The sequence below is a fragment of the Dethiobacter alkaliphilus AHT 1 genome, assembly GCF_000174415.1.
GTDB lineage: Bacteria > Bacillota > Dethiobacteria > Dethiobacterales > Dethiobacteraceae > Dethiobacter > Dethiobacter alkaliphilus.
The window spans coordinates 1-45,012 of sequence record NZ_ACJM01000019.1; the positions used below are offsets into that span (position 1 = coordinate 1).

The 45,012-nt window shown below is 49.2% G+C and carries 46 protein-coding genes, 1 tRNA gene and 1 pseudogene; 10 read left to right on the forward strand and 38 right to left on the reverse strand.

Annotated features, from left to right (window positions below; all coding sequences use genetic code 11):
• The first annotated feature begins 167 nt into the window (after positions 1-167).
• Both DEALDRAFT_RS13650 and DEALDRAFT_RS13655 read left to right on the forward strand, forming a co-directional pair.
• Positions 168-473, forward strand: a complete 306-nt coding sequence (locus tag DEALDRAFT_RS13650; protein ID WP_008518482.1) for an MTH1187 family thiamine-binding protein — start codon at positions 168-170, stop codon at positions 471-473.
• A 15-nt stretch (positions 474-488) separates the two neighbouring features.
• Entirely contained in the window at positions 489-1,043 is a 555-nt protein-coding gene (locus DEALDRAFT_RS13655) for a protease complex subunit PrcB family protein (RefSeq protein ID WP_008518484.1), read from the forward strand.
• Positions 1,044-1,181: 138 nt separating this feature from the next.
• On the opposite strand, the gene DEALDRAFT_RS13660 is transcribed toward DEALDRAFT_RS13655, so the two are convergent.
• The 7 genes from DEALDRAFT_RS13660 to DEALDRAFT_RS17285 form a co-directional block, all read right to left on the reverse strand.
• Positions 1,182-2,804 carry an FAD-dependent oxidoreductase gene (locus DEALDRAFT_RS13660; protein ID WP_008518487.1) on the reverse strand — a complete coding sequence of 541 codons (1,623 nt, stop codon included), beginning with the start codon at positions 2,802-2,804 and terminating at the stop codon, positions 1,182-1,184.
• A gap of 60 nt (positions 2,805-2,864) precedes the next feature.
• A complete protein-coding gene (locus DEALDRAFT_RS13665; protein ID WP_008518489.1) occupies positions 2,865-3,548 on the reverse strand; it encodes a 4Fe-4S dicluster domain-containing protein in 684 nt (227 codons plus the stop codon).
• A 147-nt stretch (positions 3,549-3,695) separates the two neighbouring features.
• Positions 3,696-5,036 (reverse strand): NAD(P)-dependent malic enzyme, encoded by a 1,341-nt coding sequence (locus tag DEALDRAFT_RS13670; RefSeq protein WP_008518490.1) that lies wholly within the window; start codon positions 5,034-5,036, stop codon positions 3,696-3,698.
• Between the two features lie 31 nt (positions 5,037-5,067).
• Positions 5,068-5,625 carry a Fe-S-containing hydro-lyase gene (locus DEALDRAFT_RS13675; RefSeq protein WP_008518492.1) on the reverse strand — a complete coding sequence of 186 codons (558 nt, stop codon included), beginning with the start codon at positions 5,623-5,625 and terminating at the stop codon, positions 5,068-5,070.
• Between the two features lie 31 nt (positions 5,626-5,656).
• Entirely contained in the window at positions 5,657-6,499 is an 843-nt protein-coding gene (locus DEALDRAFT_RS13680; RefSeq protein ID WP_008518494.1) for a fumarate hydratase, read from the reverse strand.
• Between the two features lie 218 nt (positions 6,500-6,717).
• Positions 6,718-7,266, reverse strand: a complete 549-nt coding sequence (locus tag DEALDRAFT_RS17280; protein WP_243441164.1) for a DMT family transporter — start codon at positions 7,264-7,266, stop codon at positions 6,718-6,720.
• A gap of 8 nt (positions 7,267-7,274) precedes the next feature.
• Positions 7,275-7,661 carry a DMT family transporter gene (locus tag DEALDRAFT_RS17285; RefSeq protein ID WP_008518498.1) on the reverse strand — a complete coding sequence of 129 codons (387 nt, stop codon included), beginning with the start codon at positions 7,659-7,661 and terminating at the stop codon, positions 7,275-7,277.
• Positions 7,662-7,789: 128 nt separating this feature from the next.
• Between DEALDRAFT_RS17285 and DEALDRAFT_RS13690 the strand changes: the two genes are divergently transcribed.
• Positions 7,790-7,865 (forward strand) — tRNA-Met (locus tag DEALDRAFT_RS13690).
• Positions 7,866-7,905: 40 nt separating this feature from the next.
• Here the strand turns inward: DEALDRAFT_RS13690 and DEALDRAFT_RS13695 are convergent.
• The 7 genes from DEALDRAFT_RS13695 to DEALDRAFT_RS13725 form a co-directional block, all read right to left on the reverse strand.
• Positions 7,906-8,925, reverse strand: a complete 1,020-nt coding sequence (locus tag DEALDRAFT_RS13695) for a pyridoxal phosphate-dependent aminotransferase (RefSeq protein ID WP_008518500.1) — start codon at positions 8,923-8,925, stop codon at positions 7,906-7,908.
• Between the two features lie 283 nt (positions 8,926-9,208).
• Positions 9,209-10,093 carry a thiamine pyrophosphate-dependent enzyme gene (locus DEALDRAFT_RS13700; RefSeq protein ID WP_040379182.1) on the reverse strand — a complete coding sequence of 295 codons (885 nt, stop codon included), beginning with the start codon at positions 10,091-10,093 and terminating at the stop codon, positions 9,209-9,211.
• Positions 10,090-11,223 carry a pyruvate flavodoxin/ferredoxin oxidoreductase domain protein gene (porA, locus tag DEALDRAFT_RS13705; RefSeq protein ID WP_008518503.1) on the reverse strand — a complete coding sequence of 378 codons (1,134 nt, stop codon included), beginning with the start codon at positions 11,221-11,223 and terminating at the stop codon, positions 10,090-10,092. Before porA ends, DEALDRAFT_RS13700 begins: the two co-directional genes overlap by 4 nt.
• Positions 11,198-12,823, reverse strand: a complete 1,626-nt coding sequence (locus DEALDRAFT_RS13710; RefSeq protein WP_008518505.1) for an FAD-dependent oxidoreductase — start codon at positions 12,821-12,823, stop codon at positions 11,198-11,200. Before DEALDRAFT_RS13710 ends, porA begins: the two co-directional genes overlap by 26 nt.
• On the reverse strand, positions 12,807-13,400 hold the full coding sequence (locus tag DEALDRAFT_RS13715) for a 2-oxoacid:acceptor oxidoreductase family protein (RefSeq protein WP_008518507.1): 594 nt from the start codon (positions 13,398-13,400) through the stop codon (positions 12,807-12,809). The genes DEALDRAFT_RS13710 and DEALDRAFT_RS13715 overlap by 17 nt, the downstream gene beginning before the upstream one ends.
• Positions 13,401-13,414: 14 nt before the next feature.
• On the reverse strand, positions 13,415-14,485 hold the full coding sequence (locus DEALDRAFT_RS13720) for a Leu/Phe/Val dehydrogenase (protein ID WP_276324456.1): 1,071 nt from the start codon (positions 14,483-14,485) through the stop codon (positions 13,415-13,417).
• 213 nt (positions 14,486-14,698) lie between these two features.
• Entirely contained in the window at positions 14,699-16,084 is a 1,386-nt protein-coding gene (locus DEALDRAFT_RS13725; RefSeq protein ID WP_143753468.1) for a sigma-54 interaction domain-containing protein, read from the reverse strand.
• Positions 16,085-16,217: 133 nt separating this feature from the next.
• Here DEALDRAFT_RS13725 and DEALDRAFT_RS13730 point away from each other — a divergent pair, with 133 nt between their 5' ends.
• Positions 16,218-16,694, forward strand: a complete 477-nt coding sequence (locus DEALDRAFT_RS13730) for a hypothetical protein (RefSeq protein ID WP_008518513.1) — start codon at positions 16,218-16,220, stop codon at positions 16,692-16,694.
• 31 nt (positions 16,695-16,725) lie between these two features.
• Here the strand turns inward: DEALDRAFT_RS13730 and DEALDRAFT_RS13735 are convergent, their stop codons facing one another.
• From DEALDRAFT_RS13735 to DEALDRAFT_RS13745, 3 genes are read right to left on the reverse strand one after another with little or no spacing between them, the layout of a single operon-like run.
• Positions 16,726-17,280, reverse strand: a complete 555-nt coding sequence (locus DEALDRAFT_RS13735) for a rubrerythrin family protein (protein ID WP_008518515.1) — start codon at positions 17,278-17,280, stop codon at positions 16,726-16,728.
• Between the two features lie 17 nt (positions 17,281-17,297).
• The gene (locus DEALDRAFT_RS13740; RefSeq protein ID WP_008518518.1) at positions 17,298-17,813 is read right to left on the reverse strand and encodes a DUF3231 family protein; all 516 of its coding nucleotides are present in this window, start codon (positions 17,811-17,813) and stop codon (positions 17,298-17,300) included.
• 29 nt (positions 17,814-17,842) lie between these two features.
• The gene (locus tag DEALDRAFT_RS13745) at positions 17,843-18,322 is read right to left on the reverse strand and encodes a YvdQ family spore coat protein (protein WP_008518519.1); all 480 of its coding nucleotides are present in this window, start codon (positions 18,320-18,322) and stop codon (positions 17,843-17,845) included.
• 124 nt (positions 18,323-18,446) lie between these two features.
• Between DEALDRAFT_RS13745 and DEALDRAFT_RS13750 the strand changes: the two genes are divergently transcribed.
• Positions 18,447-19,658, forward strand: a complete 1,212-nt coding sequence (locus tag DEALDRAFT_RS13750) for an MFS transporter (RefSeq protein ID WP_008518522.1) — start codon at positions 18,447-18,449, stop codon at positions 19,656-19,658.
• 41 nt (positions 19,659-19,699) lie between these two features.
• Here DEALDRAFT_RS13750 and DEALDRAFT_RS13755 read toward each other — a convergent pair whose 3' ends face one another.
• The 4 genes from DEALDRAFT_RS13755 to DEALDRAFT_RS13770 all read right to left on the reverse strand — a co-directional run bounded on the left by DEALDRAFT_RS13755 (position 19,700) and on the right by DEALDRAFT_RS13770 (position 22,001).
• Complete coding sequence (locus tag DEALDRAFT_RS13755) at positions 19,700-20,026, reverse strand: putative signal transducing protein (protein ID WP_040379177.1); 327 nt, start codon at positions 20,024-20,026, stop codon at positions 19,700-19,702.
• Between the two features lie 189 nt (positions 20,027-20,215).
• Entirely contained in the window at positions 20,216-20,422 is a 207-nt protein-coding gene (locus DEALDRAFT_RS13760) for a hypothetical protein (protein WP_008518525.1), read from the reverse strand.
• 196 nt (positions 20,423-20,618) lie between these two features.
• A complete protein-coding gene (locus tag DEALDRAFT_RS13765; protein ID WP_008518527.1) occupies positions 20,619-21,602 on the reverse strand; it encodes a diaminopimelate dehydrogenase in 984 nt (327 codons plus the stop codon).
• 102 nt (positions 21,603-21,704) lie between these two features.
• On the reverse strand, positions 21,705-22,001 hold the full coding sequence (locus tag DEALDRAFT_RS13770) for a pyruvate kinase (RefSeq protein ID WP_008518529.1): 297 nt from the start codon (positions 21,999-22,001) through the stop codon (positions 21,705-21,707).
• A gap of 162 nt (positions 22,002-22,163) precedes the next feature.
• Here DEALDRAFT_RS13770 and DEALDRAFT_RS13775 point away from each other — a divergent pair, with 162 nt between their 5' ends.
• Positions 22,164-22,823 (forward strand): rhomboid family protein, encoded by a 660-nt coding sequence (locus DEALDRAFT_RS13775; protein WP_008518531.1) that lies wholly within the window; start codon positions 22,164-22,166, stop codon positions 22,821-22,823.
• A gap of 30 nt (positions 22,824-22,853) precedes the next feature.
• On the opposite strand, the gene DEALDRAFT_RS13780 is transcribed toward DEALDRAFT_RS13775, so the two are convergent.
• The 9 genes and pseudogenes from DEALDRAFT_RS13780 to DEALDRAFT_RS13825 all read right to left on the reverse strand — a co-directional run bounded on the left by DEALDRAFT_RS13780 (position 22,854) and on the right by DEALDRAFT_RS13825 (position 30,119).
• Positions 22,854-23,315, reverse strand: coding sequence for a hypothetical protein (locus DEALDRAFT_RS13780; RefSeq protein ID WP_008518532.1), 462 nt, complete (start codon positions 23,313-23,315; stop codon positions 22,854-22,856).
• Positions 23,316-23,439: 124 nt separating this feature from the next.
• Positions 23,440-24,546: a TRAP transporter substrate-binding protein gene (locus DEALDRAFT_RS13785; RefSeq protein WP_008518534.1), complete on the reverse strand. Its 1,107-nt coding sequence runs from the start codon at positions 24,544-24,546 to the stop codon at positions 23,440-23,442.
• Positions 24,547-24,696: 150 nt separating this feature from the next.
• Positions 24,697-25,992, reverse strand: a complete 1,296-nt coding sequence (locus tag DEALDRAFT_RS13790; protein ID WP_008518536.1) for a TRAP transporter large permease — start codon at positions 25,990-25,992, stop codon at positions 24,697-24,699.
• The gene (locus DEALDRAFT_RS13795; protein ID WP_008518539.1) at positions 25,979-26,485 is read right to left on the reverse strand and encodes a TRAP transporter small permease subunit; all 507 of its coding nucleotides are present in this window, start codon (positions 26,483-26,485) and stop codon (positions 25,979-25,981) included. Before DEALDRAFT_RS13795 ends, DEALDRAFT_RS13790 begins: the two co-directional genes overlap by 14 nt.
• Positions 26,486-26,524: 39 nt before the next feature.
• Complete coding sequence (locus DEALDRAFT_RS13800) at positions 26,525-27,622, reverse strand: TRAP transporter substrate-binding protein (protein WP_008518540.1); 1,098 nt, start codon at positions 27,620-27,622, stop codon at positions 26,525-26,527.
• A 358-nt stretch (positions 27,623-27,980) separates the two neighbouring features.
• Positions 27,981-28,745 carry a hypothetical protein gene (locus DEALDRAFT_RS13805; RefSeq protein ID WP_008518542.1) on the reverse strand — a complete coding sequence of 255 codons (765 nt, stop codon included), beginning with the start codon at positions 28,743-28,745 and terminating at the stop codon, positions 27,981-27,983.
• A complete protein-coding gene (locus DEALDRAFT_RS13810) occupies positions 28,735-29,274 on the reverse strand; it encodes an RNA polymerase sigma factor (protein ID WP_008518543.1) in 540 nt (179 codons plus the stop codon). Before DEALDRAFT_RS13810 ends, DEALDRAFT_RS13805 begins: the two co-directional genes overlap by 11 nt.
• A gap of 157 nt (positions 29,275-29,431) precedes the next feature.
• Positions 29,432-29,686, reverse strand: a pseudogene (locus tag DEALDRAFT_RS13815) (helix-turn-helix domain-containing protein); the annotation flags it as partial.
• Positions 29,687-29,792: 106 nt separating this feature from the next.
• On the reverse strand, positions 29,793-30,119 hold the full coding sequence (locus DEALDRAFT_RS13825) for a type II toxin-antitoxin system RelE/ParE family toxin (RefSeq protein WP_008518546.1): 327 nt from the start codon (positions 30,117-30,119) through the stop codon (positions 29,793-29,795).
• Between the two features lie 257 nt (positions 30,120-30,376).
• On the opposite strand from DEALDRAFT_RS13825, the gene DEALDRAFT_RS13830 reads away from it, so the two are divergent.
• The 3 genes from DEALDRAFT_RS13830 to DEALDRAFT_RS13840 all read left to right on the forward strand — a co-directional run bounded on the left by DEALDRAFT_RS13830 (position 30,377) and on the right by DEALDRAFT_RS13840 (position 35,343).
• Positions 30,377-32,470, forward strand: coding sequence for a thioredoxin domain-containing protein (locus DEALDRAFT_RS13830; RefSeq protein WP_008518548.1), 2,094 nt, complete (start codon positions 30,377-30,379; stop codon positions 32,468-32,470).
• 19 nt (positions 32,471-32,489) lie between these two features.
• Positions 32,490-32,999, forward strand: coding sequence for a GNAT family N-acetyltransferase (locus DEALDRAFT_RS13835; protein ID WP_008518549.1), 510 nt, complete (start codon positions 32,490-32,492; stop codon positions 32,997-32,999).
• Between the two features lie 109 nt (positions 33,000-33,108).
• Positions 33,109-35,343, forward strand: coding sequence for a copper-translocating P-type ATPase (locus DEALDRAFT_RS13840; RefSeq protein WP_008518552.1), 2,235 nt, complete (start codon positions 33,109-33,111; stop codon positions 35,341-35,343).
• A gap of 113 nt (positions 35,344-35,456) precedes the next feature.
• Here DEALDRAFT_RS13840 and gatB read toward each other — a convergent pair whose 3' ends face one another.
• The 5 genes from gatB to DEALDRAFT_RS13865 form a co-directional block, all read right to left on the reverse strand.
• Positions 35,457-36,887: an Asp-tRNA(Asn)/Glu-tRNA(Gln) amidotransferase subunit GatB gene (gene gatB / locus DEALDRAFT_RS13845; protein WP_008518554.1), complete on the reverse strand. Its 1,431-nt coding sequence runs from the start codon at positions 36,885-36,887 to the stop codon at positions 35,457-35,459.
• Entirely contained in the window at positions 36,884-38,359 is a 1,476-nt protein-coding gene (gene gatA, locus DEALDRAFT_RS13850) for an Asp-tRNA(Asn)/Glu-tRNA(Gln) amidotransferase subunit GatA (RefSeq protein WP_008518556.1), read from the reverse strand. Before gatA ends, gatB begins: the two co-directional genes overlap by 4 nt.
• Before the next feature lie 12 nt (positions 38,360-38,371).
• Positions 38,372-38,659: an Asp-tRNA(Asn)/Glu-tRNA(Gln) amidotransferase subunit GatC gene (gene gatC / locus DEALDRAFT_RS13855; RefSeq protein WP_008518559.1), complete on the reverse strand. Its 288-nt coding sequence runs from the start codon at positions 38,657-38,659 to the stop codon at positions 38,372-38,374.
• A 2-nt stretch (positions 38,660-38,661) separates the two neighbouring features.
• On the reverse strand, positions 38,662-39,078 hold the full coding sequence (locus DEALDRAFT_RS13860) for a PaaI family thioesterase (protein WP_008518561.1): 417 nt from the start codon (positions 39,076-39,078) through the stop codon (positions 38,662-38,664).
• 215 nt (positions 39,079-39,293) lie between these two features.
• Positions 39,294-39,530 (reverse strand): hypothetical protein, encoded by a 237-nt coding sequence (locus DEALDRAFT_RS13865; protein ID WP_008518563.1) that lies wholly within the window; start codon positions 39,528-39,530, stop codon positions 39,294-39,296.
• 165 nt (positions 39,531-39,695) lie between these two features.
• On the opposite strand from DEALDRAFT_RS13865, the gene DEALDRAFT_RS13870 reads away from it, so the two are divergent.
• On the forward strand, positions 39,696-40,211 hold the full coding sequence (locus tag DEALDRAFT_RS13870) for a type 1 glutamine amidotransferase domain-containing protein (RefSeq protein ID WP_008518565.1): 516 nt from the start codon (positions 39,696-39,698) through the stop codon (positions 40,209-40,211).
• On the opposite strand, the gene DEALDRAFT_RS13875 is transcribed toward DEALDRAFT_RS13870, so the two are convergent.
• The 3 genes from DEALDRAFT_RS13875 to pcrA form a co-directional block, all read right to left on the reverse strand.
• Entirely contained in the window at positions 40,191-40,805 is a 615-nt protein-coding gene (locus tag DEALDRAFT_RS13875; RefSeq protein ID WP_008518567.1) for a hypothetical protein, read from the reverse strand. The genes DEALDRAFT_RS13870 and DEALDRAFT_RS13875 overlap by 21 nt on opposite strands.
• A gap of 103 nt (positions 40,806-40,908) precedes the next feature.
• Positions 40,909-42,912, reverse strand: a complete 2,004-nt coding sequence (gene ligA, locus DEALDRAFT_RS13880) for an NAD-dependent DNA ligase LigA (RefSeq protein WP_008518569.1) — start codon at positions 42,910-42,912, stop codon at positions 40,909-40,911.
• A 14-nt stretch (positions 42,913-42,926) separates the two neighbouring features.
• Positions 42,927-45,012: DNA helicase PcrA (pcrA, locus tag DEALDRAFT_RS13885; RefSeq protein WP_008518570.1), on the reverse strand; the 2,086-nt coding region annotated here is incomplete at its 5' end.

Below are 45,012 nucleotides of genomic sequence, written 5' to 3' on the forward strand. Positions count from 1 at the left end.
GGGTAGGTCAAGTATCCGGATACCTTCCAATAAATTCATGGCCTCTACCTCCTGTCTTTCGTTCCCCTTTCTTTCTGCATCTTCCTTTTTTCTCCTGCTTGTTAATCAAATTTTAACTGTATAGACCATCGTCCCTCTGATAAAATGTGGTTAAGGAGGTGTTCTTTTTGGCGATCATTGAAATTTCCATTGTTCCTTTGGGGACAGCCACAACCAGCGTCAGCGAATTCGTGGCCGCCGTTCATGATGTACTGGCGGGCCAGGAAAAGATTCGTTATCAACTGACCCCCATGTCCACCATCATCGAGGGAGAATTGGACACGCTTTGGCCGCTGCTGCGCAAGCTCCACGAGGTTCCGTTTGAACACGGCGCACTGCGGGTTTACACAACCCTGAAGATTGATGACCGGCGGGACAAATCTGCCACCATGGATGATAAAATCATTTCCGTTCGTAATAAAACAAATGAGTAAGGGGGTAAAAAGCCTGTGCATAAATTAATAAAGCTAACAATAATAGGGTTGCTTATGATACTACTGGCTGCGGGGTGTGCCCCAAACGGTGAGCAAAACAACAACAATAACAATAATAACGACAGGATAGATCCGGGGACCACTCCCATCCCTCAGGAAAACATTATTTCCGAGGAAGAAGTGCCTGAGTTAGTGATGGTGCATGTGGATCTTGAAGAGGAAGGTTATTACGCCCTACAGATGGACGGCGCACTGTATCTTGTCGCCTCCATGGGAGAACAACCGACCGGCGGCTACAGCATCAACTTCAGCGAATACCGGGATAACCAGGACCATACCTGGGATGTATTTCTGGAAACTGAAGAACCGGGCGATGATCCGGTAACCCAGGCCCTGACCTACCCTGCGGCCTTTGCCCGCTTTGAAGAAGACCTGCCCATCTTCCACGTCCAGTTCCACGTAAACGACACTCCAACTGAACTGGTAACCGTAATCAACCTGGACTCCCCTGAAGACGAAGATGAAAACGTAATCGACCTGGATGAAAACAACGAAGACCAAACCCTCTAAACTGTGGACAGAGGGACAGGTTTATTTGTCCACAATGTGCAAGATTTTGCACACTGAATGCGAAAAAAGGACCGTCCCCGATTTGCAAGAAAAAAGCGGTGCAGGATTTTAGTTCCTGCACCGCTTTTAGTTTTGTTTTTATTCTTCGTCTACTTCGATTTTGTGGGTGTAGCGCGGCAGCAGCATGGGGGAAACGCGTCCACCAGTATCTACGCCGGCATCTTCCAGCTCCTTGTGGTAGGCATCCACGTGGTCCAGGTTCAGTTTCTTGACCTGGATGTCTTTGGCACGGCTGCCGGCATGCTTACCGGCACGGCGGCCATATACCACAATATCCAACAGGGAGTTACCCATCAGACGGTTACCGCCGTGGATACCACCGGCAGCTTCACCGGCCACATAGAGGTTTTCCACATTGGTCATACCGTTTTCATCGATGAGCAGTCCGCCGTTCTGATAGTGCAGCGCGGGGTAAATGAGCATGGGCTCATTGATGATGTCCACACCAAAACGGGCAAACTGACGTACCATGGCAGGCAGTTCCTTGGCAATGGTACCTTCACCGTGAATCATGTCAATCATGGGAGAGTCAAGCCAGACACCAACCATACCGGTGGGTGTGGTAATGCCTTTTTGACGCTCTTTTACTTCACGGATGATGGCGGCAGCTTCAACGTCCCGAGTTTCCAGGTGATAAACAAACTGCTCACCGTCAATGTTAACCGGCTCCGCACCCAATCCGCGGACTTTTTCGGTAATCAAAAGACCGAGAATCTGCGGCGGGTAGGCTGCACCGGTGGGATGATACTGCATGGTGTGCATAAAGGCCAGTTCTGCACCGGCACGGTATCCCATAACCAGACCATCGGCGGTAGCACCGTAATGGTTGGTGGTGGGGAAACCCTGGTACTCCAGACGGCCGGAACCGCCTACAGCCAGAATTACAGACTTGGCACGGCATACGGAGTATTCTCCCGTTTCCATGTTGTACAGGATGGCGCCGCCCACTTTGCCGTCCTCGTCTTTTAAGAGTTCAACCACTGCACAGAACTCAATGACGGGAACCTGGCGGTTGCGGACTTCATCCCGCAGGGTACGCATAATTTCAGCACCGGAATAGTCACGGGCAGAGTGCATCCGCTTACGGGAGGTACCGCCGCCGTGGATACTCTTCATGGTGCCGTCTTCCTGCTTGTCAAACATTGTACCCAGATCTTCCAGCCACTTCAGGGCAACGGGGGCATCGCCGGTCAAAGCCTTTACCAGCTCCGGCACGTTCTCAAAGCGGCCGCCACCCATTACATCCAGGTAGTGAATGGTGGGTGAGTCGTTTTCTTTGTCCGCTGCCTGGATACCGCCCTGGGCCATAACGGTGTTGGCATCGCCAAAACGAAGCTTGGTCACCATCAGGACGTCGGCGCCCTGCTCCTGAGCAAGCAACGCTGCGGATGCACCGGCACCGCCGCCACCTACCACCAGAACATCAACATCATAATCAAACTTTTCTAAATCAAAACCCAGACCTTCAATGCGGCTGCGGGCTTCGATCAAATCGGCAAATTCATGCGGCACTCTGTAATCTTTGTTGGGGCCCACCGGCAGAGGACGCATGCTGGCTTCAATAAAATCGGGGTGGTAGTTTTTCAACACCTCGTCCCGCTCGTCCATGCTCATGCGCTCATAGTGGCCTTTATTTACACGTTCTGTACGTGTAGCTTCAACTTTTTTAATTTGCTCTCGCATCTGCGGAGTATAAGACATCAGTTTCCCTCCTGTTCTCAAGTCTTTGACTGTCCAGCCGGTTTTGTTTTAAAACCGCTGTTACTTTTCGATATCCCTTGAACCGTAGCGCTCGCGCAGTTCCGCTTTCGAAGCTTTCATTAGCTCCTCAAACTCTGCTTCATACTTCCCGGACTCAACTTCCTCCACCCGCTTCTGCAGATGCTCAGCAGGAGGCGCAATATGACGGGAGTACAGACGGCGCGCCAAGATACCAACATTAAACTGGGTAATCTGGGCCGGACAACGGGAAGCACAAAGGCCACACATGACACAGTCAAAAGACTCATCGGCACAACGGTCAATCTGTCCGCGCTGCGCATAACCAACATACTGCATAACTTTCAAATCCTGTGGACAGATTTTTGTACAGGCATTGCAGCCGATACACCGGTAAATCTCCGGGTAGAACTCGGTGATTTGCTCCGCGGTGGGCTTTAATTCCTGCAGGTTATACTCAAGTTTCTGTGCCGGGAAGAACGGAATCTGGGTGAGGTACATATTTTCCTCAACCTGAGTCTGACAGGCCAGTCCCACTTTCAGGTCATAATCCCCTTCAAGACGATACACAGTGGCACAAGCGCCGCAGAAACCGGCTCGGCAGCCGCAACCGCGAACCAACTGGTAACCTGCATATTCCATGGCGTTCATGATCGTCAGGGAATCGGGTACTTCATACTTCTTGCCCATGATAAAAATGTTTACCATGTTCACATCGCTTACCACAATCTTTTTCCCCCTTTAGTTTGCTAAGGCTCCCTTTTTGTTTATATCTTCCGAAAACTTATGCAAAAAGCAAGAAACGGCCGAAGCCGGCTGTGCGCCGGCACTCACCATTGAGTGCCGGTGCACAGTCTTGCCAAAAAACAATTTTTACTCAGCGGGCGGCTCGGGAATGAAGTCATTGTCCATCAACATCTTGGTGATGTTGCGGGAACGATAGATGGCTTCCTCTGCCTTGGCACGCAGTTCTTCTTTAGTCAGGTTCTTCTTGGCAATACCCAGTTCGATGGCTTTAAGGCCAACGTTTACTGCCTGGCGGATAAATACTTCCACGTTATCCATGTTGGGCAGCAGGTTTTCAGGGTCAATACCTTCTTCTGCACCCAAGTCGGCAATGGTATACGCCGCGGTGATGCACATTTCATCGGTGATGGTGGAAGCCTGAACGTCCAACACCCCACGGAAAATACCGGGGAAGCATACGGAGTTGTTTACCTGGTTGGGGAAGTCGGAACGGCCGGTGGCAACAATTACAGCACCTGCTTCTTTGGCATCCCAGGGCCACATTTCGGGAATGGGGTTAGCACAGACAAAGACGATGGGATCTTTGGCCATGGCTGTTACCCACTCAGGCTTAATTACATCGGGGCCGGGCTGGGAAAGGGCGATAACCACGTCACAGTCCTTCATGGCTTCAGCAATTCCGCCTTTGCGTCCTTCAGCATTGGTCTTTTCAGCCAGGTCCGCTTTTTCTTTATACTTTTCTTTCAGTTCGGGAATCCGGTCTTTGTGCAGGATACCTTTACTGTCGGTGATATACATTTTACCGGGGTCAGCACCGGCAAAGATGATCAGGTTAGCGATGCAAACGTTGGCTGCACCGGCACCGATCAGGGCAATCTTTACATCCTTGATGTCTTTTTTGACATAGCGCAGAGCGTTAATAAGGCCGGCCACAGTTACAGTGGCGGTACCCTGCTGGTCATCGTGCCAGACAGGAATGTGGCACTCTTTGCGCAGACGGTCAAGAATTTCAAAACACTTGGGCTGGGCAAAGTCTTCCAGGTTAACACCACCGAAGGTGGGCTGCAGAGCTTTTACGATATTAACGATTTCATCGGTATCTTTAGTATCGATGCAGATGGGGAAGGCATCAACGCCACCCAGGTACTTAAAGAGCAATGCTTTACCTTCCATAACGGGCATGGAAGCTTCTGCTCCGATATCACCTAAGCCCAGTACACGGGAACCGTCGGATACAACAGCTACAAAGTTCCCTTTGTTGGTGTGCTCATAAACCAATTCTTTATTGGCCGCAATAGCTTTGCAGGGCTCAGCCACACCGGGGGAGTACCAGACAGCGAAATCTTTGAAGTCACGCACACTGCACTTTAAGTCAACTTCAATTTTTCCCTTATAGAAGGGATGCAAACGCATGGCATCCTGAGCAGGCTTTTTTGATTTCGCAATAAGTTCTTCTTTAGTCGTCATTTAGAAAATCACTCCTTTATTATTAAACGGATTAATCGTTTAAAGCGTATTCCTGGCGGCCAACTTCATAGATGTCGGTACCATGGGCATCATTTACCACGGTGGCCGGGAAATCTTCAACCTCCAGGCGATAAATGGCCTCCGGGCCCAGTTCGGGGTAGGCCACTACCTCGGCCTTCTTTATAGTCCGGGCCAAAAGTGCGGCAGCTCCGCCGGTGGAAGCCAGATAAACCGCTTTATGTTTTACCAGGGCGTCTTTTACCGCTTTATTGCGGCTGCCTTTACCGATGCAGGCTTTTAAGCCCTGCTCCAGCATGGTGGGGGTATAGGCGTCCATACGGCCGCTGGTGGTGGGGCCGGCAGAACCGATCACTTTGCCCGGTTTAGCCGGTGAAGGACCCACATAGTAAATCATCTGACCGGTGAAATCCACCGGCAGCGGTTCCCCCGCCTCAACCAATTCAGTCAGTTTTTTATGTGCTGCATCGCGTCCGGTATAAATCACACCGGAAATCAATACGTTGTCACCCGCTTTAAGTTCCATAATATCTTCATCGGAAAGCGGTGCGGAAATTCTTTTAACCGTCATTTAGAATACCTCCCTTCTCAAAATACGGGTGTTAAATGACTCTTTCTTTATGCCGCGCGGCATGGCAGTTTATATTCACTGCAGCGGGCATACTGGCGATATGAGCCGGGTATGTCTCGATGTGCACAGCCAGTGCTGTGGTGCGACCGCCAAAACCCTGCGGGCCGATACCCAGCTTATTAATTTTCTCCAAAAGTTCCTTCTCCATCTCCGCATAGAACGGGTCGGGATTGGGCTGTCCCAACTCCCGCAGAAGTGCTTTCTTGGCCAGGTACGCCACTTTTTCAAACGTACCGCCAATTCCCACTCCAATTACGATGGGCGGGCACGGGTTGGAACCGGCATTGCTGGCGGCTTCCACCACAAAATCAACCACACCCTTGGCACCGTCGGAAGGTTTGAGCATCTTCACAGCACTCATGTTTTCACTGCCGCCGCCTTTGGGAGCAATGGTAACCTTCACCTTATCTCCCGGAACAATATCGACGTGAACAACAGCCGGTGTGTTATCCTTGGTGTTAACCCTGTTAATGGGGTCACTCACGATGGACTTGCGGAGGTAACCGTCTCCATAGCCTCTGCGAACGCCTTCGTTAATGGCTTCATAAAGGTCTCCACCCACCAGGTTCACTTCTTGTCCCAATTCAACAAAAATCACGGCATAGCCGGTATCCTGGCACATGGGTACCTGCTCTTCTTTGGCGATTTGGGCATTTTCGATTAGCTGCTCCAGTACTGCTTTACCGGTAGGAGACGTTTCCTTTTCCAAGGCATCTTTAAACGACTTTAATACGTCATCCCCCAGGTTGTAGTTGGCGTCCATGCTTAGCTCAGCGATGGCGTCTGTAATAGCCGCCACGTTGACTTCACGCATCCTTTTCCCTCCCTTTAAGTTTTTAGAATTACATTCATACTCAGACTTTTCACAATTTTGCGCACCTTGCTAATTCGCAAACTTGCGATACTTATTAATATTCTTATGGGTAAAGAAAAATCCTGCCCTGAATCAAAAAAAATCAAAAAATTGATTATAATATTTAAAGAAATTCTAATTTTTATATGAATAAAACAAATTGCCCTGTTTTTCCGCATTTATCTGTGGCCGGAAAGCTTTACAGGCAAAGGAGTTGTTGACTTTTCCCGGCCGAAATATGAGGTCCCCCAAACGCCGGACATAATCATTACAGCACCTACTCCCTGAAACCAGGCAAACGACTCTCCCCTAAAAAGCACACCACCCAAAATGGCCACCACGGTGGTCAGGTTGAGATAGGCGGAAGTCTGTGACGCCCGAACCTTTGATAGCATATAGTTCAGCAGAAAAAAGGCCACCACAGAGGAGAGCATACCCAAATAGAGAACTGCCGACAGCACAGCGGGATCAGTAAGGGGTGTTAACATACTCCAGAGCGTGCCGCTTAGAGTGTGCCTCACCAGCTCTATCCCGTTAAACAACAGCGCTCCGGCCCACATCATTATATAGGTAATTTCCAGCGGCGTAAAAGCTGCGGATGATTTTTTGGAATATATGTTATATAAACCGGCACAAACCACCGCTCCCAAAAGCGCCAAGGTGCCCCAGATATTATAACTCAGGTCCACGCTTCCCTGCATCAGGACGATAAAAAATACGCCGGACACCGACATAATCACCGCAGCCAATTGCTTAAATGAAGGAACGGTTTTAAAAAAGGAATTTCCAGAATAACCGTCATCACCGGAATCAGGCCCATCATCATACCTGCCTCAGAAGCCGAGGTCAACCGGACACCGGTGGTTTCGAAAATAAAGTACAAAAAAGGCTGCAATAGGGCAACAAGAAGCACAGCCCGCAAATTTTTACCGCGCAAATTAATCTTAATCCATCCTGCCGCACGCAACAACGTCATTGCCAAAGCGGCCAGGGCAAAGCGAAACCCCAAGAGTTGCAGAGGAGCCAAAACGTCCAACGCTTCCCTGGTAAACATAAATGACAGCCCAAAAAATACGGAGACTAAAATCCCCGCACCTACAGGCAAAACTTTTTCTTTATCCATAATGACCTCGCTTGTGCTTTATATTCATCATAAATTATAGCCCAAAACCCCTCGTGTGACCAGTTGAAATTTCACCACATCAATCCTTGACACAAGCCTTCAACCTGTGGTAGAATAGAATTTGTCGACGCGGGGTGGAGCAGTTGGTAGCTCGTCGGGCTCATAACCCGGAGGTCGCAGGTTCAAATCCTGTCCCCGCAACCAATGCTTATAAACGCATTCTCTAAACAGAGAATGCGTTTTTTTATACCCTTTTTCGCTCTGCCAGAAATGCTTCTAACCTATCCATTCCCTCCTCGATGTTCTCCAGAGAATTGGCATAAGACAACCTTAGATACCCTTCCAGGTTAGGGCCAAAATCAATGCCCGGCGTTACAGCCACGCCGGCTTGTTCCAATACTTCAAAAGCAAAGGCATAAGAATCATCTGTATAACTTTTAACATTGGCCAGCATGTAAAAGGCACCGGTGGGCGGCACAGCGGGAGCTATACCCATTTGCTGCAGGCGCCCCAAAAGGTATTTGCGCCGCTTATCATAAACAGCAAGCATCTCCTCTACCTGAGCATCACAGTCACGCAGGGCGGCAACGGCTGCTTCCTGAGAAAAGGAACAGGCACTTATAAAGAGGTTTTGCTGCAGCGTCTGCAGCGGCCGGACAAATTCGGGAGGCGCAATAACATATCCCAGGCGCCAGCCCGTCATGGCGAATTTTTTGGAAAAACCGTTAAATACAAAGGCCCGGTCGGTAAACTCCAGCACCGAATGATCCTTGCCGCCATAATTCAGTCCATGATATATTTCGTCGGAAAGCAGGTAACGCCCCTCGGCGGCCAATTCTGCAATGGATAACAGTTCTGCCGCAGAGAAAACATTTCCGGTGGGGTTGGCAGGAGAGTTTACCATAATCCCGCGAACCTGCGGGGTCAGCCGGGCTTCAATGTCTTCTTTTCTAAACTTAAAGCCATCTTCTTCCCGCACCGGGACACAGAGCGGCTCGCCGCCTGCGTAACGGATAAAGTTAGGATAGCAGGCATAATAAGGATCAGAGAGCAGCACCTGTTCTCCGGGCTCTAGAAGTGCTGAAAACACCAGCAAAAGTGCCGGCGAGGTGCCGGAAGTGACCAGCACCTGCTCCGGAGAAACGTCCACGTTATACGAACGCTTGTAGTAACGGGCAATCTCACCCCGCAGTTCACGTTTACCCATGCTGTGGGTATAGTGGGTATCATTTTTTTCAAGAGCGGCCAGCGCGGCCTTTTTCACCGGCTCCGGCGTATCAAAATCCGGTTCGCCAATCTCCAGATGAATAATATGGCGTCCTGCCGCTTCCAGCTCTTTGGCTCGCTCCAGACTTCCATCACCAAAAAAGGACTTACCCCGCAGGCAGGGTCTTTTTTTATTGTCATTTCATCACTTCCCGTCACAGTTATCTTCCTATATAAAGCTAATTAAAATCTCTTTTCTGTGTCTCCGGGTAAAATCCTGCACACGAAATTCTTAAAAGCAAAGGACCGGCAATACCGGCCCTTTTTATAGGGAGAGCGTTTTAGGTCTTATTCTTTTCCAACAAAGCCTGCCAGTTTTTATCCACCTCTTTTTGCATCACAGCGATTTCTTCATCACTTAGAGCGGCAAAACGACGCTGCCGGTCAATATAGTCCTTAAGCGGCCGCAAACTCTCCGGCTCATAGGTGAGGTTAATTTGCTCCCCCTTAATCATTTCATAAAGGGGAAAGACACCGGTTTCCACCGCCAGGCGGGAAAAGACAATGGTCTCATCGCTTTCAATTCCCCAACCGGGGGGACAGGGACAAAGCAGATGGAAAAAGCGAAAACCTTTAATTGTTTTGGCTTTATTAAACTTGGCCAGCAAGTCTGCAGGATGCGCTACTGTGGCTGTGGCTGCATAGGGAATGCGGTGAGCCTCAATAATTTTCATGATATCTTTCTTGGGGTTTTCCTTAACCTTAGGTGACGGCGTGGTATTGGAGCCGGAGCCGTAGGGACTGGCAGAACTACGCTGCATTCCGGTATTCATATAAGCTTCATTGTCGTAACAGATGTAAATAATATTTTCATTGCGCTCCGCCGCCCCGGAGAGTCCCTGCAGGCCGATATCAAAGGTGCCGCCGTCGCCGGCCAGCACCACCACCTGCGTCTTATCATCACCCATGGCCTGCAGTCCACGCTTTAGGCCGCTGCCTGTGGCCGCAGCGCTGGGAAACGGGCAGTGATATACGTTAAGATCAAAGGAGCGTAGCGGAATAGGTCCGGCTATTATACTAAAACAGCAGGCGGTGATGACAAAAACCGTATCCTTGCCCAGCACCTTGGTCAGATGCCGGACGGAAAGAGCCGCCGAACAACCGGGACAAGCGGTGTGTCCGGAAAAAAGATATTCTTCACGGGGCACTTGGTTTATTTTTGTCATAATAAGTTCACCGCCCATATCAGTTTCTCGCCGCCCCCGGCTGCATCCAGGCATTTTTCCAACAATTTCGGGGTCAGGTCTAGTCCGCCGGCCAAATTAAATTCTGCCGTCTGCGGCATTTGCTCCAAGCCGTAAAGGGCCGAACGCACTTCCTGAGCAAAAATTCCGCCCACCCCCATGGAAGCATTTCTGTCCACTATAATCACCTGCTGGATTTGCGGCTGTGACAGAAAATACCGCAGCTCAGCCACAGGAAACGGGCGAAATTGTTTGATGCGAACCAGCGCCTCATCCCGTCCGGATATAAAACTTTTAATGGTCTGGGCCATACTTCCTGCGGTCACAAAAACTGTTTTAGCCTCAGAGTTCCCAGTATATTCCACCGCAGGATACCCCCGCCCGGTCAGGCGCAGATACCCATCGTTTAAAGCGGCATATTCCGGGCCTGCTGCTGCTGTGGCCGCAAAGCGGGCTTTCATTAACTTAGCCATTTGCTCGGAGTTCACCAGTCCATGCCGGTTCTCCGGAGCTTCAACATCAAAGGCCGGCTGCTGAGGTGCTGCCGGCAGAAAACTATCTGCCGTTTTTTGATCCGGAATTTCCACCGCTTCATAGGTATGGGAGAGATAAAAACCGTCATAGGACACCAGTACCGGCAGCCGCACCTTTTCTGCCAGACCAAAGGCCAAAAGCACGGTATCCAGAATCTCCTGCACATCGGCACAATACAGCTGAATCCAGCCCGTATCCCTCTGCGACAGGGTATCCAGCTGATCCGGTTCAATACACCAGGGCGCCCCCATGGCCCGGTTGGCATTGGTCATAACGATGGGCAGACGGGCTCCGGCGGCCCAGTGAATCAGCTCGTGCATGTAGGCCAGGCCATGAGCGGAGGTGGCGGTAAAGGCGCGAGCTCCGGCGTATGCCGCCCCGATGCAGTAAGCCAGCGCCGAATTCTCAGACTCCACCGTTACATACTCTCCGCCATAATCTCCTGCAGCCCACATCCGGGCTAATGTTTCCATTACTGTGGTTTGCGGTGTAATGGGATAGGCGGAAATCACCTGAGTCCGGCTCAGGCGGACAGCGTGTGCCACCGCCTCGTTACCCGTGATGATCTTCTTTGTCACCGAGACCCACCTCCATTTCCAGAACACCCGCCGGGCATTCCCTGACACAGATTCCGCAACCTTTACAGTACTCAAGCTCCAGCCGACAATCCGCTTCACCCTCCAGCACCGCCATATCGGGACAGAAGAGCCAACAGACACTACAGCCGTTGCATTGGCCGCAGGACTGACAGCGCCCCGCCTCCTCCTGGGGATTTGCAGATTGCTTGCTGCGGGGATAAAGGAAAGGATTTACCGGCCGGAATTCACTGACCGGTTCAGACCGGCCCAACACCTCAGCAAACACAGCCTCAGTGTCTGACTGTGAGCCAATCTCCAGGTAACCGGCAATGGAGCGGGCGCCTTCGCGGCCGGCAGCGATTGCCGCCGCCACGGTAGCCGGTCCGGTGGACAAATCTCCCCCCGCAAACACGCCGGTCTTACCTGTAACCGGTGAAGCGGAATTTATCACTACACCGCTCCCCAATGCTTCATACTGTGGCTTTTGGCCCACCGCCACCAACACCGTATCACAATCCAGCGTAAAACCAGAGTTGGGAATAATGCGAACCGGCCTTTCCCGGCTCTCTGCCGCGGTGCGCACAAGTTGAATCTGCTCCACGGAATTTTCACCCAGGACTGCCTGCGGAGCTACCTGAAAGAGAAACTGCACCCCTGCTTCCTCTGCAGCCCGGACCTCCTCAGGGTGGGCCGGCATAGCTTCACGGGATCTGCGGTATACCACCACCACTTCTGCTCCGCGCAGCCGGGCAGTGCATGCGGCATCGATGGCGGCATTACCTCCTCCCACCACTACCACATTTTGTCCTTCCGGCACTGCATCCCCCAGGTGTACCGTGCGCAGGTACTGCAAGGCCCCATACACACCGGAGAGCTTTTCACCTGCAACACCCAGCTCTTTCTCCTCCGCTGCGCCGGTGGCCAAAAAGACGGCATCATAATCTTCCTCCAGCACAGACAGTGTTATATCGCGATTCAGCTCAACGCCAAAGCGAAAGTTAACTCCCATGTTCAGCAATAGTTGAATTTCCTGAGCCAGCACATCCCGGGGCAGACGGTACTCGGGAATTCCCCAGGCCAGCAAACCACCGGCAACCCTTTCCCGCTCCAGCACAACAACCTGCACGCCCAGCGCTCGGAGATAATAGGCACAGGCCAGGCCCGCAGGCCCGGCACCCACCACCGCCACCCTGGCCGGCAACTCCCTGCCCGTTGCAGGGCCGGGCGGGCTTAAAGCAAATTGCTTATGGCGCCACAGGCCAACCTGTTTCTCCAACTCCCCGATAGCCACCGCCTCATCATACTCCTGCCGGTTACATTTTTCCTGGCAGAAATTATAGCAGACATAGCCGGTAATGGCGGGAAAGGGGTTAGACCTGGATAAGATTTCCCATGCTGCGGCCATATCACCGTTTTTTACCTGCCCCACCCAGTGGGCAATGTTGTTGTGCAGGGGACAGGCAGCCCTGCACGGAGCCGTCTTTTCCCTTTTTACCGGGGTGGCAAACCGCCAGTCCCCGGTCTTATTCATTATGGCCGGCATGGAGCCGCTGCCAATCCGAAAAAGCGCCGTTTCCTCTTCCCTACAGAGCGGCCGCATAGCAGTCCAGCTCCCTTACGTTTTCATACCCTTCTGCTGCCGCAGCCAGATTCTTTGGTAAATTACGGGGAACCTTCTTACGCAAGACGGCTTGCAGGGATTCCAGTGAGCACACCCCGCTCACCCGAACCACAGCACCCAGCATCACCGTATTAATAATGGGGATCCCCACCGCACCCAAGCCGTTTCTTGCCGCAATAGCCGATGCATCCACCAGATGGGTGTCAAACCCGCCTACACCGCATAAGTCACGGCACTTATCAACATCGTCACAGTTAACCAGCAGGCGGCCTCCCGGCTTCAGGCCCTTTAACATCTGCTGCCAGGGCAGGTTGACATCAAAGGTGACAACAATATCAGGCTGCTGAATCTGGCAGCGCGGCATTTCAGGAGACGAGCCCACCCGGACAAATGCTGTAACCGGTGCGCCGCGCCGCTCGGCGCCGTAAATACCAAATGACTGAACATGCTTACCTTCCAGAAAAGCTGCTTCCGCAATGGCAGTGGCGGCAAAAACAACTCCCTGACCGCCACGGCCGTGCAGGCGAATCTCAGTAATACCGTTTCTCATAGTCATCAGATATCCCTCCTTTAAAAAGAAGACCTCAGGCTGAGCAGACCCTTCACAGACTGCACCCTTTCCTCTGCCATTTTATCAGCCACCCAAAGCGGTGAACTGTCTTCCCGGTTGGCCCGGGCCAATACTTGTGCCAATCTCTCGCCGATACGCCCTACCACCGCCATAATTTCCGGTGAGGTACAGGACGTGTTCTCATTGGCCACATATATCAGGCCGCCGGCATTAATAACATAATCTGGTGCGTACAGAATCTCTGATTCATGCAATCTGTCCGCCAGGCTGTTATCTGCCAACACGTTATTGGCGGCACCGGCGATAATCCTGCAATCAAATTCAGGCAACGTCTCTTCAGTCACCACATTACCCAAAGCACAGGGAGAAAAAATATCACAGGTAACTTTGTGAACCTCATCGGGCTCTACCCAGCGGGCCCCAAACCGATTCATGATTTCCTGACCTAAAGCTTTGTTCACATCTGAGATAATGAGCTTAGCACCTTCGTCGGCCAAATACTGACAGAGGGCGCGCCCCACATTGCCCACTCCCTGAACAGCCACTACCTTTCCCTTCAATTCGGGAGAACCATAGACTTGGGTGGCACAAGCTCTGATTCCTTCCAACACTCCGTAAGCGGTGGCGGGAGAGGGGCAACCACCCCGACCGCCAACAGCACTGCCTCCCACAGCATACTTGGTTTCGCGCCTGATGCAGTCGATATCATACTGATTTATCCCCGAATCCACAGAGGTGATATAGCGCCCTCCCAGCCTTTCCACAAACCGACCGTAGGCACGAAGCAGGGATTCGGTTTTCTCCTTCTCCGGATCACCAATAATCACCGCTTTGCCCCCACCCAGATCCAGACCGGCCATGGCTGCTTTATACGTCATGGCCCGGGCCAGAGACGCCACATCCAACAAAGCCTCTTTCTCCGTGGCATACACCTTCATACGCGTACCACCCAAGGCAGGCCCCAGCGTAGTGTCATGAATGGCAACAATGGCTTGCAAACCGGTCTCACTATCCCGACAAAACACAAACTCCTCCATGCCGAAACGCTCCATGTCTGCAAAACATACCACTTACCTCACCCCGTTTTCAGAATATTTTTGCAACTTACTTCACACCGTGCAATATTTTGCATGCAACCCCTTGCAGGATTAACAACCAACCACAGTCCAAATACCCGATTCCTGGTGCTTACAGCGGCTACTAATCATTCTTTCTCTATATCATACGCAAAAAACGTACCAACCGGGATAAAGAAAAATAAAAACCCACGATATCCGCGGGTTTTATTTAATACCATATCGGTTTAATTTATTGTATAAATTGCGAATGGAAATGTTTAGGGCTTTTGCCGCTTCCGTTTTATTTCCGTCCGCTGCCTGCAAAGCACTCATTAACACGCTTTTTTCCCAACGGGCATGGAGCACATCCAGAGGCTCCCCGCCATATGCGCAGGAACGCTGTTCTTTCTCCATGACTGCTTCGTCTCCGTTTAACAGCGAAAATACCAAATGATGAGTCTGCACCACCGTTTCATTCTGCTTCAGGTTGATCAGGGCACGGGCAATCACATTCTTTAGTTCCCGGACGTTACCCGGCCAGTGATACTGCCGCAGCATTTCCGCCGCTTGCGGTGACAGCTTAGCTCCCAGTCGGTTATAGTCCTGGCCCATGCGGTTTAAGTAGTACTGTGCTAAAAGAGGCACATCGTCTTTACGCTCCGCCAGAGGTGGAATGAGTATGGGGAAGACATTTAAACGGTAGTAGAGGTCTTTACGGAACTTTCCTGCTGTAATTAATGCTTCCAGATTGGCATTGGTGGCAGCGATAATCCGCACATCCACCGGAATGGGACGGGCTTCGCCAATGCGCACTATCTCGCCTTCCTGCAGGACCCGTAACAGCTTGGCCTGCAGGCTCAGCTCCATGGAACCTATTTCATCAAGAAAGATTGTGCCGCCGCAAGCTTCTTCAAACAGACCCTTTTTGCCGTGCTTTCTGGCCCCGGTAAAAGCTCCTTCAGTATAACCAAACAGTTCACTTTCCAGCAAACTCTCCGGCAGCGCACTGCAGTTGACCCGGATAAACTGCTGATTCCGCCGCGGGCTGGCTTCATGAATGGCATGGGCAAAAAGCTCTTTTCCTGTGCCGCAATCGCCCCTAAGCAGTACATTGGCAGGAGTGGCCGCCGCCAACTGGGCCAATTCAATGGCCTGCTGCAGTGCTGCACTTTTGCCGATTATATCATTAAAGGAATATTTGGATTCCAACTGCCGTACTTTCTGTTTTGTCCGCTGCAATTCTTCCATCAAGGCCCTGATTTCCGAAACATCATGGATGATACCCACACTGCCGCGCAGCCTGCCATGCATCAACAAAGGCGCGCAGGAAACCATTACATGCCGTTTATAGGGCCCAACCTTCATAGGCACGCCTTTAATGGACTTACCCGTTTCCAAAACCTTCATATGCACACTTTCACCTTCGGCAATATCCACTTCCGCCGGCTTATTAAGTACATCCGTTTCCCGCAAACCGGTTAATTTACAGTAAGCCTTGTTAAACAGAATTCCGATGCCATTTTCATCCACAACAGAAATAGCATCCTCAATGGAGTTAATAATGGTCCACAGAATTAACCTCAGCTCATCATCTGGCCTGTCGTTGCGCATGCCCACCGGAATCCCCCCTCTTTTTGATTATATCACAGGTAAGGAATACGCAGAACATGATTTCCCACTTAGGCTATATAATTTGCCTTATTTAGGTTAAGCTAAAATAATACTGTTAATGAGGGGGATCACAGTGACAATTGGAGCAAATCTATGGTTTCTCTGGCTGCTTCTCACCGTCTTCTTATTTGTAGCCCTATTCTTTTTGGTACCCGTAAAAAAAATCAGAGCATATCTACCCTTTGGAATTTTTTTGGGAGTGGGCCTGGCGGTGATTGTAATCTGGACGTTTCAGTTCTTCTTACAATACTGGGAAGTTACAGGGGATCCGGTAATCCTGGGGTTTACAACCCTGTTTACTCCCCTGGCCTGGATACCGCCCACAATCATTTTTGCCGCTTATTTTCCCAAATATAAACGCTGGTATAATGTTATCGGCTATGTGCTGCTCTTTGCCGTGGGTTCAATGGTTGTTCAGTATCTATTGGAACAGGTGGGGATGTGGCAAAGTTTTCGCTGGAACGTGCTGTGGACCGGGCTGCTGGCCACCGGAACCCACACTGTTCTCACAGCGGTTCTTGTACTGACCAAAGCCCATGTGCGCACCTAAAAAGCACCGCCATCACTGGCGGTGCTCTTACTTAAACAAAATGCTGGTATTTTTCCTGCTTGGCTCCGCAAACCGGGCATTTATCCGGCAGATTGTCTGCTGTGGTATGGCCGCAGACTGAACAGACATAGACAGGCCCCAATTCCATATCCTTTCCCTGCTTAGCTGCGTCTTGAGCATCCTTAAACATTTTGGCATGGATTTTTTCTGCTTCAACGGCCCAGTGAAAAGAGCGCTCCGCTCCTTTCTCATTTTGGAATTTGGCAACTTCCATAAAAACCGGATACATCTGCTCCACCTCATGCAATTCGCCGTCAATGGCGCCCTGCAGGTTTTCCACCGTATCTGTATGGCCAAAAACTGCGCCGGCAGGCACGGTAAAGTCGCCCTTTTGTTCTTTTAGCTCCTGGAAATGATTGCGGGCGTGGGCCCATTCGGCATAGGCGATGGCTTTGAACAGCCGGCCGATGTTGGGCTTTTTGTCCTTCTCTGCCGCCTCGCCCCAGATCAGGTAGCGCATATGGGCCATACTTTCACCGCCATAGGCAGAGCGCAGGTAATCTGCAGTCATAGCATTCTTTACCATCGTTCATTCCTCCTTGACTAATTAGGCTTATAGATTGGGGGGATCTCCAACCAGCCTTTCATTTTACCGTATTTGCATAAGTTATTGAAAATTTCAAGCTCACCATTATAATGATCAATATACATGTCCCTTAGAGCATCATTGTGCACACTTTTTGCGATACAGTCAGCCAAAACACAAAGAAAATGCTGGCATCCCTCAAAAATCTGCCGAAACATAAACTGGTCGGAAAAGTTCATATTATCTCCCTGCTGAACAGTGCTTTTAGGAGGCCTTTTAACCATGGGCACGCCAAATATTTCACACTGTTTTTCCATATCGGTAATATGCTTGTTTAGCATAGCCATGCCCATACGGGAAATTATCTCTTTAAATTCTTTATCATGGGCATAATTAAAGTAGATATTTGTTTCTTCAATGCACTTGTACCGTGCCGACAACATGTTCCACAAAATCCCCGCTTCAATTATTGATATGGTGGGTTGGGTAGTTGTCTCTGCTTTACCAATATGGACATTGCCTACTTGAAACATTAAACCTGCCCCCTTCTGTATTGCCTATATTATTTGACCAAACACTGCTCTTTTATCCCGGCACAAATTGCCTCCAACTGCTGCATCTCCTCAGTCATAAACTCTGCCGCCACCAACCGCAGCGGCAAACCTGTGACCGAAGAGCGAATTACATAACCCAGGCCGGTAAGGCGCTCCCATACCTGATGCAAAAGCCCGCGGATAATACTGGCCTCATCTATAAAAGCTATTTTTTCCCCATCCACTGGATACGTTTTCGGCACCGGCAAACCTGAATTTTGCAGAATTTCCTCCAGGCAGCCATTCTGTTTTTTAAGGTATTTTACCCTCTGTTCAAGAACAGCTTTAACTTCGTTGCTTTGTGCTCTTATTTGACTCTGCCTGCTAAACACTAAAAACTTCCTGCTCACCAGCAACAACTCCCAGACCAACGCGGCCTCCATCACGGACACACCACACATCTTTTTCAGACTGTCTTTGGCAAGCCCCGCGTTCTGTTGTATCTTCAAGCAAATTCCCCCCTGTTCTTCTAATAATTAGCTTTCCCCAACACCCACATCTTATTTTCACAGCAGCTGTATATTTAGCGCTCTGATTGCGCAATTTAGCAGCGTCAGCATATAGAGGTGAACCATGAGATCTCAGACGAAATGGAAATTAACCGCCCTCAGCTCTGTTACTTTTATCATGGTTTTTGGCAATTCCATGATAATTCCGGTATTTACGCTAATTCGCAATGCTCTGGACATCTCTTTGTTTCAGGTTGCACTACTTGTCACCTATTATTCGGTGGCCGCCAGCATCTTTATACCGGTATTCGGCTTTATTTCCGATCATATCCAGAGAAGGTCCGTCATTATTGTGGCCCTGGCGTTATACGGCCTGGGCGGCAGCTTTATTGGCTTTTTAGCCCTTTTCTCCGACAACCCCCACATCTTTTCCATAATTCTAGCCAGCCGGGTTGTACAGGGCATAGGCGCTGCCGGCATGTCTCCCATTGCCATGGCACTGGTGGGTGATATTTTTACCACCGAAGAGAGGGCTAAAGCGCTGGGCTTGATTGAAGCTGCCAACATCTTTGGCAAAGTAATCAGCCCCATCCTCGGTGCGGCCCTGGCCCTCATTGCCTGGTTTGCGCCCTTCTTCTTTTACCTGGGCTTTGCCATACCTGCTCTATTAGGTGTGCTTTTTATCATCTCTGAGCCGGACAACAAGCCCAAAACACCTTTTAAAAAATATTTTTCCGACTTAAAGAAAATCTTTACCAAAAACGGCAAGTTTCTTTGGGTCAGCTACTTTACCGCCTGGGTGTCGTTTCTAATTCTTTTTGGTGTTCTGGCCTATCTCTCCGATGTGCTGGAGACCCGCTATGACATGACCGGCATAATAAAAGGTATAATTATCGCCATTCCTGTAACGGCCTGGACCATCAGCTCATTTGGGTCGGGGTATTATCTGCAGAAAAAAACAGACGGCCTGAAATATTTTGTAATCGCCGGCATCATTATGCTGGGAGCGTCAGCTGTAGCCATCCCCTATATGGAAAGAATCTATTTCTTCCTCGCCGCCGCCTTTGTCATGGGTTTAGGCGGTGGATTGGTTATCCCTTCGCTGACTATCTTGGTGACAAACTGTGCGCCCACAGAAGAGCGCGGCGGCATCATGTCTCTGTACGGCAGCATCCGTTTTTTCGGTGTAGCCGTTGGGCCGCCGCTATTTAGCTATCTGTTAAATCTCAGTCACCACGCTCCGTTTTGGCTCTCCGGCGCTTTAGCTTTAATCCCTTTAATAATCCTGATCCGCTTTAAAAATCAGGATATAATAAAACTTTGTAAAGCAGAATAGAAAAAGCGGGAGTGCTGATTTGTCAGCACTCCCGCTTCTTTTTATTTCAGATTTTCCAGCAGTTCTCTGGCCGCATCCGCATCCTGAGCCGCCACCTGCACTTCTACCGGACCGGTAACCGCATTGAACCCCCACTTTTGCACCCTTTCACCCTTAGCCAGGTAACGAATTCCTGCATCCTCCAAAATCGATTTAGCCAGCATTAACTCACCAGTATCGCCAGGGACAAACACGGTCACCAACTCCACATATTCCCCTTCGGCATCCTGCTTAGTTCGGAGATTATCGGCTTTTTCCACTAGGGATGTATAACAATCGGGACAAGCCTTAATCTCTTCATGCTCTTTCCCACATTTAGGGCAAAACATTTTAATCACCCTTTCATGTTTGTTTATGCTAAGTTTCTCCAAACCTGACCCTTTCCCTGCATAACCAGTAAATTATTCTAACGCGTGCTTTTGATACTGGTTTCCTTAGCAGCTTTGCTAACTGCAAAGCGTTGTAATTTCCTAGCAGTATAAAGAAGAGCGGCTGCATTTACTGCAGCCACTCTTTTTCTAGCGGACATATTTATAGCGTTTCTTCATCTGCATCAGGATAAGGTTATCTACAACTCTGCTTTGTCGCAAGGCCTGTGGGCTATCCACACCATATTCCGTAACAATAAAATGCAGCTTTGCCCTTTCCAGCTCCAAAATATCCGGAACACTTTTCAGACAAACCGGAGACTGAGCACTATATTCCGTTAGTTCGTTTGCCAGCACGGTAAAAACACCCCCCAAACTATATAACTATGTATGCTTAATGTTTTTTATGCACGAACATTAGGATATCCTATTTTCAAAGTGCATACAAGGGGAATTTTGTAGATTTATGTTTGTGCATTTTTTAATTTGCGACCAAAATGAACAAAACAAATATGAAAAAATGTTCCGGCAGAAACCGGAACATTTTTTTGTGCTACAGTAATTCTTTCATCAGCTGAGCCGTACTCTTAGGTGACAAATATGCAGGTGCTACATCAAAAACCGTTTTGGCACCGCTTTGCCCCTCTTTGTTCAGGCGGTAAGCCGCCCGGGCATAGGCAACCAACACGCTGGCTGTAAATTCAGGATTGCTTTGCAGCTTAAGGCTGAATTCAATAATTTGCTTGCTGTCCCGGCCGCTTTTACCGCTACGAATAACAAAACCTCCGTGGGGCATACGGGCATGTTCTGTTTTCAACTCATCCTCACTGATAAAGTGAACCACCGTTTCATACTCGTCAAAATAGTTGGGCATGGTTTTAATGGTTTCGGCAATCTTATCCTTGTCCGCCCCATCTTCTGCCACCACAAAGCATTCCCTCATATGCTTTTCGCGGGTGGAAAGCTCCGGATCTTCTCCGGCCCGGACCCGCTCCAGAGCCGATTCCATGGGAATGGTGTACTGTACACCGCCTTTTACACCTTCAATGCGCCGAATGGCATCGGAGTGGCCCTGGCTTACCCCTTTACCCCAGAATGTATACTCTTTGCCCACCGGGAGAATGGCTTCGGCGATCATCCGATTCAGGGAAAACAGGCCTGGGTCCCAACCGGTGGAAATCACACTTGTGTTACCGTTCTGTTTGGCCTTTTCATCAACGGATGCATGATATTCGGGAATTTTTGCATGGGTATCATAGCTGTCCACAGTATTAAACATAGCGGCAAAATGGGGGCCCTGTTCCGGTATATCGGTGGCCGAACCGCCACATAAAATCATCACATCAATCTTTCCCACATAATCCTTTGCCGTATCTATGTGGAAAAAGGGCACATTACCGGTTACAGATTGCATTGTTTCCGGCGCCCGCCGTGTAAATATGCCAGTTAGTTCAAAATCAGGGCTTTGCTGTAGAGCCAACTCGACTCCCTTGCCGAGATTACCGTAGCCAACGATGCCTACACGTATCTTTTCCAATGTTTACTGCCTCCTCTATTAATTTTCTGACTTTCTATACTTATATGAAACTGCCTCTGTTTCCTGCATATACTAGATAATACATATTAACCAAATATGAATTTACTCTTTTTGGGGCTGCTTTATTCCCAATAAGAGCCTAACGGCACCGGGTGTGCCGAAAGGAATTATACCTACCCGGTCACCGGGTTTGATTCGGCCTTTTTCCAAAGCAGTGACATTGCCGTTGATAAATACCGCTTCCACTTCTTCCTCTGATAAATTCAGCATTTGCACCAGTTCAGCAGCTGAACATTCTTTTTTTATGGTATAGTAATAGGGAACAGGCCACTGCCTTTCGTCGTGAACTCTACGCAACTTGCCAAAGCACCTGATTTCTACCGCCTGCATTTCAGACATCTATACACCCCATTGTTCTTATGTTCAGACAAGTTATTTGCTTTCTTAATGTAGCCAAACAGGCGCTAACTATGTAAAAGGCGAAAATCAGCCATTTTAAAAGGACTATGGCGCCGTTTGTAGAATAGTACTCTAGATTAATAACCGAAAAAGGAGTCCTTTATGAAGTGGATTAACAAACTGGAACGCAAATACGGCCGCTATGGCATACAGAATCTTATGCAGTTTATTGTGCTGGGAAATGCGCTAATATTTCTTTTAATGCAGATGGACCCCCGGATTCCTTCTCTGTTGGCTATGCATCCGGTTCTGGTGATGGAGGGGGAAGTATGGCGCTTAATCTCATTTATTTTTATTCCGCCCACAAGAAGCATGCTTTTTGCTTTTTTTGTCCTGTTCTTCTACTACAGGTTGGGTACCGGCCTGGAGCATGAATGGGGAACATTTAAGTTCAACGTCTTCTACCTGGCCGGAATCCTGGCAACAGTAATTGCTTCCTTTATTACAGGTAGCGTGGCTAATGCCGCCTTTATCAACATGGGCCTCTTGTTAGGATTTGCCAGAATCTATCCCGACTATCCGCTCCTGCTCTTTATCAAGGTAAAATATCTGGCCTGGCTTAACTGGGGCTTAATCGGGTTTAATTTGCTTTTTGGCACTTTTCCCATCAGAATAATGTCTCTGGTACCGGTAATTCTGTTCCTGCTGTTTTTTGGCGGTGAACTCTCCACCGATGTGAAAATGAAAAGACAAATCCAACAAAACCGTAAGCGCTTTTTCTCAGAAATTGAAAAAGCAAAGAAAAATCAGAACCGTGAATAATCCGCCGGAAACCCGGCGGATTTTATTTTACTACCTGCGGCGTTTCCCTAAATCAGGGTAACCCTTGCCGTCCCATTCATTGATTTTTTCCGTGAAATGCTCAACCAGTTCCCGGCCCTTTTCTTCACTGATCTTACCTTCCTTAACTTTCCGGTTTACCTTTTCTGTTAAGTGGTTTAACAGCCACTCTTTTTTATCTTCAGGTTTTAGCTGATTAAACTCTTCCACTTTTTTTATCTTGGCATCCAGTTTTGCGGTGAGTTCATCGGCTTCCTGCCTGGTGATTTCACCGGCTTTATATTTCTGCTGTACTCTTTCCTTTTTCATCTCCAGCATTTTAATGGGATCGCGCTGCTCACGGCAAAGTTCCGCCACTTTTAGTGTACCGGCAAGCGGAGTTGGCGATACATTCACCGTGGGAGCAGCAACCACAGAACCGGCGGCCAAAGAAGTCACCAAAGCAGCGGTCAAAATGCTTTTCTTTATTGTCATAGCAACACTCCTTTCATTTCTTAGTATTAACGGAGATGCTATTTTGTTGTGATGTAATCATCCACTCAGTTTATAATTTTTACAAAAAAAAAATGAACCACGGGACTTCCCGTGGTTCAGCAACTTATTTGGCATAATCTCCATATTCATCGGAATATATGGCATCCAACTCCACAAACAGGTCGTAGATTTGCTGTCCGGGAAGACCGTCAGCTTCCGTATCTGCAACCCACTGCTGTGGGATGGGCATGATTTTTTCCAGCCATCTTTGTAATTCGTTCTCTTCCAGTTCGATAACTTCATGGCCGAAGTCTTCTACGGCAAACTGCTGTCCTTCCACTGTATAATCAGTTCTCAGCTTACCGTACTCCACAACGTATTTCTCGTTTACCTCGTTAAAAATTTCCTGGACTGAAGGCGGAAGTGAATTCCAGGTTTCCCGGTTCATCACCTTGGCAAAAACCACGTTGTAACCAACAAAAGGTGTTTTGGTAATGTATTGTGTCACCTCGGCCAGCCTGAAGCCCTCCAGGGTATCGGTGGGGCCCAGAAGCCCGTCCACATTGCCGTTATCCAGCGCCACATAGGAATCGGACATGGGCAGGGAGACGGGAGTGCCTCCCAGTGCGGTTATGGCCAGGGCCGAACCACCGGCCGCCCGAATCTGTTGTCCGGACAAATCTTCCAAATTCCGAATGGGCCGGTTGGTGATAAAGTCGCCGGGGCCCGTTGCCCAGAAGAACATCACTTCCACATCACCGTATTCAGCCTGAAGATCTGCAGACTGTTTCCACGCTTCGTGCATGGTTAATGAAGCAACCAAGGCATTGTCATTATTGTAACCCGGCAGCTCCAACCCCATGGTTAAAGGAAACATTCCCATGGTATACATGGGGGCGGTGGAGCCCAGGTCTGCGGCTCCGGAGGCAACCCCTTCATAAATTTCCGTGGGGCCCAAAAGGGAACCCTGGTAATGGAAATCAAAATTTACTGTATGAGGAGTTTCCGCCGCCACGCGCTCTGAAATCTCCTCGGCCCAAACTTCATGGCCCGCTGTTACCTGAAAGTCCACCGCCGGCCAAAAGGTGGCAAACTGCAGATTCAAATTCTGCGGATTCTCTTCTCCGGCTTCGACATCAGTAGCTTGGCCCTCTTCTCCGCACCCGGCGGCAAACAACAGGACTCCTATTGTCAAAACAAGTACTAACAACTTAATTTTTCTCTTCAACATTATACCCCCTACCGTTTTACCGTTCTACTCAAAAATAATACTGCCTGCAACGCACTACCTGAACTGCTGACTTTTGTTGACCTGCACCTCCTCTTGATGTTTTGCTTTTAATGTTTTGACCTATAAAACCATCTTTTCACTGGCAGCCCGTTACAAAGCGTTGGGCAAAAACAGGGCAACCTGAGGAAAAGCCGTCAGAATGGCAATACAGACAAAAATTGCAAACAGATAGGGCCAGACCCCTCTGAATATGCTCATAACCGGAGTTTCCCTGTCCACCCCGGCAACCACGTACACATTGGCGCCCACCGGTGGAGTGATTACCCCCATCCCTAAGGCCAGTACGATAATAACACCAAACCAGACAGGGTCGAATCCCAGGTTTATGGCAACGGGGTAAAAGATGGGTACCGTCAGCAAAATCAACGCCAAAGCATCGATGAAGCAGCCCAGGATCAGGTAAATGACCAGAATAATAGCCAAGATGGCCACCGGGGGCAGAGGAAGCTCCACCGCCCAGCTTGCCAGGCCGGCGGGAAGTCCGGTGATGGCCAGAAAACGGCCGTATACCGCTGCTCCCGCCACCAAAAACATAATCATGGCCGAAATGCGTACCGAATCGTTTAAGGAATCAAGAAACCCCTGCCACGTAAGACGTCGTCTGAGCAGAGCCACCATCAGTGTGGAAAACGCTCCCACCGCTCCCGCTTCCGTTGGCGTGAAATAACCGGCAAACAAGCCCCCAATGACGGCAATGAAAATGATAATAACCTCTACACCGCCGCTAACAACGGCTTTGAGTTTTTCACCCAAGGGAGCAGCGGTGCCGGGAGGAGCCAGGTCGGGATTGCGGGAGGCCTGGACATAAGCTACCAGCATAAATAACGCCATTAATAACAACCCTGGGAAAATACCGGCCAAAAAAAGCTTTTCAATGGACTGACCGGAGGCAATGCCATAAAGAATGAAAATCACACTGGGCGGAATCATGACACCCAGTATGGCGCCGGATGCCACGGTGGCCGTAGCAAAGGAACGGTCGTAAGAGTACTTTTTCATCTCCGGCAGGGCAACGGCGCTCATGGTTGCAGCAGTTGCGGTGGTGGAGCCGCAAATTGCACCAAAAGCTGTGCAGGCTCCAATGGTGGCAATGGCCAGGCCTCCCTTGGATCTGCCCATCAGTTTATAGGTTGCGTCATAAATCCGGGAACTTAACCCGGCATGATAGGCAATGTAGCCCATCCAGACAAACAGTGGAATAACAATTAGCGAATAAGAAGCAAAGGTGTTATACATGGTCTGGACCGAAATTGAGAACATGGCCGCCGGGGTGGTTAGATAAGCATATCCGGCCATTCCCACCACCAGCATCACGTAAGCCACAGGCATGCCGGCAAAGAGAAGTATAAAGATGACAAGAATTGAAATAATGTCAATTAGCGCCATTGCTTTCACTCCCCTTTACCGCGATAATTGCTGCTTTGAGAAAATCCAAAAGAAGTACCAACCCCAACATGGCAAAACCTACCGCCACCAGATAAATGGATGGCGCAATGGGCAAACGCAAGAGCCCGGTGGAGTAGCCCCGTTCCATCATTCTGCCGGCGTACACAAATGTTTCCCGGGCCAGAAGATAAATAAAGAAAAGGGCAATGGCATTAACCACCAGATCCACAATGGCCTGAATGCGCGGCGGAAAGCGCTCCACCAACACCCCAACCATGATATGGCCTTTATTTATTGCTGTATAAGCTACCGCCATAGCCAGCAGTATGGCCCCGGACATCTCCACAAGCTCCACAGTTCCTGGGATAGGACTCCATATCCGCCGCGAAACCACATTGGCAACCACGATAATCACGGTAAAAACCAACGCAATCTGGGAGACCTGTGCTGTTCTCAGGGTCAGTGCTTTAACGAATTTCTCAATCTTTTCCACAAATATTGCCCCCTCTCATACCAAACTGGCTACCGTCACTTATCTGCCGTAATCCCCGTATTCTTCTGAGAATCGGGCATCCAGTTCTATAAACAGGTCATAGGTTTCCTGACCGGGCAGGCCGTCCGCTTCAGTATCTGCCACCCACTGTCGGGGAATAGGTAGAATTTTTTCCATCCATCTTTCCCGTTCATCCGCTTCCAGTTCAATAACTTCATGACCAAACTCTGTTTCGGCAAATTGCTGCCCTTCCGCGGTATAATCGGTAAACAGCTTGCCGTACTCCACAATGTACTTTTCATTAACTTCGTTAAATATTTCCTGTACAGAAGGCGGAAAGGAGTTCCAGGTATCCTGATTCATCACCTTGGCAAAAACAACGTTATAACCCACAAAAGGCGTTTTGGTGATATATTGCGTCACTTCTGCCAACCTGAAGCCATCCAGGGTATCGGTTGGTCCCAGGATACCGTCCACATTGCCGTTGTCCAGCGCCACATAAGCATCGGACATGGGCAGGGAAACGGGAGTGCCACCCAGCTCGGTAATGGCCATGGCGGAACCGCCGGCAGCCCGGATTTGCTGTCCCGACAAGTCTTCCAACTCCCGAATGGGTTTATTGGTAATAAAGTCGCCGGGACCCGTTGCCCACAGGAACATCACTTCCACATCTTCGTATTCCGCCTGTAAATGGGGAGATTGTTTCCAGGCTTCATACATGGTTAATGAGGCTACCAACGCATTATCATTGTTGTAACCCGGCAGCTCCAACCCCATGGTCAGAGGGAACATTCCCATGGTATACATGGGTGCGGTGGAACCGATATCGGCAGCACCGGAAGCAACACCTTCATAGATTTCAGTGGGTCCTAAAAGAGAACCCTGGTAGTGAAAATCAAAATTTATTGTATGGGGGGTTTCTGCTGCCACTCGCTGGGAAATTTCCTCTGCCCAGACCTTGTGGCCACCCTCCACCTGAAAATGAACAGACGGCCAAAAGGTTGCAAACTGCAGGTTCCAACTCTGCGGCTTCTCTTCGCCGTCTTCCACGCCGGTTGCCTCTCCGGTATCTGCGCATCCTGCGGCAAACACAATAAGCGCTAAGATAAATACAATAAGTAAAAGCCTATTCTTCATTATCAGACCTCCCAAATGTAAAATCATCGCATCTTTTACCAGATAGGTCTATTTCTAACTTCCATCAATCAAAAAGTGCATACAAAAAGCCTCCTTTAGGAAGGAGGGCAGCAAAAAAACGCCCGTAGGGCGCCAGTTTGTGCTATCCCCTACCGTTCTACTGTTCTACCCGATTAAAAAAAAAGTCAAACTCTACCATACTACGCTGCTACCGTTTTACAAAACTACCATGAACCTTTTGAATTATTTTAATATTAAATCGATTCCTTCCCAATGTCAAGCTTTTCACAGATATCCACTGATTTTGTCCCCAAAATAATGCCCCCGCCAAAAGGCGGGGGCATTGGAGTCAAAGCTACTAAAGTTCAGGGTTTTCAACTATATAAAACTCTTTGAGCATCTCTTCAAAGCGTTGGCCATGGCCTTCTTCTGCTTCCAGGAAATAACGCTGGGTGATGATGAAACTGCCTTCCTGCCCGTTGCTTACCACATAAGTTTTTATTACCGGGCTATCCCACTCGCTGCCTGTATAACCGTTGACTACCCAACCGGATACCGGACTATCCACCTTTGCCGGAGCTGAGACATTTTCAAACTCTTCCTGCAGAGAGCCTTCAAGTTCTTTGATAAGTTCTTCCGGACTTACATCTGCCGCCTGCTTAATTTCCATAGATACCTCAGGATAGATGTCGGGTAGAGCTTCTGTGGGTTTAATCATATCACTTTCATCGCCGCCCACCAGCTGATACCGCTCTTCGTCCACATAGATGACATAGGCTGATTCGCTGCCTTCATTCAACTGTAAATTAGTATCCTCTTGTTGCCCCTCAATGGTTTGGACAATGTCTCTTTCAGGCTGAAACATCTCTCTTACCTGATTTATTAAGGCGTGCCCTGTTTCCGTTTGTGCTCCTATGAAAAGAAGCCCGACAACTGCTGCAGTTACAGCGAATTTCAGAAACCGATTTTGCTTTTTTATCATAACCATCTCTCCCTGTTCCTTTTTAGAGAATAATTCACTGTCAATATTGCTCCAGATTTCATCTTTTAGCTCAGCGGAAACTTCGCTGTTGCTCATAAGTGTTTCGGTGATTTTTTTCTCTGCAAATTTGTTAGTATCCACAGCGAGAACCTCCTTCACAGTCTTCTTTGAGCCTGCTCTTTAGCAGGTCCCTTCCTTTATATAACCTGGTTTTCACCGTGTTTTGGTTTAATACTAAGGTTTCTGCAATCTCTTTTTCCGACAGGCCCTGCAAATACTTTAATATGATTGGGATTCGGTAAAGATCCTTTAATGACTGAATTGCTTCGTATAAATCACTATAATCTTCCTCAGTCTTGGCCGCCAATTTGTACTCTTCATCATCCATGGGTTTGTTTAAGTTAAGGATTTTAGACTCCTTTTTCATCAAACGGTTACACTCATTGGTCAGAATCCGGTAAAACCAAGGCTGAAAAGCTTTATTTACATCAAAGCTGTGCCTGTTCTTATAGATTCGGATAAATGTTTCCTGTACCGCATCTTTGGCTATTTCTTCGTTCTTTGTAATGACCACCGCTGTTCTTAAAGTACTGTCTATCAGCAGATTATAAAGTTCCTGAAAAGACTTCTTGTCGCCGGCCATAAACAATTGCTTCAATTCCTGATCCATCCCAATCCTCCTTTCCTTTCATCACCCGGGTGCTGCCTTCACTATTAATACCCTCACAGAAGGTTAAAAGTTTTCTCTTTTAATGATATTTTCGCTGATTTGGGACTGTCTCCTGTTTGTGTTAAACACATAAAAAACAGGTAAAGCTGTAGTGGCTCTACCTGTTTTCTTTTTTATTCTGTGACAATTCTTTTTTTGTCACATAGGGCGCCTGTTTTTCAACCACATTTAGCTCCAGATCCAGGCCATTTAGTATTTTTATAAACCCAGTCAGCGTAGGAATATGTTTTTCACGTTCAAGCCTGGAAATAACCTGCTGCTTCACACCTACTTTTTCAGCCAACTCCCGCTGTGTCAGGTTCTTTTCCTTTCGAACACTGACAATCTTGCGGATTAACTCATACTCCTGCTTTACTTCGTCATAGGCCTCTGCAAAAAGCGGGTCTTTCTGTTTTTTTCTTCTACTATCTTTTTTGTATCTATCTTTTTAAACGGCATAAAAATCACCCTCTTTAACTTTACTTCAGAATCTCTTTACTTCTTTTCTTTGCTGTTTCTAGCTCAAACTTCTCTGCTTTCCCTTTTTGTTTTTTACAGGCATGCAACAGGTAAATATTATCTATATCTATCAGAATATACATAATCCGGTTATGCCTGCGAAATTTTATTTCCCATAGTTTACCCTCGAGTTGCCTGGTATTTAATGATTGCAGAAAAGGAACCCCTTCGTATTCTAATCTCTCAATAATATAATAACCTTCGGCACTTTCTCCACGGGGAAGGTTGTCGAGATATTCTCTTATTATATCTTTTCCGCCCAAAGTTGTGTATGTATACACATTCATTTTTAAAAACCTCACACTGCTCATTAACCTAATTATACAACACATTTGTTGTATTTACAACAATCTCCTTGTCCACTGCTTAAATACCTGAATCCTTTTTCATATGGGAATTTGCGCAACCATGTAAAAAGTGTGGAACCACAGTTTTATAGCCCTTACTAATTCTGTGTTTTTTAAAGTTTCCTGTATCTGTTAAGCTTAATGTCATTTAATAACAGCATATTTGGTGTACCCTAAAGCCAAGGAGGTTGATAGGGTTGAATAATACAGAAAACCAAAAGGCAAACCGCCTTATTGATGAGAAATCGCCTTATCTTTTGCAGCACGCCTATAACCCGGTGGACTGGTATCCTTGGGGTGATGAGGCATTTGAGAAAGCTAAAAACGAGGACAAGCCCATCTTTTTATCGGTGGGCTATTCCACGTGTCATTGGTGTCATGTAATGGAGCGGGAGTCTTTTGAGGATGAGGAAGTGGCCCGTGAGCTAAACCGTGTTTTTGTATGTATTAAAGTGGACCGTGAAGAGCGCCCCGATATTGATAATATTTATATGGCAGTGTGTCAGGCAATGACCGGCAGCGGTGGCTGGCCGTTAACTATTGTCATGTCACCGGATAAAAGGCCTTTTTTTGCCGGTACTTACTTTCCCAAAAAGACCAGCTTTGGACGAATGGGTGTTATAGACCTTGCGCAGCGCATAGAAATGCTGTGGAAGACATCCAGGGATAAAATCAATAGTACGGCAGACAGTGTGATGACCAGCCTGCAGGCCATGAGCAAGGTCACACCGGGAGATTTGCCGGGGGAAGAGGCACTGCAGGGCGGCTTTGCCAAGCTGGAAGGTCGTTTTGACCCGGATCACGGCGGCTTTGGCTATGCGCCCAAGTTCCCCTCACCGCACAACCTGACATTTTTACTGCGTTATTGGAAACGAAGTGGAAATGCCAAGGCGTTGGAGATGGTGGAGAAAACTCTGCTGGCCATGGCAAGGGGTGGAGTATATGACCATATCGGGTTTGGTTTTCATCGCTACTCAACGGACAGGGAATGGCTTTTGCCTCATTTTGAAAAGATGCTCTACGACCAGGCGCTGCTTGCTGTTACCTATCTGGAAGCTTATCAGGCCACTGGAAAAGAAGTTTATGCCCAAACAGCCCGGGAGATATTTGGCTATGTACTGAGGGATATGACATCACCGCAGGGCGGGTTTTATTCTGCAGAGGATGCTGACAGTGAAGGCGAAGAAGGCAAATTTTATGTGTGGGAGACAAATGAGATTGTCCATATTCTGGGTGAAGCAGATGCAGCTATTTTTAACGCCGCCTATAATATTCGTGAAGATGGGAATTTTACAGATGAGACAACAGGTAAGAAAACAGGCGCAAACATCCCTCACCTGAGAAAAACTTATCAGGAGCTGGCCCAAGAGTTATCGCTGGAACCAAACGAGCTAAAAGACAGACTGGAAGCCATGCGGCAAAAGTTGTTCGCAGTACGAAAAAAACGAATCCATCCTCACAAAGACGATAAGATTCTTACCGACTGGAACGGCTTGATGATAGCGGCACTGGCCATGGGCGGACGGATTTTAAACGACGAAAACTATAACAAAAGTGCCAAGAAAGCGGCAGGCTTTATTCTTAGCCATCTAAAAAAAGACGGCCGGCTGTTAAAACGTTTTCGTGAAGATGAAGCATCTTTACCGGCCCATCTGGATGATTATGCGTTTTTTGTCTGGGGGCTTATAGAGCTTTATGAAACCACATTTGACACCGACTTCTTAAAAGAAGCGCTCTCTTTAAATAAGACCATGATTAAACACTTTTGGGACCATGATAACGGCAGCTTCTATTTTACCGCAGATGATGCCGAAGATGTGCTGGTGCGGCACCGGGAACTGTATGACGGGGCTGTACCTTCCGGCAATTCGGTGGCGGCCATGAATAATTTGCGCTTGGGCAGAATCACCGGTAATACCGAACTGGAGCAAATAGCTGAGAAAATAGCCCGCGCCTTCACTGATGAAATAGAAAAAGTACCGCAAGGGTACACTCAGATGCTCTCAGCCATTAATTTCATGGCGGGTCCGTCCCTGGAAATAGTTATTGCCGGGGAAGCACAGGCCCAGGATACCAAAGACATGCTGCAAAAACTATGCAGCACCTTTGTTCCCAATAAAGTTGTGGTTCTCCACCCAGGCGGCAAAAAGGCCAAAGAGATTGAGGAATTGGCGCCTTATACCCGCCGGCAGCAGAGTATAGAAGGAAAGGCCACCGCTTATGTCTGTCGCAACTTCTCCTGCCAGGCTCCTGTTACAGATGCTGACAAAATGCTCTCCCTGTTGGACTAAATGTGAAAGGTGATGCCAGTTGATCATCCGGGAAATTCGTGAAGATGATGCCATATTGTTTCTTGATTTGCAAAAAACCATCGAAGAAGAAACGCAGTTTATGTTATTGGAATCGGGTGAGCGGGAAACTGCGGTGGCAGAGAAACGGAAACTAATCAGAGCTGTGCTAAACCGTGACAATCAGACCGTCTTTGTTGTTGAAAATAATGACGGCAGGCTGGTGGGTTATCTGCGTGCCCTGGGTGGCGAGTATGAAAAAAGCAGACATACCGCCTATATTACCATGGGTGTACTGCAGGAGTTTACCGGCCAGGGCCTTGGCACCCGCTTATTGGAGACACTGGATGAGTGGGCACAGCATAACGGCATTCACCGCCTGGAGCTAATTGTAATGCAGCCTAACAAAGCAGCCATCGGCCTGTATGAAAAGATGGGTTATGAAATAGAAGGCACAAAAAGGGATTCTCTGTTTATTGACGGAGTGTATGTGGATGAGTATTACATGGGGAAACTGCTACCTAAATCCTAATAAAACATTAACAGCCCGGGAAACCGGGCTTTAATACTTTTGTAACAGGGTTTTCTTTACTACAGGGTGAAGTAGCTGATTAAGGAACGAATGAAAGGAGGTTCATTTTATGAATGAGAAAAAGCACAACGGCAGCTCTCATTCCATGGAGACAGATCACGAAAAAGATAATAACCATGAGGAACATAAGTCAGGTGAGCATGACAATAAGTCCGGCAGTCATGATGAACACGGTGACCATGATTCAGGCGGTCATGATAAACACAGTGACCATGATTCAAACGGTCATGATGAACACGCCGACCACGATTCAGGGGGTCATGGAGGGCATGGCAGTGGACATTCGGAAACCGATCACCACCGCATGATGATTAAGGACTTCCGCAGACGCTTTTGGTTTTCCCTTATTCTCTCCATACCTGTCCTGGCACTTTCTCCCATGTTTCAGGATTGGCTAAGATATACTCTGGAATTTCCCGGCGACGACTGGGTATTCTTTATCTTTGCTTCAGCCATCTATTTCTACGGCGGCTGGCCTTTCTTAACCGGCCTGGTGGACGAAGTAAAGAAAAAGCAGCCCGGCATGATGACCCTGATTGGCCTGGCCACCACCGTGGCTTATGTCTACAGTACCGCCGTATTTTTCGGATTCCCGGGTGATGTACTGTACTGGGAAATGGTAACGCTGATTGACATCATGCTCTTGGGTCACTGGATGGAGATGAAATCAATCCTTAGCGCCTCCCAGGCATTGGAGAAACTGATGGAGCTTATGCCGGATACAGCGCATCTGGTAACAGAAGACGGAGAAACAAAAGAAGTAAAAATCAGCAAGCTAAAAGATGATGATGTGGTACTGGTAAAGCCCGGGGAGAAAATCCCCGCCGACGGAGAAATAGTTGACGGTAAAAGTTATGTGGACGAATCCATGATTACCGGTGAATCCAAGCCGGTGGAGCGTAAAAAAAGCGATAATGTTATCGGGGGTTCGGTAAATGGCGAAGGATCCGTGAAGGTAAAAATATCCGGTGTGGGTGACGATTCGTATTTATCAAAGGTAGTGAACCTGGTACAGGATGCGCAAAAGACCAAGTCCAGATCCCAGAGGCTGGCGGACAAAGCACATTTTGTCCTCACTGTTGTAGCGCTTACAGGTGGAACCCTTACCCTGATTGCCTGGACTTTGGCCGGAGAATCAGTGGCTTTCTCCATTGAACGGGCAGTGGCCGTGATGGTTATCGCCTGCCCCCATGCACTGGGGTTAGCCATCCCGCTGGTGGTATCGATCTCCACCTCCATTTCTGCCAACAACGGCCTGTTAATCCGCAACAGAACACAGTTTGAAAAAGCCAGAAATATTTCAATGGTGGTTTTTGATAAAACAGGCACGCTGACGGAAGGTAAGTTTGGTGTTACCGGAATTAACACTGAAGATGATTATGATGAAAAAGAATTGATTCGCTTGGCTGCGGCGGTGGAAAAAGAGTCTGAACATCCCATTGCCACCGGCATTGTGGAAAAGGCAAAAAGCATGGACCTGGACATTCCCGACGTATCCGAATTCAACTCTTTTAAAGGCAAGGGTATTGAAGGTATGGCTGACGGCAAAAACATTAAAGTTGTCAGTCCCGGCTACCTGCGGGAACATGACATCGATTTTCAGAAAGAAACCAAAGAAGAAGCAACAACCACTGTTTATGTGCTGATAGATGATAAACTGGCTGGAGCCATTAGCTTAGCCGATAAAATCAGGCCCCAGTCATATGAGGCCATCAAAGCTTTGCATAAGATGGGTATTAAGTGCCATATGCTAACCGGCGATAATAACGAAACTGCTAAAAAGGTTTCAGAAGAATTAGGCCTGGACGGATTTGAAGCAGAAGTTCTGCCGGATAAAAAACAAACTAAAGTTAAAGAACTGCAGGAAAAAGGTGAACTGGTGGCCATGACCGGGGACGGCGTCAACGACGCTCCAGCCCTGGCCCAAGCCGATATTGGGATAGCCATCGGCTCCGGTACCGATGTGGCCGCTGAAACCGCCGATGTAATTTTGGTGGACAGCAACCCCCAGGATGTGGTTACCCTGATTCGTTTCGGTAAGGCCACTTACCGCAAAATGGTGCAAAACCTGTTTTGGGCCTCGGCTTACAACATCGTTGCCCTGCCGCTGGCAGCCGGCGTCCTTTATGGTGCGGGAATTATTATCTCCCCCTCGGTGGGAGCCGTTGCCATGTCCTTAAGCACCATCATCGTTGCCATCAACGCCAAACTGCTCAGACTGGATAAAAACTCAGATGACGGACAGCCACAGTCCTCTTCTGCAAACCAAGCAGCCAGTGCATAAATTACTAGCTAAAAATAAGGCGTGCCAATCGGCACGCCTTATTTTGTGGACAAATAAACCTGTCCCTCTGTCCATATTATTTTGTGGACAAATAAACCTGTCCCTCTGTCCATTTACTGGAGTTTTTCTTTGAGTAGTTTGTTGGCAAGGCCGGGGTTGGCTTTGCCTTTGGAGAGTTTCATGACCTGGCCCACTAAGAAGCCGATGGCTTTTTCGTTGCCGGATTTATAGTCGTCCACCGGTTTAGGGTTGTCGGCTATGACCTGATCCACGATGGCGGCGATGGCGCCTTCGTCGGTAATCTGCACCAGGCCTTTTTCTTTGACGATGTCGGCGGGCATTTTTCCGGAGGCAAACATTTCTTCAAAGACGGTTTTGGCGATTTTACCGCTGATGGTGCCGTCTTCCTGCAGCTTTAACATGGCTACCAGATGGGCCGGGGTAAGCTTAGTGTCCTGAATCTCCAGGCCCTCCGCTTTTAAAGATCTGCTGATATCACCCATCACCCAGTTGGATACCGCTTTGGCATCTTTATACTCGGCAACGGCGGCTTCAAAGAAATCGGCCATTGATTTGGAAGCGGTAATCACACCGGCGTCGTATTCAGGCAGGCCCATCTCAGCCACATAGCGCTTGCGGCGCTCATCAGGCATCTCAGGCAGACCGGAGCGAATCTCTTCTACCCATTGCTCTTCCACGACCACAGGAACAAGGTCCGGCTCCGGGAAATAGCGGTAATCGTGGGCTTCTTCTTTGGAGCGCATGGAATAGGTTACACCTTTGTCCTCATCCCAGCGGCGTGTTTCCTGGATTAACTTACCGCCGGTGGCCAGCACATCCTTATGGCGCTCCACCTCATATTCGATTCCGCGCTGAACCGCACGGAAAGAGTTCATGTTTTTGATTTCCGTTCTGGTGCCAAACTCTGTACTGCCCTGTGGCATAATGGAAACGTTGGCGTCGCAGCGCAGGCTGCCTTCCTCCATTTTTACATCGGAGACGCCGGTATACTGGATAATACTTTTTAACTTTTCCAGATAGGCTTTTGCTTCTTCCGGGGAGCGCATATCTGCTTCGGAGACAATTTCAATGAGGGGTACACCGCCACGGTTATAGTCGGCCAGCGAGTAGTCACCGAAATCTGAATGAACCAGTTTGCCCGCATCTTCTTCAATGTGGACCCGGTTTACACGAATGCGCTTGGTCTGGCCGTCCACATCAATATCCAGATAACCGTTAACAGCCACCGGCTGATCGAACTGAGAAACCTGATAGGCCTTGTCCAAATCAGGATAGAAGTAATTTTTGCGGTCAAACTTGGACATTCTGGGAATTTCACAGTTTAGAGCCAGGCCGGCCATAATGGCATATTCCACAACCCGTTTGTTTAAAACGGGAAGGGTACCGGGAAAACCCAGGCATACCGGGCAAACATGGGTGTTGGGCTCTTTGCCGAACTCGGTGGGGCAGGAACAAAATATTTTTGTTTTGGTAGCCAGTTCCACGTGGACTTCCAGGCCGATTACCGTTTCATAATTTGTCATTGGGCCGCACCCCCTTTGCCGGAAAGCTCGGGCAAGTCAATTTTTACCCCGCGGTTTTGCTCATAGGCATAAGCTGCTTTTAAAATGGTAGCTTCATCAAAAGCTTTACCGATAAATTGCATGCCCACCGGCAACCCTTCGGCAAAGCCGCAGGGAACTGACAGTGCGGGCAAGCCGGACATGTTGACACCGATGGTGCAGATATCATTTAAATACATGGAGAGTAAGTCTTCAACGGTGCCGGACACAAAGGCGGTGTTGGGGGTGGTTGGTGTGATAATTACATCATACTTTTTAAAGGCTTCGTCAAAATCCTGCTTAATCAGGGTTCTGACCTTTTGCGCCTTCAGGTAATAGTCATCGTAGTAGCCGGAGCTTAAGGAGTATGTCCCCAGCATGATGCGGCGTTTAACTTCGCTACCGAATCCTTCGCTGCGGGTCTTTTTATACATTTCAATCAGGCTGTCGGCACCTTCGGCACGGAATCCGTATTGAACTCCGTCAAAACGGGCCAGGTTGCTGGAAGCTTCCGCCGGCGCAATGAGATAATAGGCCGGTATACCATAGTGTGTGTGCGGCAGTGAAATTTCCTCTGCCTCCGCACCCAGGGAAACCAAAACATCGATGGCTTTGCGCACCGTATCTTTAATGCCGGGGTCGATTTCTTCCACAAAGTATTCCTTGGGCACCCCGATTTTCATACCCTTTACATTGCCGTCCAACCCTTGGGTGTAATCCGGGGTGGGAACATCTGCAGAGGTGGTGTCCCGCGGATCGTACTTGGCGATGGCGTTCATCACCAGGGCACAGTCTTTTACGTCTTTTGTTACAGGCCCCACCTGGTCCAGCGAAGAAGCAAAAGCTACCACGCCGTAGCGGGAAACACGGCCGTAAGTGGGCTTCATGCCCACCACACCACAATATGCTGCAGGTTGGCGAATGGAGCCTCCGGTATCGGATCCCAGGGAAAAAGTGGCTTCACCGGCAGCTACGGCGGCGGCGGAACCACCACTGGAGCCCCCCGGTACCCTCTTTACGTCCCAGGGGTTACGGGTGGTAAAAAATGCAGAGTTCTCCGTTGATGAACCCATGGCAAATTCATCCATATTAGTTTTACCCACCAACACCGTGCCAGCGTCCTGCAATAGTTCCGTCACCGTGGCATCATAGGGTGGCAGGAAATTATGTAGCATTTTTGAGGAGCAGGTAGTTAGGATACCGTTGGTGCACATGTTATCTTTAAGAGCCACAGGAATTCCCGCCAGTGGGCCCAACTTCTCTCCGTTTAAGCGTTTAGCGTCAATTTGGGCAGCTTTGGCCAAAGCCTCCTGCCGTGTAACCGTAACATAAGCCTTGATTGTTTCCTCCACGGAATCAATTCGTGACAATACCGCCTCTGTCAGTTCCCGTGAACTGATTTCTTTATTGTTTAACTTGTCCAATGCTTCTGCAACCGTTAACTTTTCCAGCAAATTAAATCCCCCTTACTCTATTACAGGCGGTACACGGAACATGCCGTCTTCTTCTTCCGGTGCGTTGGCCAACGCCTGCTCCCGCGGCAGGCAGGTGTGAACCTCATCTTCCCGGAAAACATTTTGCATGGGCATCACGTGCGCTGTTGGTGTAATGTCTTTGGTATCTAACCGGTTTAGTTTATCCGCATACTCCAGGATAGAATTTAACTGGATGGTAAACTCATCGGCTTCCGCATCTGTTATTTCTAATCTGGCCAGATTGGCCACATGGTCCACCGCTTCGCGGGTAATTTTCATGCTTATTCCTCCCCTGTCTCTTTAATATCGCCGATCTGTACGAATTTTGCCGCTGCTTCCACCGCCACAACACCATCGGGCAGAATAGCTTTGGCACCCATTTTAAAAATATTGCGTTTGTGCTCCACCAAATGTGCCACACAACGTATTTTAACTCCGGTGGGCACAGGCTTTCTATAGCGAAGCTCCATGCTGGCAGTGACTACTCCCAGCCCTCGGGTGGTCAGGTGCTTGGCCATAACTTCGTCCAGAATGGTGGCTGTAATTCCACCGTGGGTAACTCCATTGTAACCCTGATACCGCTCATCGGTATAAAACTCGGTAAAGTACTCTTCGCCATCCCACTGAAATGTTAACCTCAGGCCGTGGGGATTGTCCATCCCGCAGACAAAACAGCGGTTACCGTCTGCAAATTCCATTGTTTACACCCCTCGTCAAGGCAAATACCATGGGCAAATTATACCATAAGCGGCATCCATCGGCAACTTTCAGCACTTGCCCTACAGCACAAGAAAGGTGCGCTCTTTCAATTTCCTCAGCGCGCGCTTTTCAGTACTGCTTACATTAGCAGCTTCGCTATCTGCGAAGCGTTATAATTTAGCAGTAAAAAAAAGATAACGGATTTCCGTTATCTTTACTGCGGCGGATGACAGCTCAGGCAGTCATCGTACTCTCCTTCACCAAACATGGCATCGTGCGAACCGGTAATATCGCCATGGCAGCCCAGGCAGTTCTCATATGGTCCGTCTGTGGCGTGCGGCGTAGGCGGGCCTGCCTGGCCGGGTTCGTCCGGTTCGATGCCGGCCCGTACCCACAATCCTATTGCCGCCACCAGTACCAGCGCTATAACAATAAAAACAATTCGGCTCATACTTTTTTGGCCTCCTATAGTTAATTTCTTATAGTATGCCAATAATAGAAAAGAAAAAACCGGCAAAATTGCCGGTTTAGTAAGTCAGAATTAACTCTATGTTAATGATATAGAGGTTTTCCTCTGATAAAGTGACACTGAGACCAGAAAAGGCAGGTGTTTATAATGCGCTTACAGGGAAAACGTATCGCCCTGTTGGTAGAAGACTTATACGAAGACAATGAATACTGGTATCCCTATTTTCGTCTGTCTGAAGAAGGGGCTGAAGTGGAAACGGTGGCACCGGAAATTAAAACATATCAAAGCAAACACGGTCAGCCGGCTAAAGCCACAATTTCTGCACAAAATGCTTTGGGCAGCCAATATGATGCACTGGTAATTCCCGGTGGTTTCTCGCCGGACAAGATGCGCCGCTCCCCGGATATGGTGGAGTTGGTGAAAAAGCTTTATGAGGAAAACAAACCGGTGGCAGCTATTTGTCACGGCCCCTGGATGCTGGCCTCCGCAGGCGCATTAAAGGGACGCAGGGCCACCTGTTTCTTCTCCATCCGTGACGATGTGGTAAATGCGGGCGCCGACTATGTGGACGAAGAAGTGGTGCAGGACGGTAATGTGATAACTTCCCGTCAACCAAAAGACTTACCGGCTTTTTGCCGCACCTTAATTGACGCGCTGCTTTAGCTGCCAACGGGCAAATTCAAATATGGCCAACAGTGTTACCACAAGCAGCAGCATGGGTAGCAGGCGGATAATTACCGAATCGGAGGTGCCGATGGGATTATCCGGATGCAGGACAACCCCCATGCTCTGGACATAAGAGAGGGTAATACGCAATACAACCACTGCAGCGGCAAATACCGCGTTGGCTATGGCAAAAGTCCTGAGGGTTCCGTTGTTGCTGCGTACCAGATATTCCTTACCCAGTCCCAGCACCACCATGGTCAAAGCAGCAACGGTCAGCGGCTCATAAACAATGCCGCCCCACGCTACCTGCATGGAAACAAAGGAAAGTGCTGTGCCAATAATCCAAATCACAACAAAGTACAAGCCCAGCCTTTCACTCCAACGCCCCCAGGCTTCCCGCCGGGTAAGCAGGAACAATCCCCCTAAGATCCCTGCGGCATAATTGGTGTACAGCCCCGCCATGCTCAGCATCCCATGAAAGATGATGAGCCGGATTGTTGTACCCAACTGCTGTACCGGCGGGATATTAGAAAGAATAACCAGACTCAGGACAAGATAAATAGCAACAATAATAATTCCCTTGAATCTCAAAGCTTTAACCTCCCTTAACTATAGAAATAAGGACACATTCTTTGTGTCCTTATTTCGCGTTTATTCTTCCTTTAACCTGCCAGTTTCCGCCAGCGAAGTTAATTTATTCTATGTTTAATAAACTTTGCAGTCCTTCTTCATCAAGGATGGTAACTGCCAGCTTTTCTGCTTTCTCCAGCTTACTGCCGGCTTTTTCACCCGCCACTACATAATCAGTCTTTTTGCTTACACTGCCTGTTACCCGGCCTCCTGCATCTTCAATAAGTTCTGCAGCCTCATCCCGGCTGTAGGTAGGCAAAGTACCGGTTAAAACAAAGGTTTTTCCCTGCAGGGGCAAATCTTTTGCCTCTGCTTCCTCTTCTTTAAGTTTAAGCCCCGCTGCCCGCAGCCTTTCTATCAGCTCCCCGGATTCCGGCAGGGAAAAAAACTCGGTTACGCTCTGGGCAATTTTCGGGCCCACCTCATCAACCGCTTCCAATTCTTCAGCGGAGGCCGCCATTAACTTTTCCATACTGTTAAAATGCTCCACCAGCAGCCTGGCGGTCCGGTCTCCCACAAAGCGGATACCCAGGCCATATAACAGACGCCATAAAGGCTGTTTTTTACTTTTTTCAATGGCCGCCAGCAGGTTTTCCACCGACTTTTCCCCCATGCGCTCCAGGGAAAGCAGCGCTTCTTTTTTATCAGGGAGACTGTAAATGTCGGCCACATCCGCAATTAAGCCGGCATCCAACAGCTGTAAAACAACGGCGGGGCCCATTCCCTCAATATCCATGGCACTGCGGGAAGCAAAATGTGTGATGCGCTCCATTACCTGTGCAGGACAGACCGGATTAAAGCAGCGCAGCGCCACTTCACCGGGCAGGCGGGTGGCATCAGAACCGCAGGCCGGACAATGCTTGGGCATCTCAAAGGGCTCTTCGGCACCGGTGCGTTTACTTTTTACCACTTCCACCACTTCGGGGATAATATCCCCGGCTTTTTGTACGATAACGTGATCACCTACGCGCACATCTTTTTCCCGCAGAATATCTTCATTATGTAAGCTGGCCCGCTTTACCACCGTTCCCGCCAGGGTTACCGGCTCCAGCTCCGCTAAGGGCGTCAGGGTCCCGATGCGTCCCACCTGCACGGTGATGGCCTTCACCCGGGTTACGGCCTGTTCGGCAGGAAACTTATAAGCTATGGCCCAGCGGGGGCTTTTAGCGGTGGTGCCCAGCTCTTCCTGCAGGGAGCGGTCGTTGATTTTTATCACTAGACCGTCAATATCAAAGGGTAGTTCATAGCGTTTTTCCCGCCAGCTTTCACAGTAGGAGACCACATCCTCCAACTCACGCAGCACAACAACATGGGGATTGATACGCATGCCCAGCTCTTTTAGAGTCATCAGCGCATCGTAATGGGAGGACGGGGTTACATCGGAGGAGTAGCCCAAACCGTAGGAAACCATATCCAGGTTACGCTCTGCGGCCACTTTAGGATCCAACTGCCGCAGGCTGCCCGCCGCCGCATTACGCGGGTTGGCAAACAGCGGCTGGCCCTGTGCCTGGCGCTCTTCATTTAATTTAAGAAAAGAAGAACGGGGCATATAAACTTCTCCGCGCACTTCCAGAGTCAGCGGTTTGCGCAAGCGCAGCGGAATACTTTGCACTGTGCGCAGATTATGGGTGATATCTTCTCCCACTTCGCCGTCACCGCGGGTTGCTCCCCGGACAAAACGGCCCTCTTCATACTGGAGAGACACCGCCAGTCCGTCCACCTTCAGCTCCACCACAAACTCCAGCTCCGCTTCCGGCACCAGCCGGATGGCGCGGCGCACAAAATCCCGGAGATCTTCAATGTTCAGGGCGTTGCTCAGGGATAACATGGGGACACGGTGGGTTATTTGCTCAAATCCCTCCAGCGGCTTCCCGCCTACCCGCTGAGTAGGGGAGTCAGGCGTGACCAAATCAGGGAATTGTGCCTCCATGGCTTCCAGTTTTTGCATCAAATCATCGAATTCTGCGTCACTTATTTGCGGTTCATCAAGTACATGGTAGCGATAGTTATGGTCGTCTATTTCCTGGCGTAGTTTTTCTACCGTTTCCAATGCTTGCTGCCTGTCCATAACAGCACCTCACTTTACACTTTACGCAGGGGAGCATACTTGGCAATGACTTTCTTTAAACCCAGAGTTGTAAACATGATGGTCACTACGGTATCGCCGTCACTTAGGGTATCCACCGCTTTTACTTCCCCCGCGCCCCATTTACTGTGCTCCACCCGGTCACCCACAGCCAAATCCCCTGCGCCTCCCGGCGGAAGCGATGCAGCAGGTGCCGATGTAGGTGCCGAAGCTGCCGCCTTCGATGCTTCGGCCGCTTCCTTATCAAATACGGCGTCGGGAAGCTCACGCAGGAAGCGGGAGGGCATGTTATGCATCCGCCGCCCAAAAAGATTGCGGTTCATAGCACTGGTCAGATACAGGCGTTTCTCTGCCCGGGTAATACCCACATAACAAAGGCGCCTTTCCTCCTCAATACCATCGGCGGTATCAAAGGAGCGCATATGGGGGAAAATCCCCTCCTCCATGCCGGCCACAAAAACCACGGGAAATTCCAGCCCTTTGGCTGCGTGCATGGTCATCAGCACTACACGGGGCCCGCCGTCATCCTCCAGTGTATCCAAATCACTTACCAGGGACAGTTGGGTCAAAAAGGCGGTGAGAGACTTATCTTCACTTTCCTTGACAAAGTCCTGCGCCACCGTGAGAAATTCCAGCAGGTTCTCTTCCCGGCTTTGTGCCTGGTCTGTTCCTTCAGCACGCAGCTCGTCCAGGTAACCGCTTTTTATCATTACCTGCTCCGTCAGTTCATCTACGCTTAAGTATTCCCGCATTTGCTGCAGATTCTCAAGCAAAGCGGCGAAACTTTTAACTTTTTTCAGCGGCGCCGAGCCCAGTCCGGCCTCATCGGCCAGCCGCAGCGCTTCATAGAAAGTAATGCCCCGCTCTGAGGCCATATTATTTAACTTTTCCACGGAAGTGGCGCCAATGCCCCGGCGCGGTACGTTAATCACCCTCAGCAGGCTGATACCGTCGGCGGGGTTGTCCAACACACGCAGATAAGCCAGGATGTCCTTTACTTCCTTGCGCTCCCAGAAACGCACTCCTCCCACCATCTGATAAGATATATTTTCCCGGATTAGCGCATCTTCAATGGCCCGGGACTGGGCATTGGTGCGGTACAAAACGGCAAACTGGTCATACGTTGCCGAGAGCTTTCTTATTTCCCCGGCAATATAGCGCGCTTCCTGCTGCTCATCCTGGGCGGTGTAAACCTGAATAGGGTCTCCCGCTTCCTGGCTGGTCCATAACTTTTTATCTTTGCGCCCCGCATTATGCTTTACCACATGCCAGGCCGCCTCCAGGATGTTACCGCTGGAGCGGTAATTTTCCTCCAGCTTCACCACTTCCGCTTCCGGCCAGTCCCGCTCAAAGTCCAGGATGTTGCGGATATCTGCGCCGCGGAACTGATAGATGGACTGGTCGTCGTCTCCCACCACGCACAGATTGCGGTGCACACCTCCCAACAGGCGCACTATTTCATACTGGACCCGGTTTGTATCCTGATACTCGTCCACCAGAATATAGCGGAATTTTTCCTGGTATGCTTTCAGGACTTCCGGATGCTCCCGCAGCAGTTTCACCACCAAAAGCAGCATGTCATCAAAATCCAAGGCATTGTTTAACCGCAGCCGTTCCTGATAGGAGCGAAAAACCTTAGCCACGGTACGACTATAGAAATTATCCGCCGCTTCGTCATAGGTGTCCACGTCCATCATCTCATTTTTGGCCCGACTGATGGCAGAAAGCACGCCGCGCGGCTTAAAACGGGTGTCGTCATCCAGATTAAGATTCTTCATCACGTTTTTTATCACCGTCAGCTGATCCGCCGAATCATAAATTACAAAAGAAGATGTGTACCCTAAGCGGTCGGCATGCTCCCGCAGAATGCGGGCTGAGGCGGCGTGAAATGTGGAAGCCCATATACCGGGAGCAGTCCCCACCAGCTCCTCAATTCGGCCCCGCAACTCCTCCGCCGCTTTATTGGTAAAGGTGAGCGCCAAAATCTCCCACGGCGCCGCCAGTCTTTGCTGAATCAAGTGGGCAATGCGATGGGTTATAACCCTTGTCTTGCCGCTGCCTGCTCCGGCCAGGATTAAAAGC

What these genes read in the sequence shown, in the direction of transcription:
- DEALDRAFT_RS13660 (WP_008518487.1), bottom strand. Translation starts at nt 2,804, where the DNA reads ATGTCTTATACTCCGCAGATGCGAGAGCAAATTAAAAAAGTTGAAGCT.
- DEALDRAFT_RS13740 (WP_008518518.1), bottom strand. Translation starts at nt 17,813, where the DNA reads ATGTTTCAAGTAGGCAATGTCCATATTGGTAAAGCAGAGACAACTACC.
- gatB (WP_008518554.1), bottom strand. Translation starts at nt 36,887, where the DNA reads ATGACAAATTATGAAACGGTAATCGGCCTGGAAGTCCACGTGGAACTG.
- DEALDRAFT_RS13750 (WP_008518522.1), top strand. Translation starts at nt 18,447, where the DNA reads ATGAGATCTCAGACGAAATGGAAATTAACCGCCCTCAGCTCTGTTACT.
- ligA (WP_008518569.1), bottom strand. Translation starts at nt 42,912, where the DNA reads ATGGACAGGCAGCAAGCATTGGAAACGGTAGAAAAACTACGCCAGGAA.
- DEALDRAFT_RS13840 (WP_008518552.1), top strand. Translation starts at nt 33,109, where the DNA reads ATGAATGAGAAAAAGCACAACGGCAGCTCTCATTCCATGGAGACAGAT.
- DEALDRAFT_RS13725 (WP_143753468.1), bottom strand. Translation starts at nt 16,084, where the DNA reads ATGCGCAACGACAGGCCAGATGATGAGCTGAGGTTAATTCTGTGGACC.
- DEALDRAFT_RS13715 (WP_008518507.1), bottom strand. Translation starts at nt 13,400, where the DNA reads ATGACTATGAGAAACGGTATTACTGAGATTCGCCTGCACGGCCGTGGC.
- DEALDRAFT_RS13770 (WP_008518529.1), bottom strand. Translation starts at nt 22,001, where the DNA reads ATGTCTGAAATGCAGGCGGTAGAAATCAGGTGCTTTGGCAAGTTGCGT.
- DEALDRAFT_RS13860 (WP_008518561.1), bottom strand. Translation starts at nt 39,078, where the DNA reads ATGGAATTTGCAGACGGTAACCGCTGTTTTGTCTGCGGGATGGACAAT.
- DEALDRAFT_RS13810 (WP_008518543.1), bottom strand. Translation starts at nt 29,274, where the DNA reads ATGGATCAGGAATTGAAGCAATTGTTTATGGCCGGCGACAAGAAGTCT.
- DEALDRAFT_RS13785 (WP_008518534.1), bottom strand. Translation starts at nt 24,546, where the DNA reads ATGTTGAAGAGAAAAATTAAGTTGTTAGTACTTGTTTTGACAATAGGA.
- DEALDRAFT_RS13780 (WP_008518532.1), bottom strand. Translation starts at nt 23,315, where the DNA reads ATGACAATAAAGAAAAGCATTTTGACCGCTGCTTTGGTGACTTCTTTG.
- DEALDRAFT_RS13675 (WP_008518492.1), bottom strand. Translation starts at nt 5,625, where the DNA reads ATGACGGTTAAAAGAATTTCCGCACCGCTTTCCGATGAAGATATTATG.
- DEALDRAFT_RS13710 (WP_008518505.1), bottom strand. Translation starts at nt 12,823, where the DNA reads ATGCGGCCGCTCTGTAGGGAAGAGGAAACGGCGCTTTTTCGGATTGGC.
- DEALDRAFT_RS13775 (WP_008518531.1), top strand. Translation starts at nt 22,164, where the DNA reads ATGAAGTGGATTAACAAACTGGAACGCAAATACGGCCGCTATGGCATA.
- gatC (WP_008518559.1), bottom strand. Translation starts at nt 38,659, where the DNA reads ATGAAAATTACCCGCGAAGCGGTGGACCATGTGGCCAATCTGGCCAGA.
- DEALDRAFT_RS13755 (WP_040379177.1), bottom strand. Translation starts at nt 20,026, where the DNA reads ATGTTTTGCCCTAAATGTGGGAAAGAGCATGAAGAGATTAAGGCTTGT.
- DEALDRAFT_RS13700 (WP_040379182.1), bottom strand. Translation starts at nt 10,093, where the DNA reads ATGACAAAAATAAACCAAGTGCCCCGTGAAGAATATCTTTTTTCCGGA.
- DEALDRAFT_RS13680 (WP_008518494.1), bottom strand. Translation starts at nt 6,499, where the DNA reads ATGCGTGAAGTCAACGTGGCGGCTATTACAGACGCCATCGCTGAGCTA.
- DEALDRAFT_RS13865 (WP_008518563.1), bottom strand. Translation starts at nt 39,530, where the DNA reads ATGAGCCGAATTGTTTTTATTGTTATAGCGCTGGTACTGGTGGCGGCA.
- DEALDRAFT_RS17285 (WP_008518498.1), bottom strand. Translation starts at nt 7,661, where the DNA reads ATGGATAAAGAAAAAGTTTTGCCTGTAGGTGCGGGGATTTTAGTCTCC.
- DEALDRAFT_RS13870 (WP_008518565.1), top strand. Translation starts at nt 39,696, where the DNA reads ATGCGCTTACAGGGAAAACGTATCGCCCTGTTGGTAGAAGACTTATAC.
- DEALDRAFT_RS13800 (WP_008518540.1), bottom strand. Translation starts at nt 27,622, where the DNA reads ATGAAGAATAGGCTTTTACTTATTGTATTTATCTTAGCGCTTATTGTG.
- DEALDRAFT_RS13670 (WP_008518490.1), bottom strand. Translation starts at nt 5,036, where the DNA reads ATGACGACTAAAGAAGAACTTATTGCGAAATCAAAAAAGCCTGCTCAG.
- DEALDRAFT_RS13825 (WP_008518546.1), bottom strand. Translation starts at nt 30,119, where the DNA reads ATGAATGTGTATACATACACAACTTTGGGCGGAAAAGATATAATAAGA.
- DEALDRAFT_RS13735 (WP_008518515.1), bottom strand. Translation starts at nt 17,280, where the DNA reads ATGGTAAAGAATGCTATGACTGCAGATTACCTGCGCTCTGCCTATGGC.
- DEALDRAFT_RS13790 (WP_008518536.1), bottom strand. Translation starts at nt 25,992, where the DNA reads ATGGCGCTAATTGACATTATTTCAATTCTTGTCATCTTTATACTTCTC.